The organism is Microbacterium sp. MYb45, from assembly GCF_002979655.1.
GTDB lineage: Bacteria > Actinomycetota > Actinomycetes > Actinomycetales > Microbacteriaceae > Microbacterium.
On the sequence record NZ_PCPG01000001.1, the window covers coordinates 399727 to 456522 of the forward strand.

Annotated in this window: 50 protein-coding genes and 1 pseudogene (2 of these 51 cut by a window edge); 34 read left to right on the forward strand and 17 right to left on the reverse strand. The window is 68.3% G+C overall.

Annotated elements, in window-relative coordinates; all coding sequences use genetic code 11:
• Nucleotides 1-866, forward strand: partial view of an FtsK/SpoIIIE domain-containing protein gene (locus CQ034_RS01885; RefSeq protein ID WP_181156185.1) — the 3' end only. The gene continues 1873 nt to the left of window position 1, outside the view; 866 of the gene's 2739 nt are visible here — the last part of the coding sequence; the start codon falls outside the window, past its left edge; its stop codon occupies nucleotides 864-866.
• Between the two features lie 55 nt (nucleotides 867-921).
• Here CQ034_RS01885 and CQ034_RS01890 read toward each other — a convergent pair whose 3' ends face one another.
• A complete protein-coding gene (locus tag CQ034_RS01890) occupies nucleotides 922-1917 on the reverse strand; it encodes an asparaginase (protein WP_105709737.1) in 996 nt (331 codons plus the stop codon).
• A 67-nt stretch (nucleotides 1918-1984) separates the two neighbouring features.
• Between CQ034_RS01890 and CQ034_RS01895 the strand changes: the two genes are divergently transcribed.
• A complete protein-coding gene (locus CQ034_RS01895; protein ID WP_105709738.1) occupies nucleotides 1985-2476 on the forward strand; it encodes an OsmC family protein in 492 nt (163 codons plus the stop codon).
• Nucleotides 2477-2494: 18 nt separating this feature from the next.
• Here CQ034_RS01895 and CQ034_RS01900 read toward each other — a convergent pair whose 3' ends face one another.
• Complete coding sequence (locus CQ034_RS01900) at nucleotides 2495-3295, reverse strand: 1-acyl-sn-glycerol-3-phosphate acyltransferase (protein WP_105710327.1); 801 nt, start codon at nucleotides 3293-3295, stop codon at nucleotides 2495-2497.
• 123 nt (nucleotides 3296-3418) lie between these two features.
• Between CQ034_RS01900 and CQ034_RS01905 the strand changes: the two genes are divergently transcribed.
• Nucleotides 3419-4375, forward strand: a complete 957-nt coding sequence (locus CQ034_RS01905; protein ID WP_105709739.1) for an FKBP-type peptidyl-prolyl cis-trans isomerase — start codon at nucleotides 3419-3421, stop codon at nucleotides 4373-4375.
• Nucleotides 4376-4412: 37 nt separating this feature from the next.
• Nucleotides 4413-5495 carry a 1-deoxy-D-xylulose-5-phosphate reductoisomerase gene (dxr, locus tag CQ034_RS01910; protein WP_105709740.1) on the forward strand — a complete coding sequence of 361 codons (1083 nt, stop codon included), beginning with the start codon at nucleotides 4413-4415 and terminating at the stop codon, nucleotides 5493-5495.
• 41 nt (nucleotides 5496-5536) lie between these two features.
• Here the strand turns inward: dxr and CQ034_RS01915 are convergent, their stop codons facing one another.
• The 3 genes from CQ034_RS01915 to CQ034_RS01925 form a co-directional block, all read right to left on the reverse strand.
• Nucleotides 5537-7159, reverse strand: a complete 1623-nt coding sequence (locus tag CQ034_RS01915) for a Mur ligase family protein (protein WP_181156186.1) — start codon at nucleotides 7157-7159, stop codon at nucleotides 5537-5539.
• Between the two features lie 93 nt (nucleotides 7160-7252).
• Nucleotides 7253-7927 (reverse strand): YcnI family protein, encoded by a 675-nt coding sequence (locus CQ034_RS01920; protein WP_105709742.1) that lies wholly within the window; start codon nucleotides 7925-7927, stop codon nucleotides 7253-7255.
• A gap of 124 nt (nucleotides 7928-8051) precedes the next feature.
• Nucleotides 8052-8636 (reverse strand): hypothetical protein, encoded by a 585-nt coding sequence (locus CQ034_RS01925; protein WP_105709743.1) that lies wholly within the window; start codon nucleotides 8634-8636, stop codon nucleotides 8052-8054.
• Between the two features lie 65 nt (nucleotides 8637-8701).
• Between CQ034_RS01925 and CQ034_RS01930 the strand changes: the two genes are divergently transcribed.
• From CQ034_RS01930 to CQ034_RS01945, 4 genes are all read left to right on the forward strand, one after another.
• Nucleotides 8702-10015 (forward strand): RIP metalloprotease, encoded by a 1314-nt coding sequence (locus tag CQ034_RS01930; RefSeq protein WP_029263684.1) that lies wholly within the window; start codon nucleotides 8702-8704, stop codon nucleotides 10013-10015.
• Between the two features lie 72 nt (nucleotides 10016-10087).
• Complete coding sequence (locus CQ034_RS01935; RefSeq protein WP_105709744.1) at nucleotides 10088-10672, forward strand: GNAT family N-acetyltransferase; 585 nt, start codon at nucleotides 10088-10090, stop codon at nucleotides 10670-10672.
• An 81-nt stretch (nucleotides 10673-10753) separates the two neighbouring features.
• The gene (locus CQ034_RS01940) at nucleotides 10754-11047 is read left to right on the forward strand and encodes a hypothetical protein (RefSeq protein WP_029263682.1); all 294 of its coding nucleotides are present in this window, start codon (nucleotides 10754-10756) and stop codon (nucleotides 11045-11047) included.
• Nucleotides 11048-11053: 6 nt separating this feature from the next.
• Nucleotides 11054-13789, forward strand: a complete 2736-nt coding sequence (locus tag CQ034_RS01945) for a DUF4135 domain-containing protein (RefSeq protein WP_105709745.1) — start codon at nucleotides 11054-11056, stop codon at nucleotides 13787-13789.
• A gap of 4 nt (nucleotides 13790-13793) precedes the next feature.
• Here the strand turns inward: CQ034_RS01945 and CQ034_RS01950 are convergent, their stop codons facing one another.
• Together CQ034_RS01950 and CQ034_RS01955 are read right to left on the reverse strand one after the other, a co-directional pair.
• Nucleotides 13794-15677 carry a chorismate-binding protein gene (locus CQ034_RS01950; RefSeq protein ID WP_105709746.1) on the reverse strand — a complete coding sequence of 628 codons (1884 nt, stop codon included), beginning with the start codon at nucleotides 15675-15677 and terminating at the stop codon, nucleotides 13794-13796.
• 171 nt (nucleotides 15678-15848) lie between these two features.
• Entirely contained in the window at nucleotides 15849-16475 is a 627-nt protein-coding gene (locus tag CQ034_RS01955) for a pyroglutamyl-peptidase I (protein WP_105709747.1), read from the reverse strand.
• 60 nt (nucleotides 16476-16535) lie between these two features.
• Between CQ034_RS01955 and ispG the strand changes: the two genes are divergently transcribed.
• Together ispG and CQ034_RS01965 are read left to right on the forward strand one after the other, a co-directional pair.
• On the forward strand, nucleotides 16536-17687 hold the full coding sequence (ispG, locus tag CQ034_RS01960; RefSeq protein WP_181156187.1) for a flavodoxin-dependent (E)-4-hydroxy-3-methylbut-2-enyl-diphosphate synthase: 1152 nt from the start codon (nucleotides 16536-16538) through the stop codon (nucleotides 17685-17687).
• A 15-nt stretch (nucleotides 17688-17702) separates the two neighbouring features.
• The gene (locus tag CQ034_RS01965; RefSeq protein WP_105709748.1) at nucleotides 17703-18569 is read left to right on the forward strand and encodes a hypothetical protein; all 867 of its coding nucleotides are present in this window, start codon (nucleotides 17703-17705) and stop codon (nucleotides 18567-18569) included.
• Nucleotides 18570-18627: 58 nt separating this feature from the next.
• On the opposite strand, the gene CQ034_RS01970 is transcribed toward CQ034_RS01965, so the two are convergent.
• Nucleotides 18628-20043 (reverse strand): RNB domain-containing ribonuclease, encoded by a 1416-nt coding sequence (locus tag CQ034_RS01970; RefSeq protein WP_105709749.1) that lies wholly within the window; start codon nucleotides 20041-20043, stop codon nucleotides 18628-18630.
• Between the two features lie 108 nt (nucleotides 20044-20151).
• Here CQ034_RS01970 and CQ034_RS01975 point away from each other — a divergent pair, with 108 nt between their 5' ends.
• The 3 genes from CQ034_RS01975 to CQ034_RS01985 are packed head-to-tail and all read left to right on the forward strand — an operon-like array spanning nucleotide 20152 to nucleotide 23826.
• The gene (locus CQ034_RS01975) at nucleotides 20152-21207 is read left to right on the forward strand and encodes a zinc-dependent alcohol dehydrogenase family protein (protein WP_105710328.1); all 1056 of its coding nucleotides are present in this window, start codon (nucleotides 20152-20154) and stop codon (nucleotides 21205-21207) included.
• A gap of 48 nt (nucleotides 21208-21255) precedes the next feature.
• On the forward strand, nucleotides 21256-22026 hold the full coding sequence (locus tag CQ034_RS01980; protein WP_029263674.1) for an isocitrate lyase/phosphoenolpyruvate mutase family protein: 771 nt from the start codon (nucleotides 21256-21258) through the stop codon (nucleotides 22024-22026).
• Nucleotides 22027-22068: 42 nt separating this feature from the next.
• Entirely contained in the window at nucleotides 22069-23826 is a 1758-nt protein-coding gene (locus tag CQ034_RS01985) for a proline--tRNA ligase (RefSeq protein WP_105709750.1), read from the forward strand.
• Nucleotides 23827-23844: 18 nt separating this feature from the next.
• Here CQ034_RS01985 and CQ034_RS01990 read toward each other — a convergent pair whose 3' ends face one another.
• Nucleotides 23845-24348 carry a pyridoxamine 5'-phosphate oxidase family protein gene (locus CQ034_RS01990; RefSeq protein WP_105709751.1) on the reverse strand — a complete coding sequence of 168 codons (504 nt, stop codon included), beginning with the start codon at nucleotides 24346-24348 and terminating at the stop codon, nucleotides 23845-23847.
• A 143-nt stretch (nucleotides 24349-24491) separates the two neighbouring features.
• Here CQ034_RS01990 and CQ034_RS01995 point away from each other — a divergent pair, with 143 nt between their 5' ends.
• On the forward strand, nucleotides 24492-25532 hold the full coding sequence (locus CQ034_RS01995) for a TIGR00730 family Rossman fold protein (protein ID WP_105710329.1): 1041 nt from the start codon (nucleotides 24492-24494) through the stop codon (nucleotides 25530-25532).
• Here CQ034_RS01995 and CQ034_RS02000 read toward each other — a convergent pair.
• The gene (locus CQ034_RS02000; RefSeq protein ID WP_105709752.1) at nucleotides 25501-26856 is read right to left on the reverse strand and encodes an FAD-dependent oxidoreductase; all 1356 of its coding nucleotides are present in this window, start codon (nucleotides 26854-26856) and stop codon (nucleotides 25501-25503) included. The genes CQ034_RS01995 and CQ034_RS02000 overlap by 32 nt on opposite strands.
• Nucleotides 26857-26983: 127 nt before the next feature.
• Between CQ034_RS02000 and nusA the strand changes: the two genes are divergently transcribed.
• The 5 genes from nusA to CQ034_RS02025 all read left to right on the forward strand — a co-directional run bounded on the left by nusA (nucleotide 26984) and on the right by CQ034_RS02025 (nucleotide 33887).
• Nucleotides 26984-27967: a transcription termination factor NusA gene (nusA, locus tag CQ034_RS02005; protein WP_029263669.1), complete on the forward strand. Its 984-nt coding sequence runs from the start codon at nucleotides 26984-26986 to the stop codon at nucleotides 27965-27967.
• A gap of 62 nt (nucleotides 27968-28029) precedes the next feature.
• The gene (locus CQ034_RS02010; RefSeq protein WP_105709753.1) at nucleotides 28030-28284 is read left to right on the forward strand and encodes a YlxR family protein; all 255 of its coding nucleotides are present in this window, start codon (nucleotides 28030-28032) and stop codon (nucleotides 28282-28284) included.
• Nucleotides 28285-28378: 94 nt separating this feature from the next.
• Nucleotides 28379-31129 (forward strand): translation initiation factor IF-2, encoded by a 2751-nt coding sequence (infB, locus tag CQ034_RS02015; protein ID WP_105709754.1) that lies wholly within the window; start codon nucleotides 28379-28381, stop codon nucleotides 31127-31129.
• A 94-nt stretch (nucleotides 31130-31223) separates the two neighbouring features.
• The gene (gene rbfA, locus CQ034_RS02020; protein ID WP_105709755.1) at nucleotides 31224-31649 is read left to right on the forward strand and encodes a 30S ribosome-binding factor RbfA; all 426 of its coding nucleotides are present in this window, start codon (nucleotides 31224-31226) and stop codon (nucleotides 31647-31649) included.
• Nucleotides 31650-31763: 114 nt separating this feature from the next.
• The gene (locus CQ034_RS02025; RefSeq protein WP_219860753.1) at nucleotides 31764-33887 is read left to right on the forward strand and encodes a response regulator transcription factor; all 2124 of its coding nucleotides are present in this window, start codon (nucleotides 31764-31766) and stop codon (nucleotides 33885-33887) included.
• Nucleotides 33888-33892: 5 nt separating this feature from the next.
• Here the strand turns inward: CQ034_RS02025 and CQ034_RS02030 are convergent, their stop codons facing one another.
• The gene (locus CQ034_RS02030; protein WP_105709757.1) at nucleotides 33893-34789 is read right to left on the reverse strand and encodes an A/G-specific adenine glycosylase; all 897 of its coding nucleotides are present in this window, start codon (nucleotides 34787-34789) and stop codon (nucleotides 33893-33895) included.
• Between the two features lie 108 nt (nucleotides 34790-34897).
• On the opposite strand from CQ034_RS02030, the gene truB reads away from it, so the two are divergent.
• The 6 genes from truB to CQ034_RS02060 all read left to right on the forward strand — a co-directional run bounded on the left by truB (nucleotide 34898) and on the right by CQ034_RS02060 (nucleotide 41211).
• Nucleotides 34898-35791 (forward strand): tRNA pseudouridine(55) synthase TruB, encoded by an 894-nt coding sequence (truB, locus tag CQ034_RS02035; protein ID WP_105709758.1) that lies wholly within the window; start codon nucleotides 34898-34900, stop codon nucleotides 35789-35791.
• Nucleotides 35788-36156, forward strand: a complete 369-nt coding sequence (locus CQ034_RS02040; RefSeq protein WP_105709759.1) for a hypothetical protein — start codon at nucleotides 35788-35790, stop codon at nucleotides 36154-36156. Before truB ends, CQ034_RS02040 begins: the two co-directional genes overlap by 4 nt.
• 57 nt (nucleotides 36157-36213) lie before the next feature.
• The gene (locus CQ034_RS02045; RefSeq protein ID WP_258133965.1) at nucleotides 36214-36651 is read left to right on the forward strand and encodes a hypothetical protein; all 438 of its coding nucleotides are present in this window, start codon (nucleotides 36214-36216) and stop codon (nucleotides 36649-36651) included.
• Nucleotides 36648-37601: a bifunctional riboflavin kinase/FAD synthetase gene (locus CQ034_RS02050; protein ID WP_105709761.1), complete on the forward strand. Its 954-nt coding sequence runs from the start codon at nucleotides 36648-36650 to the stop codon at nucleotides 37599-37601. Before CQ034_RS02045 ends, CQ034_RS02050 begins: the two co-directional genes overlap by 4 nt.
• 234 nt (nucleotides 37602-37835) lie before the next feature.
• Entirely contained in the window at nucleotides 37836-39980 is a 2145-nt protein-coding gene (locus CQ034_RS02055) for a DEAD/DEAH box helicase (protein WP_105709762.1), read from the forward strand.
• Between the two features lie 202 nt (nucleotides 39981-40182).
• Entirely contained in the window at nucleotides 40183-41211 is a 1029-nt protein-coding gene (locus tag CQ034_RS02060; protein WP_029263659.1) for a 6-phosphofructokinase, read from the forward strand.
• A gap of 54 nt (nucleotides 41212-41265) precedes the next feature.
• On the opposite strand, the gene CQ034_RS02065 is transcribed toward CQ034_RS02060, so the two are convergent.
• Nucleotides 41266-43365 (reverse strand): S9 family peptidase, encoded by a 2100-nt coding sequence (locus tag CQ034_RS02065; RefSeq protein WP_105709763.1) that lies wholly within the window; start codon nucleotides 43363-43365, stop codon nucleotides 41266-41268.
• 156 nt (nucleotides 43366-43521) lie between these two features.
• On the opposite strand from CQ034_RS02065, the gene CQ034_RS02070 reads away from it, so the two are divergent.
• The 4 genes and pseudogenes from CQ034_RS02070 (at nucleotide 43522) to CQ034_RS02085 (ending at nucleotide 47727) form a co-directional block, all read left to right on the forward strand.
• Nucleotides 43522-44901 carry an inorganic phosphate transporter gene (locus CQ034_RS02070; protein ID WP_105709764.1) on the forward strand — a complete coding sequence of 460 codons (1380 nt, stop codon included), beginning with the start codon at nucleotides 43522-43524 and terminating at the stop codon, nucleotides 44899-44901.
• Nucleotides 44898-45231, forward strand: a pseudogene (locus tag CQ034_RS02075) (peptidase). The gene CQ034_RS02070 and the pseudogene CQ034_RS02075 overlap by 4 nt, the downstream one beginning before the upstream one ends.
• Before the next feature lie 53 nt (nucleotides 45232-45284).
• Nucleotides 45285-46205: a phosphodiesterase gene (locus CQ034_RS02080; RefSeq protein WP_105709765.1), complete on the forward strand. Its 921-nt coding sequence runs from the start codon at nucleotides 45285-45287 to the stop codon at nucleotides 46203-46205.
• A gap of 61 nt (nucleotides 46206-46266) precedes the next feature.
• A complete protein-coding gene (locus tag CQ034_RS02085; protein WP_029263654.1) occupies nucleotides 46267-47727 on the forward strand; it encodes an aspartate ammonia-lyase in 1461 nt (486 codons plus the stop codon).
• A 68-nt stretch (nucleotides 47728-47795) separates the two neighbouring features.
• Here CQ034_RS02085 and CQ034_RS02090 read toward each other — a convergent pair whose 3' ends face one another.
• Complete coding sequence (locus CQ034_RS02090; protein ID WP_105709766.1) at nucleotides 47796-48665, reverse strand: fumarylacetoacetate hydrolase family protein; 870 nt, start codon at nucleotides 48663-48665, stop codon at nucleotides 47796-47798.
• Nucleotides 48666-48754: 89 nt separating this feature from the next.
• Between CQ034_RS02090 and CQ034_RS02095 the strand changes: the two genes are divergently transcribed.
• The 4 genes from CQ034_RS02095 (at nucleotide 48755) to CQ034_RS02110 (ending at nucleotide 52016) form a co-directional block, all read left to right on the forward strand.
• Complete coding sequence (locus CQ034_RS02095) at nucleotides 48755-49984, forward strand: PrsW family intramembrane metalloprotease (protein WP_308737136.1); 1230 nt, start codon at nucleotides 48755-48757, stop codon at nucleotides 49982-49984.
• 39 nt (nucleotides 49985-50023) lie between these two features.
• On the forward strand, nucleotides 50024-50704 hold the full coding sequence (locus CQ034_RS02100) for an alpha/beta fold hydrolase (protein ID WP_105709767.1): 681 nt from the start codon (nucleotides 50024-50026) through the stop codon (nucleotides 50702-50704).
• A 207-nt stretch (nucleotides 50705-50911) separates the two neighbouring features.
• Complete coding sequence (locus CQ034_RS02105) at nucleotides 50912-51280, forward strand: FKBP-type peptidyl-prolyl cis-trans isomerase (RefSeq protein ID WP_029263650.1); 369 nt, start codon at nucleotides 50912-50914, stop codon at nucleotides 51278-51280.
• 181 nt (nucleotides 51281-51461) lie between these two features.
• Nucleotides 51462-52016: a YceI family protein gene (locus tag CQ034_RS02110; RefSeq protein WP_105709768.1), complete on the forward strand. Its 555-nt coding sequence runs from the start codon at nucleotides 51462-51464 to the stop codon at nucleotides 52014-52016.
• A gap of 33 nt (nucleotides 52017-52049) precedes the next feature.
• On the opposite strand, the gene CQ034_RS02115 is transcribed toward CQ034_RS02110, so the two are convergent.
• Nucleotides 52050-53342, reverse strand: coding sequence for an MFS transporter (locus tag CQ034_RS02115; RefSeq protein WP_105709769.1), 1293 nt, complete (start codon nucleotides 53340-53342; stop codon nucleotides 52050-52052).
• 185 nt (nucleotides 53343-53527) lie between these two features.
• Here CQ034_RS02115 and rpsO point away from each other — a divergent pair, with 185 nt between their 5' ends.
• A complete protein-coding gene (rpsO, locus tag CQ034_RS02120; RefSeq protein WP_005048780.1) occupies nucleotides 53528-53797 on the forward strand; it encodes a 30S ribosomal protein S15 in 270 nt (89 codons plus the stop codon).
• Between the two features lie 73 nt (nucleotides 53798-53870).
• Here rpsO and CQ034_RS02125 read toward each other — a convergent pair whose 3' ends face one another.
• The 3 genes in view from CQ034_RS02125 to CQ034_RS02135 are tightly spaced (each overlapping or abutting the next) and all read right to left on the reverse strand, a layout consistent with a single transcriptional unit that may run on beyond the window.
• A complete protein-coding gene (locus CQ034_RS02125) occupies nucleotides 53871-55085 on the reverse strand; it encodes an MFS transporter (protein WP_105709770.1) in 1215 nt (404 codons plus the stop codon).
• Nucleotides 55069-56277, reverse strand: a complete 1209-nt coding sequence (locus tag CQ034_RS02130; RefSeq protein ID WP_105709771.1) for an amidohydrolase — start codon at nucleotides 56275-56277, stop codon at nucleotides 55069-55071. The genes CQ034_RS02125 and CQ034_RS02130 overlap by 17 nt, the downstream gene beginning before the upstream one ends.
• On the reverse strand, nucleotides 56264-56796 hold the 3' portion of the coding sequence (locus CQ034_RS02135; protein ID WP_105709772.1) for an ABC transporter ATP-binding protein. 499 nt of this gene lie beyond the right edge of the window; only the last 533 of its 1032 coding nucleotides appear in the window; the start codon falls outside the window, past its right edge; the stop codon is at nucleotides 56264-56266. The genes CQ034_RS02130 and CQ034_RS02135 overlap by 14 nt, the downstream gene beginning before the upstream one ends.

Genomic DNA, 56796 nt, shown 5'->3' on the forward strand with positions numbered 1-56796 from the left:
GAATCGTGCTGCTGGGGGCGCCGGGGTCGGGCCGCTCCACCGCGTTGCGGGCCCTGGCTGCGCAGTGGCCTGATGCCGCGTGGGTGCCGAACGACCCCGAGGCGGCGTGGGACCTCCTCACGGCGTGGGCCGTGGGGAGTGAACGGATGCCGTCGCTCGTCCTCGGCGACGACATCGACGGGGTGCTCTCGACTCTTCCCCCCGAGTACGGTCAGCAATACACGCAACGGTGGGAGCAGCTTCTCCGCGGCCGCGGGGAGACGACCTTCGTGCTGGCGGCGACAAGGGCGGCGGGCCCGCTGGGACGACTGATCGATGCTCTGCCGCGACGAGCGCTGCTTCGGATGACGAGCCGAGTGGAGCATCTCGCGGCCGGGGGAGAGGCCTCGTCCTTCATCCGCGACCGTTCCCCGGGGCGTGCCCACATCGGCGACCGCGAGGTGCAGCTGGCATGGGTCCCGGAAGGCGCGGGGGTTCCCCCGGCCCTCGTCACACCTCCGGCCTGGGCGCCGTCGTGCGCGATCACCGCCGTCGTCAGCGCCGGAGCTGCTTCGGTCGTAGAGATGCTGCGTGCGGCGCATCCGGGGTGCGAGGTCATCGCTGCCGGGGCGGAGCCGACACAGCGCGACCGTTCTTGTGTGGTCGTGGGAGACGCGGAGGTGTGGCAGCGCAACTGGCCGTTGTGGCAGCGCATCCGAGGGGAGGGCGAAGTGCTGATCCGTGCCGAGCAGCAGTCCGATCTCCGTCAGCTCGCGGGCGTGCGGGAACTCCCGCCGTACGCGCGCACCCACGCCGGCCGAGCCTGGTCCGTCCGTGGTGCCGGAGCGCCGCGTCGCGTCGTCCTTCCTGCACTGTGGCCGCGATGAGCAGTGAGAGTCTCGGCTGGACTCGGCTGGGCTCAGCTCGGAAAAGACGGGTGCGTCAGATACCCGCGCCGGGACGGATCGCACCGACGATCGAGCCGCCGCCTGAAACCGTGAGGGGAAGAGCCTCCGCCAGCGTGGTGACCTCGGTGCTGCTCAGGCCCCCTGCGCGCTCGAGGAGCGTCGCTGCCACGATCGTCGAAGCGCGCGTCGCGCCGTCCAGCATCTTCAGCGCGACGGTCGTGCCGTTCGGGGCGACCATCACCATGACGCCCTCGGCTCCGTGCTTGGTGAAGACTCCGAGCTTCTCGATCGCGATCGTGTCGGGGCGGCCGGGCCCCTCGATCGTCCAGGGGCTCTCCCGCACCGCGCGCACCAGCGAACCGGCGACGCGATGAAGGGCGAAGGGCGAGCGGTCGGAGGCGGTGCCGATGCGGTGGATGCCTCGCGCGAGGGCGGTGAGGGTCATCGCGTGGACAGGGGCTCCGCACCCGTCGATCGCCGTGTGGGCGACCTTCTCGCCCGTGAGACGCTCGACGACATCGCGAATGTGCACCTGCAGCGGATGCGACGGGTCGAGGTAGCCGGCGGTCGGCCAACCCGTCGCCACGCACGCACGCAGCATCGCAGCATGCTTTCCGGAGCAGTTCATCCGCACGCGCGTCGGCTCACCGTGCTCGCGGACGAGGTCATCGCGCGTCGCCGAATCAGTCGGCCAGGACGCAGGGCACGCCAGGTCGTCCTCAGTCAGCCCCCCTTCGGTGAGGATGTCGCGAACGACGGAGGCGTGCCGGTCCGTACCGACATGGCTCGCCGTGGAGATCGCGAGCTGTTCGCCCTCGAGCACCGCACCTGCCGTGATGCAGGCCACCGCCTGCAGGGGCTTGAGGCTCGAGCGGGGCAGGATCAACGCGTCGGGGTTGCCGTGGCGGGCGACGATGTCACCATCGGACGAGAGCACGATCGCTGCGCCGGCGTGACGCGATTCGACGAATCCACTCCGTTCGACGACGGCGAGTTCCACGGAATCCTGAACGGTGAGAGTCTCCAGCACCCGTCAACTCTAGCGCCGGGCACGCCATCGCTCACCTCGGGTCGGTGGCCCCTGGCAGACTGAAGACATGGCAGAGTCGACCCCCCGCGCCCTCGGCGAACATCACTACGCGCTCACCTCGGTCTGGACCGGAAACACCGGCACCGGGACCTCGGGCTACCGGGACTACCGCCGCGAAGTCACCATCGAAGTCGACGGCAAGCCGGAGCTGCTCGCATCGGCGGACAAGCCGTTCCGCGGCGATCCCTCGCGATGGAATCCGGAAGATCTCCTGCTCGCCTCGCTCTCGGAGTGTCACCTGCTCTCGTACCTGCACGCGTGCGTGACGGCCGGCGTGGTCGTCGTCTCCTACCGCGACGACGCGAGCGGGATGATGCGCGAAGACGGCAAGGGCGGTGGGGCGTTCGTCGAGGTGATGCTGCGGCCCGAGGTCGTCGTCGCGGACGCATCGATGATCGAGGCGGCCGAGCGCGCCCACGCGCAGGCGAACGAATGGTGCTTCATCGCCAACTCGATGAACTTCCCGGTGCGCCACGAGGCGACCGTCCGCGCCGAGTGAGTCAGCGCGGCACGGGCGTCAACGGCGCTCGTGCGGCAGGGCCTGCTTGATCTTCTCGATCGTGCCCTGCGCAGGAGCCTCGTTGTAGGCTCCGGCGAGTTCCTGACCGGACAGACCGTGGATGGCTGCCATGATCTCGTCGGTCGCCAGGCGACGCGCACGCCCGCTGGTCGCAGGTCCGTGCGGCGATAGATCCAGCGGCTCGCCGAACCGGACCGTGATGCGCTCCTTGAGCGTCGGCATCTTCGCCCCGACCGGCATCACCTTGTCCGTCCCGATCAGCCCGACCGGCACGACGGGGGCGCCCGTCTGGAGCGCGAGGAACGCGACCCCGGTACGCCCCTTGTAGAGGCGGCCGTCGGTGGAGCGCGTGCCCTCCGGGTAGAGCGCGACGGCGAGTCCCTCGTCGAGGAGCTGACGCTGCAGGTCGAGAGCATCCAGAGCCGCTTGGCCGGCACCGCGGCGCACAGGGATGGCACCGATCGACTCGAAGAAGGTCTTGCTCATCCAGCCCTGGAAGCCGGTGCCTTCGAAGTAGGTCGACTTCGCGAGGAAGTGCACGGGCCGGGGTGCGGCGACCGGGATCGCGATCGAGTCGATGAATGACAGGTGGTTGCTGGCGAAGATGACGGGCCCGGTCAGCGGAACGTTCTCGCGGCCCTCGATCTTCGGCCGGTACACGAGCCGCGCCAGCGGAGTGATGAGACTGCGTCCGAGTGTGTAGGCGAACCCGGCGTGACGGGGCTTGGCAGTCTCATCTGACGACGAGGATTCCTCTTGTGACGAGGATTCGGGCTCGACGGACTGCTCAGAGGTCATCATAGCAGGTTACTCCCGGATCCATGCCGGCGTGGGAATGAAGAGTCGCGCCGTGCCTCCCAGCGGGGGCAAAGGGCTATACGGCAGGATGGAGGTTCCCACCCGCGATCCCGAGGTCTCACTGTGCGCAAGCGTCCGCTCATCGTTCTGTCCACCGTCGCCGCGGCGACTCTGCTGCTCGCAGGCTGCTCCGGCAGTTCCGCGCCGTCGAGCTCCGGTACGCCGAGCCCGACCGCGTCGAGTGCGTGCGCGCTGGACGCGCAGCCGGGGAAGACCTCCGATGCCGTGGTCGTCGAGGGCAAGGGAGCGGACACGAAGGTCACGGTCCCGGCCGATGCCGCGTTCGAGGGCGTCGAACGGACGGTCGTCTCCGCCGGCGATGGTGACGATGTCTTCGTCAACGACCTGGTCTCGGTCGAGTACCAGATCGTCGATGCGACGACGAACAAGGTGCTGGACTCATCCGCCCGTGGTGAGGGGGGCGTGCTGCCTGTTCTTCTCGACACCAATCAGTCCTCGCTCTTCGTCGCCGCGCTCGAGTGCGAGCCGGTCGGCTCGCGCATAGTGCTCGCCCTTCCCGGCAGCGCTCTCGGCGAGGGCGCGAGCAGCGTGGTCGTGTACGCCGAGGCTGTCGAGCAGCTCCCCGAGGTGGCGACCGGCAAGGACGTCGACCCGACCCCGGGCATGCCGACCGTCAAGCTCGATGACAATGGCAAGCCCTCCGTCAAGATCCCCGACGGAGATGCACCGACCGAGACGAAGGTCGCCGTCCTCAAGCAGGGCGACGGACCCACGGTCGGCTCCGGCGACCTCGTGGTCGTGCAGTACCTCGGCGTCAAGTGGTCGGACGGCAAGGAGTTCGACTCCAGCTGGAGCCGCGACGCCGCGCCGACTCAGTTCCAGACCACGGGTGTGGTCGCGGGCTTCCAGAAGGCGCTCGAGGGACAGAAGGTCGGCTCTCAGGTCGTCGTCGTGATGCCGCCGTCGGACGGCTACGGCGCCAGCGAGGGACACGAGCTCCAGAAGGAGAGCCTCGTCTTCGTCGTCGACATCCTCGCCACCACCCCGGTCCAGCAGTAGCAGCGGCGGCGTCGAGGGCGTGTCCTAGGCTGGCGTCATGCGTCGCATCATCGTCCTCGGCTCCACCGGCTCCATCGGCACCCAGGCGTTGGATGTCATCCGCGCCAATCCCCGTCGGTTCGAACTGGTCGGCCTCGCCGCCGGCTCGAACGCCGAGATGCTGGGTGAGCAGGCCGCGCAGTTCCAGATCGAGGACACGGCGCTCGGTGCGGACGAGGCCGAGCAGCTCGTCCGCGATGTCGAGGCCGATGTCGTGCTCAACGCCATCACCGGCTCGATCGGACTCGGCTCGACTCTCGCGGCGCTGAAGGCAGGACGCACGCTCGCCCTGGCGAACAAGGAGTCGCTGATCGTCGGCGGGGACCTGGTTCTCGCCGCCGCCACGCCTGGACAGATCGTCCCGGTGGACTCCGAGCACTCGGCGCTGGCGCAGGCCCTGCTCGCCGGCACTCACGCCGAGGTGCGCCGGCTCGTCGTGACGGCATCCGGCGGTCCGTTCCGTGGTCGCACGCGTGCAGAGCTGTCCGATGTGACCCCCGCGGAGGCCCTCGCGCACCCGACATGGGACATGGGCCGCATGGTCACGACGAATTCGGCCACTCTCGTGAACAAGGGGCTCGAAGTCATCGAGGCGCACCTCCTGTTCGATGTCGCCTACGACGACATCGAGGTGGTCGTGCATCCGCAGTCCATCGTGCACTCGATGGTCGAGTTCATCGACGGCTCCACGATCGCCCAGGCCTCACCGCCCGACATGCGTCTCCCGATCTCGCTCGGGCTGGATTGGCCGCACCGCGTCGGAGGGGTCGGACGACCGCTCGATTGGACCACGGCGTCGTCGTGGACGTTCGAACCGCTCGACGGCGAGGCCTTCCCCTCGGTCGCACTCGCGAAGGCCGTCGGTCGTGCGGGCGGTACTTTCCCCGCTGTCTACAACGCGGCGAACGAGCAGGCTGTCGACGCCTTCCACGAGGGTCGACTGTCGTTCCTCGGCATCGTCGACACGATCGCGCGCGTCGTCGACGCCCATGACGCACCCGACGCGCTCACCGTCGAGACTCTGGCCGCGGCCGAGTCCTGGGCGCGCACGACCGCAGATCGGATGATCGCGGCGAGCTGAGGCCACGCCGGAGCGTGCGTCTGCCGCCCCGGCCCACAGGGTCAGTCTTCGTCGGGGTACGGGACGGGCCAGCGGGGTTCGGGAACCGGCCAGCCTGCGGCGCGCAGAGCCCTGCGTGCCAGCTCGCGCGCCGAGTACGGCGTGCGTACCCCGCGGATGTCGCGGTAGTCCTGGTGGCCCGGGCCTGCCCAGAGGATGGCGTCGCCGTCGCCCACGAGCGCGACCGCGGTGATGATCGCGTTCTCGGGCGGCGAGGCCTCGTGGATCTCGGCATCCGGTCGTGCCTTGCGTGCACCTTCGATCAGCGTCGCCCGGATGGAGGCCGGATCCTCGAAGCGCGGGTGATGGTCGGTGACGACGAGGATGTCACTGCCCTCGACCGCGGTGCGAGCCATGTCGAACCGCTTGCTCGCGTCGCGGTCGCCGTCGGCGCCGAAGAGCATCAGCACCTTGCCCGGTGTCACGCGGCGCACAGCGGCGAGCGTCTTCTCGAACGCGTCGGGGGAGTGGCCGAAATCGACGAACACCGCAGGCCCGCGTTCCCCGGACACCAGCTGGGTACGGCCGGGGAGATAGGCGCGGATGCCTTCATCGCGGGCGAGAGCATCGACGATGCGCTGCCAGTCGTAGCCGCCCTCGAGGAGCATCACGATCGCGAGCGCGGCGTTCGCGGCCATGTGCGGACCGATCACCGGGACCGTGGTCGTGAGGGAGCCTGCCGGGCCGGTCATCGTGAAAGTGGTGCCCGCCGCACGCTCGTCGTCGATGACGACGACCCAGTCCGCGGCGGCCGCCGCCTCGGGGTCGGCGGCGATCGAGGGCGTCCCCACCGTCACGACGGGGATCTCGGAGCGGTCGACCACGATCGCGCCGGACGGCGAATCGAGGCAGATGACGCCGCGCTTGGCGCGGTCCGGCCGGAAGAGCGGGAGCTTCGCCTCGAAGTACTCCTCCATGTCGGCGTAGTCGTCGAGGTGGTCGTGGCTGAGGTTGGTGAAGCCGGCGACGTCGAATCGGATGCCGTCGACACGGTGGCGCGACAGAGCCTGAGCGCTGACCTCGACCGCCACGGCCTCGACCTGGCGCTCGCGCATCAGGGCCAGGAGTGCGTGCATCTCGGAGGCCTCGGGGGTCGTCAGCCGGGAGACGATGACCTCACCGGCGATGTGGCGTTCGGCGGTCGATGAGAGCCCGGTGACGACGCCGATCTGGTCGAGCATGCCCTCGAGCAGGTGGGAGACGCTGGTCTTCCCGTTCGTTCCCGTCGTGGCGAACAGCAGCGGAAGCGGGTCATCTGCGCCGGTGCCGTACACCCAGGCGCTCAGGTCGCCGAGGACCGCCCTCGGGTCGTCGACCACGAGGATCGGCAGTCCCGCTGCTTCGGCGATCGCAGCGCCGGGCTCGTCGGTGATGACGGCGACGGCGCCCTTCTCGGCAGCGGCGACGGCGAAATCCGCACCGTGCCTGTTGACGCCCCTGATCGCGACGAAGGCCTCGCCCGGGCGAAGATCCGCGGTGGCGAGGGTGATGCCGGAGAGGGCGATCCCGTCGATGTCGCCGCGCACACTGCGGGCGAAACGGGAAGCGAGTTCGGACAGCTCACGCCGGGGCGGGTTCGCGGGGCGGAGCACGGGAGGCAGGCTCGGTTGTTGTTCAATCGACATGTCGGATCCATGATCTCACGACGGCACGGTGAACACCTCTGCGGCACGACTCCTTGCGCGCCCGCGTGGGGGAGCGCAAGGAGTCGGACGGCGTCAGGCGCGGCGACGGTAGGCGAGGACGGCGACGATCAGTGCTGCGATCCCGGCGACGAGTCCGCCGGCTCCGAGCGCGATCCCCAGCGGATCGGTCGTCGTCGTCGCTGCCTCGTCTGCCGATCCAGCGGAGCCATGGTCACCGTGCCCATCGGTCGCGGCGTCGGTGACGGAGACCACCGGTGCCGGTGCGTCCAGGCTGTGGGGGTCCTCACCCTTCTCGGCGAGCTGGGTCCACTCGGTCGCGCCGTCGACGCACTCCTGCACGACGGGGAAGGCCAGCGTCTCCGGGGTGCTCTCGTCGAGCCCCACGGACATGCTCACCGCTCCACGGAGGTCGGTGGGAACGGGCGTCAGCGCGGTGTAGGTGACTGCGCTCACGAGGCCGTCGTCACCGCGCTCGACCGCGATGTTCCAGTCGCCGTCCATCGTCGGCGCCACGGAGGCGAGTCCGTCCGGCATCGTGATGCGGAGGGCCGTGGTGGGGGAGTTGTCGCATCCGTGCGAGAACGAGAAGGTGAGTACGCCATGGTCTCCGGCGGCGAGTTCATCGGGGCTGACGCCGACGTGCGCGCCCGCCATCGTCGGGACGGCGAGGGCGAGGACGGCACCACTGAGGATGCCGGCGGTGGCGAGGGCTGCGCGGTGGGTGCGGGTACGGGTGGTACGGGACATGAAGAATCTCCTGGTGCTCGAAAAGCTGATGCTCGAAAAAGCGGGCGCGCGACGACGGCGCACCCGGCGAGGGGGTTGTTCCGCCTGGACAGCGGCCGACTCCGGTGCGACGGATCCGTGTGGATCAGTCGCGGATGAGCGCAGGAGGCCCGCGACGGGGCACAGCAGCCGCGACGGCGGCATCGAACGAAGGCAGGAGAGTGGAGCGCAGGCGGGGCGGTCGGCGGTGTTGAGCGGGCGCGCCTGCGGCGGCGCGCCGGAACATCGCCTCGACCCACCGCACGATGCTCCCCAAGAGCGTCTCCCCGTGCCAGACCAGCACAGTGGTGAGCACGGCGGCGGCGAGGTGCGCGAGCAGCATCGTCGTGCTGAGGGATGTCTCCGATGTCGCGGGCCCGAGCAGATCGAGATTCAGGTGGTGGGTGTGGCCGACGCCGCCGAGCGTGTCGGCGCCGGTCGGCGATCCGAGTGCCTGGAACAGCATATGAAACGCGGCCTGCGCCACGAAGACAGCGGATGCCACGCGAACGCGTGACTGTCTGGTCCCCACGAGCAGGGCCGAGAACGGTGTGAGCAGGGTCGCGACCGCGAGGATCAGCAGCGGATGCGGTGCGGCACCGCCACCGAACGTGTGCGAGAGCGCGGCGAGCAGTGTCGCGACGGATGAGACGGCGGCGGCGCGTACGAGTCGCAGCTGCCGGGCATTCACGGTTCCACCCTAGCCGCGCCCGCGTCGTCGGGCGGATTCCTAGCTGGGGGCAGTAGCGTTGGCACGTGGAATTCCTGCTCTATCTGGGCGGCATCCTCTTCATGCTGATCGGCCTCGGCCTTTCGATCGGTCTGCACGAGGTCGGCCATCTCGTCCCCGCGAAGCTCTTCGGCGTGCGCGTCGGCCAGTACATGATCGGTTTCGGACCGCGTCTGTGGTCGAAGCGCATCGGCGAGACCGAGTACGGATTCAAGATGCTGCCGCTGGGTGGCTTCATCTCGATGTCCGGGATGTACCCGCCCTCGAAGAGTTCGGGCCCCGCATCCGGTCTCTTCCGGTCGCTCATCCAGGACGCCCGATCCGCCAACGACGAGACCATCGCCGACGGCGCGGAGGATCGCGTCTTCTACCGCCTGCCGGTGTGGAAGCGAGTGATCGTGATGCTCGGCGGGCCGGTGATGAACCTGCTGCTCGCGACCGTGATCTTCACGATCCTGCTTTCAGGGATCGGCCTCCAGCAGGGCACCACGACGATATCCGCGGTGAGTGAGTGCGTGGTGCCTTCCGCGTCCACGGCCACCGAGTGCTCGCCTGACGACCCTGAGTCTCCGGCTGCCGAGGCCGGAGTGCAGCCCGGCGACGTGATCCTCTCCGTCGACGGACAGCCGGTGTCGACGTTCGCCGATGCGACCGCCATCATTCAGGCCTCGCCGGGCGAAGTGCTGGATGTCGTCGTGCGCCGCGACGGCTCCGACGAGTCGCTGAGCCTGACTCCCATCGCCGCCGAACGCACGATCACGGACGCCAGCGGCCGGCCGCTGCAGGACGAGAACGGCGACCCGGTGGTGAAGGAGGTCGGCTACGCGGGCATGTACTCCCAGATGGGCTACATCCAGCAGCCGCTCTCGGCCGGACCGGAGATGGCGGTCGATTCCGCCGGACGCGTGGCGACCATGATCCTCAACCTCCCGGCGCGCCTGTGGGACATCGGCGCATCGGTGTTCGCGGGCGCGGACCGTGACCCGAACGGTCCGCTGAGCGTCGTGGGCGTCGGCCGACTCGCCGGAGAGGTCGCCTCCGTGGATGCGCCCGTCCTGGATCGATGGGCGGGCCTCCTGAGTTTGCTGGGCATGCTCAACATCGCGCTGTTCGTCTTCAACCTGATACCGCTGCTTCCCCTCGACGGCGGCCACATCGTCGTCGCGCTCTGGGACGGCATCCGCAGGATTTGGGCGAAGATCTTCCGTCGACCGCCTCCGGCGCCGGTGGACGCCACGAGCCTCGTGCCTCTCACGGTGGTCGTCTCGGTGGTGCTCATCGCGATGGGTGCGCTCCTCCTGATCGCCGACATCGTGAAGCCGGTGTCCCTGTTCCAGTAGCCGGTCGCCGTGATCGGCGTCATGGGTGGCAGAGTGAAGCGTGGATCGACCGAACGCTCCCTGGAGGCACCCATGCACGGATACTCACTGCGACCATACGACCCCCAGTCCGAAGCGGAGATGGCGGAGCGTCTTCGTGACCCCGAGGCCTGGCAGCCCAACAACTGGTTCGGCTTCGGCTACACCCAGGTGCCGCCGTTCGGGCCGCAGAGCCCGGGGCTGGGGATGATCACGCCGGACGGCGGTCGGATGCGTCTGGTGCGTGATCGCGCGACGATCGGCCAGGTGAGTTGGTTTCCCGGGTACGACTACGGTGGCTCTCCTCGTCATCGGGGCTGGGGGATCGGTCTCCTCGTGCTTCCGGAGCACCGCCGCACGCGCGCGGCGTCGAGTGGTTTGGTGCTGCTCATCGACTACCTGTTCTCGACGACCGCCACCCACCGGATCGAGGCGGCGACGGCGGCGGCGGCAGCACCGAAGAACCCCTCGGCCCGTCCTGGCGGTATGTCGCGGGAGGGAATCGTGAGAAGCGCGCAGTGGCGCGACGGGCGCTGGAATGACGTGGTGATCTACGCCATCCTCCGCGAGGAGTGGGAGGCCGGCCGCGCCACGCAGACGAAGCGGGACGAGACCGCCGAGGGCAGTGCGCTTCGTTGACTCTCGGCGGGTGCCTGCGTACCGTGGCAGGGAAGAGCGGCGCAGTTGCCGCACAGTCAGTCGAAACGAAGGAGAGACGAAATGACGAGTATCGCTGATCTCAGGATCGCTGTTCGCGAAGCGTCGGACTCCGCAGCCTCGAACGACATCTCGTCGGGGCGGGAGACGATCGACGAGGCCATCTTCCGCAGTTTGGTCGGCCGTGACACCGAGGCGATCGACACGACCGTGTCCGCCACCGAGACCAACAACCCCCAGATGTGCACGACGATCATGGGGCCCACCTGCCAGAACAACACGGTGTGCAATTGCGCCGTCGGTCCGACATTCGCAGCGGAACCCGCTGCCCCGGTGACGTTCGGCTGGCGCGCCTAGCGCCGGATGCCAGGCCCAACCCCCGCGGCGTGGGTCGAGGACATCGGGGACTCGGAACGCCATAACTGGCCCGTCCTGCTGATCTGGTCGCAGGTGAGCGACCTGTGCGAGGAGCTGTCCGAGCTCGAGCGCACATGTGACGTCCTTGCGGAGGGCGCATTGGTGGGCGCGTTCGCGAGCTCGTTCGTTTCGCAGGCGACGACGCTTCTCTCGCTTGCTGCGCAGGATGAGTACGAGCGGGTGAGTGGACGTTCCATCCCTGACGACGGCCGTGAGATGTGGGAGGAGTTCGCCGAGTCCGGGCACCGCTGGGCGGAGTTGATGGATCTCGGCGATCTCGTTCCGAGAGCGGAGCGGCTCGGAACCGTCTTCCGCCGCGCTGCGCGCCTGTTCGTCGACGATCTCCGTGCCGAACTCGCGTCGGGAACCTGGGCAGCGGAGTTGCTCGCCTCCGTGAGCCACCTGAAGGTCCTCGGAGACGTGCATCCGCGCGGAGCGGTCCTCGGCATCTATGCCGAGGGACGCCCGGTGCTGGTGTACAAGCCGCGCTCGCTCGCACCGGATGTGCTCATCGACGAGATCCTCGGCATCCTGGAGCTGCCCGATCCGCCGAGGATCCCGCGGACTCTCGATCGCGGGACGCACGGCTGGCAGGAGTACATCGTCTTCGAGAACGTGGAGACAGACCGGGAGCGTGCCGTCTACTACCGACGATTCGGTGCACTGATCGCGGTCGCGAGCGCCCTCGGCATGCAGGACCTCCACTACGAGAACGTGAAGTGCGCGCGGGGTGCGCCGTACGTCATCGACGCGGAGTGCGCGTTCGGTTCCGGGCTGTCCTCCTCGTCGCCGGCCGACGACGGGTACTTCGCCCGAAACGCCCCCAGCCTCCTCACGACGCTCCTCGTCCCCAACTGGGGCAAACGCTTCGAGGACGCCGATCCGTACGACGCGAGTGCCCTCGGTGCGTTCGCCGACCCTGCGCGGCAGGCGCAGGTACGGAGGATCACCCGCCGAGACGGAGTACTGCGCACATCGTACGAGCGGCTGCTCGAGCCTCAGGTGTTCGGGAGTCAGCCCCACATCGGCTCGACCCGCGCCCCGTTCGCCGATCATGTCGCCGATCTCGAGGAGGGCTTCGGCGACGCGTCGGCTCGTCTGAGCGATCCGGACGTGCAGGAGCGCATCATCACCGCCGTCGCACGGCGGGACGACCGGAGGTGCCGGATCCTCACGCGCTCCACGGCGTCGTTCGTCAGTCTGCTCCAGGTGAAGGCGCCGCACGGCGAGCGAACGGCCGGGGCCTCGCCTTCGAGCGCAGAGGTCGCGTGGATCCTGCAGGAGGAGGCACGGCAGCTCGATGACGGCTGCGTGCCCGTGTTCGAAGTCGATGTCGGGCGAGGTCGCCTCGAGTCGGGCACGGGGAACGCCCTGGGGACCGGACGCGACGTACTCGGCCTGTGGACCGAGCGCTTCCTCGCCCTCACGGACCGGGGCGCGGTGCCCGGTCAGACCCACCTGCTGCGACGGAGTCTCGAGCTGGGCCTCGAGGATCCGGATTGGACCGTGGACTCGACACCCCGGACCGTGCCGCAGGACGTGCGACGGATGCCGAGCCCGGTTCCGATGATCGAGCAGATCGTCGACCGGCTCCGTGCGACCGCGCAGCGGACGGGCGATCATGTGTGGTGGATCTCGTCGATTCAGCACTCTCCGAGTCGCCACGAGATCTTCGTGACGCGGAACGGCGTCTACGACGGACTGGCGGGGATCGTCCTCGCCGCCGGTGCTGCGGGTCTGGAGAGTCATCGGGCCGATGATCTCTATCGTCTGACGAGCGCCTCGCTGCTGCGCGCGCTGGAGAGATTCGTCGAGAGCCGGGCACGATCGACGGATGAAGTGCTCTCGCTCGGACTGGGTGAGGGCCCACTCGGCGCGGCGCTCGCGTTGGGGGAGGCCGCCCGGTTGCGCGACGACGCGGAGACGCTCGACCGGCTGGGCGTCGTGTGTGTGGCACTGGACGGCCTGTCTCCGAGCATGGCTTCCCCCGATCATCTCAACGGCGCCGCCGGTGTGATGCTCGCTGCAGAGCGTCTCGGGGCGATTCGCGGCGCAGCTCCGTTGTCGCGACTCGGCTCGGCGGCTCGCGACCGGCTGGTCGAGATCGTCGCCACGACGCTGAGGAAGGGGCGTGCCGAGCCGGGCCTCGCCCACGGGATGTCCGGGATCGTGCTCGCTCTTGCCGCTGAGGGCGACGATCCCGACGTGCGTGCGTTCGTGAGCGAGTGCTTCGACCTCGAGCAGACGCTCCTCGCCAAGGCGGAAGCTGCCGGGGACAGGGAGCAGGCGCAGAAGGCGCTCTCCGGTTCATGGTGCTGGGGAGCGACCGGCCAGATCGAGTCACGGTTGCAGGTGGGGCATGAGTCGGGCATCGATGAACTGCGCGAGAGGATGGTGGGTTCTCCTCTCACGGGGACGTCTCTCTGTCACGGCAGCCTCGGCCGTGCGATCGTTCAGCAGTCAGCGCCGTACATCGACCGGTGGGGACGCCGTGATGCCGATCGAACGCGTCGTGAGGCGCTCGAGATGCTCATCCGCGATCCGCTCGGTGAGGTCGACGAACCGCCGTACGCGAGCAGGGTCGGGCTGTTCACCGGGCTGTCCGGCAAGCTTCTCTATCTCGCGGCGCACCGCGACCGAGCCAGTGTGCGGCTGGCCTCCCTGTCGTACGAGGTCGGCTGACCGCTCAGGCGAAAGCGTGCGACACGAGGCGCTCGAGCGTGCGGATGCCGTCGCGCGAGAGGATCGACTCGAGATGTCCCTGTACGGAGGCGAAGTGGGCACCGCGCAGAGCGAACACGTCGCCGGAGGCGGCGTCGGCCGAGACCTCCGCCGGCCCGACCGTCGTCGTCTCGGGGGCGACGCGTGCGGTGAACGTGTTGTAGAAGCCGATCGAGGCGTTCTCCCCGAACACCGGGACGGACTTCTGCAGCCCCTGATGCGGGGCATCGAGCGGGGTCAGCGCCACCCCGAGTCGGTCGGCGAGGATCTGGTGGCTGAGGCACACGGCCAGCAGCGGGGCTCCTGCATCGAGGCGACGGGCGACCACGTCGCGCATCCTGGCGATCCGGCGGTTCTGCAGATCCCGGGGATCCCCGGGGCCCGGGCCCGCGACGACGAGGTCGGCGGCATCGAGGTCGGCATCCTGCACCTCGCTCCATCCGGCGATGGTCACGGTGAGACCGAGGTGACGGAGTTGATGGGCGAGCATGGTCGTGAACCGGTCTTCCGCGTCCACGACCAGTGCGGTGCGTCCGACGAACGGGCCGGTGAACTCCTCGCCCTGCGGGTTCAGCCAGAATTCGGCGAGGCGCGCATTGCGTGAAGAGAGCAGCGCGGCGACCTGGGGATCATCGGCGAGAGCACGCTCCTCGGCCGGCGCATCGGCATCGCTGCGTGCCTCGGCCACGCGGTCCCGGTCGATGGCACCGATCGCACCCAGCACCCCTGCGGCCTTTCCATGGGTCTCGGAGACCTCTCCCTGCGGATCGGAGTGACGAACCAGGGTGGCACCGACGGGCACACTGAGCTCCCCGTCCTGCAGGTACACGGTGCGGATCAGGATCGGCGCATCGAGGTCGTGTCCGCCGTCGGCGTTCGGGGTGAACAGTGCGGCGACGCCCGAGTAATAGCCGCGAGGCTTCCGTTCGTGGCGTCGGATCACGGCGCAGGCGTTCTGCATCGGGGATCCGGTCACGGTCGGTGCGAACATCGTCTCGCGCAGGATGTCGCGCGGGTCCAGGGTGCTGCGTCCGCGCAGCATGTACTCGGTGTGCGTGAGCCGCGACATCTCCTTCAGGTGCGGACCGGTGATCCGTCCACCGTCGGAGCACACGGCGCTCATCATCTTCAGCTCTTCATCCACGACCATGAACAGCTCCTCGGTCTCCTTGGTGGAGGCGAGGAAGTCGATCAGGGTCTCTTTGGTGGCCCCGCCTGCGGGGTGACGGAACGTCCCGGAGATCGGATTCATCGTGACGACGCCCTCGCGGGCGACGACATGCGCCTCGGGGCTCGCGCCGACGGCGATGTGGCCGGGGGTGAAGACGGCGAACGTCCAGTACGCCCCGCGTTCGTGCGTGAGCAGGGCGCGGAACCAGGTCAGCGCCGCCGTCCGGTCGTCCATGTCGATGTCCGCGGTGAAGTCGCGCCGGATGACGAAGTTCGCGCCCTCGCCGCGACCGATCTCCTCCGCGATGACCTTCTCGACGATCGCCGCGTACTCCGCATCCGCGATGTCGAACCCGTCGTCGTGCAGCGGCACGGGAGCGGTCGGGAGCGCGGCGAGGAGCTGCGACGTCGGCAGGTGGAGATGCTCGTCGACGATCACGCATCGCAGCGGAGCGCCGTCGTCCTGGGCGACGAATCCGCGTTCGCGCACCTGACGATAGGGAACCATGGCGAAGATCTCGCGGGAGGTTCCGTCGATCGTGAGCGGGATGTCGGCGAGCAGGTCGACATCCACCACGTCGCCGCTGAGCAGTTCGACGGTGTCGGCGCCGTCGCGGGCGATCAACACGAAGGATGCTGCCGGGTCGGCGGTGAGCTCGGCGAGTCGTGAGAGGGTCATCGATGTCTCCTGTGCAAGGCTCCGGCTCGGCGCAACGAAAAAACCGCCCGGGAGGCGGTCTGGATTCGTGGGAACGCGAACACACCGCCTAGAAGGCGGGCCACCAGGTGAAGTTCGCGAGCATGGGGCCGAAACTACCACATCGCCGATGCCGGCTTCGGCGCGATGACGTCACCAGATGCTTCCGCCGGGCTCCTCGACCTCCGCATCGAGGGCATGATCCACGACGAGGCGCACCGCACGTGCCAACTCCTCATCGGCAAGATGCGGGGCACCCGCCGGGGCGGTGCCTGTCGACCATGGAAGATGGACGAATCCTGTCACCGTGCCGGCCGGGACAGCGCCCAGTGCGGTGTAGAGCACGTGATTGCACACGTAGGAACCCGCCGACAGCGAGAGCTGTGCCGGCAGCCCGTGTGTGGTCAGGACCCGGACCAGGTGCTTGACCGGAAGCGTCGCGAAGCGGGCGGCGGGACCATCGGGTTCGCAGGGCGCATCGAGGGGCTGGGCGCCGTCGTTGTCGGGGATGCGCGCGTCCATCAGGTTCACGCCGATGCGCTCCACCGCGATCTGTGGACGTCCGCCGGCGAGCCCGGTGGCGATGACGGCGTCGGGGGAGTGCCGGTCGATCAGCGCGCGGAGGCGTCGCGCGGAGGATTCGAACGCGACCGGCAGTGTCGCGACGATGAGCTCGTGCGGACCGTCGTAGTCGGCGGCGACGGTGTTCACGGCATCGGCCGAGGGGTTGCGCGCCGCGCCGTCGAAGGGCTCGAAGCCCGTGAGAAGAACGACCGCCATCCCTCCAGCGTAGGTGCGTCCGTCCAGCCCACTCGCATCCTGGCGGCGTAGGCTTGAGGGGTGCCAGCAGTGAACCTCGGAATGCCGAAGATCCCCGAAGTCCTCGCCCCCCGCCGGAAGTCTCGGCAGATCAAAGTGGGCAAGGTGCTCGTGGGCGGCAACGCTCCCGTCAGCGTGCAGTCGATGACGACCACGAAGACGACCGACATCAACGGGACGCTGCAGCAGATCGCCGAACTCACGGCATCCGGCTGCGAGATCGTTCGTGTCGCCGTGCCGCACCAAGACGATGCGGACGCCCTGAAGATCATCGCGATGAAGAGCCAGATCCCGGTGATCGCCGACATCCACTTCCAGCCGCGCTACATCTACACCGCGATCGACGCCGGTTGTGGCGCCGTTCGTGTAAACCCGGGAAACATCCGGGAGTTCGACGGCAACGTCGGCAAGATCGCGGCAGCCGCCAAAGCCGCGGGCGTCTCGCTGCGAATCGGAGTGAACGCCGGTTCCCTGGACCGTCGGATCCTCGCCAAGCACGGCAAGGCGACCGCCGAAGCACTCGTCGAGAGCGCTGTCTGGGAGGCGTCGCTGTTCGAGGAGCACGACTTCCACGACTTCAAGATCTCGGTCAAGCACAACGACCCGATCGTGATGGTGAAGGCCTATCGTCAGCTCGCCGAGCGTGGCGACTGGCCTCTGCATCTCGGCGTGACCGAGGCCGGCCCGGCATTCCAGGGGACGATCAAGAGCGCGACGGCCTTCGGCATCCTGCTCGGCGAGGGCATCGGCGACACCATCCGCGTGTCCCTGTCTGCTCCTCCCGCGGAGGAGGTCAAGGTCGGACACCAGATCCTGCAGTCGCTCAACCTGCGCGAGCGCAAGCTCGAGATCGTCTCGTGCCCCTCGTGCGGTCGTGCCCAGGTCGACGTGTACACGCTCGCCGAGGACGTCACCGAGGGGCTCAAAGATATGACGGTGCCGCTGCGCGTGGCTGTCATGGGATGCGTCGTGAACGGACCCGGTGAGGCTCGGGAAGCTGACCTCGGCGTGGCGTCCGGCAACGGCAAGGGGCAGATCTTCGTCAAGGGCGAGGTCATCAAGACCGTTCCGGAGGCGGACATCGTCGCGACCCTGATCGAAGAGGCGAACCGGATCGCTGCCGAGATGGGGCCCGAAGCGCCTCTCGGCACCGCTCAGGTCGTCGCGGTCTGACCGCAGAGGAGATCCATGTCGACGCCCACCATCGTGTCCTTCGCCGGCGGCGCCACCACAGGGGAGGGCATGGTCACCCGGGTGGAGAGCGGCCCCGACGGGACGGTCGTCGTCGTCGATGCGACGCCGTTCCACCCCGTCGACCACACCTGGCCCGACCAGCCGGGTGATGCCGGCGCGATCGCCGCGGGAGATGAGACGGTTCCGGTCGTCGAGGCGCTGATGGCTGCGGTCTCCGACGAGAGCGAGTTCGCCGTCGGGAGCGACATCCCCGTCAAGCGCGGTACCGAGGGGTGGACCTGGCTCGTCGCTCACCGCATCGACGGCGCGGCTCCCGCATGGTTGGCCGAAGGCTCCCGTGTGCGGCTGAGCGTCGACGGCTCTCGGCGTGAAGGACTCAGCCGCGGCCACACGGCTTGCCATCTCGCCTCTCTTGCTCTGGATCTCGCTGTCGCCGACCTGTGGCGGAAGGATCCGGGTGCGGACGCGCTCGGGAATCCGGACTTCGAGGGGCGCGCCAATCAGTCCAGTCGCATCCACGAGGACGGCGCGGTCGATGAGTACCGTCTCGGCAAGAGCCTTCGCCGTGCGGGCTTCGACACCGAGACCTTCGCGGCGACTCTCGCCGACCGGGAGCAGCGGATCAACGCTCAGCTCACCGGGTGGATCGCCGCAGGGGCCACCAGCCGGGTCGAGACGGAGGGGCCGACGATCGTCGATCGCCGTCGCTGGCACTGCGAGCTCCCCGAAGGTGAGGCCGTGATCCTGTGCGGTGGCACCCATGTGGGGTCGCTGTCCGAGTTTTCGTCGATCTCGGTGTCGCTCGATCTGACGGACCCCCAGCTGCTCGTGATGACGACGACGGCGACCCCTGCCGGCTGACCTCAGCGCACGAAATCGATCCGCACCGGAGCGCGGGTGCACGGCCCCGGCGGCGGCGTCACAGAGCGAACTCCACCTCTCCCGCGGCGATGTCCGCACGGGTGACGCGAAGCCGCACGACGTCGCCCGGCTTCGCGCCGGGGGGAACGGGTGCTGTCGCCGTGACGGCCGGTTCCGCGATCTGGATCGTCGCACGCTCGCCGCGCAGCGCGATCACGGTCGCCTCGATCGTCGTCCCGGCCAGCGGAGTGAGCAGCGCGGCCTCGACGGTGTTGATCGTGGCCGAGTTCAACCGGGATGCCCGTTGGCTGGACTCCTGCATGAGAGCGGGGAGCTCGTCGAGCGAGTCACGCACCCAGCCGGGTACCGGTTCGCCGTTCGAGACCGCGAGGCAGATCGTCAGCGTCCAGCGGTCGACGAGTCGGCGCAGGGGAGCGGTGGCGTGGGCGTACGGGGCCGCGATCGCCGCCTGTACGGCGTCCTGCGGAACGGCTCCGTCGAACACTCGATAGCCGGCTCCCCGGAACAGGGATGCCGCCGCTTCGAGGACCGGGAGAGTGATCGGGTCACGGCGATCGAGCCCGCGAAGGTACTCGCCGTACGTGCCCGTCGTCCACGACCGCCCGAGGGCCTCGGTCTGGTGCCGGAAGGTGTCGAAGGCCTCGGCATCCGGTTCCGGCATCGTGCGAAGGATTCCGATCCCGGCATCGAGCATGAGGGACGCCGCCGCCATCCCGGTCATGAGTGAGAGCTGGGCGTTCCACTCCTCGACGGGGAGGGGGCTGCGGCGTTCGATCGCATACGTGCCATCCGGGGCGCGCACGACCTCCTCGTCGGGGAGGTTGAGGCTCGCCCCGCCCCGCAGTCGCTCCTGCTCGATGCGAAGAGCGCCGATCTCGGGCAGCAGCGACGCCGGTCCGTCTTCGCCCCGATCCAGTGACCGCTGCGTGCTCTCGTAGTCGAGTTGCGCGCGAGAGCGGATCAGGGCGCGTTCGAGCCGGAACCCGGTCACCGCACCCGTGGGGTCGAGAGAGAAGGTCCAGACCAACGCCGGGCGGTCGACCCCGGCGAGGAGTGATGCGCGATCCTCGCTGAGGACGGGGGGATGCAAGGGGATTCTGCCATCCGCCGCATACAGGGTCTGCCCGCGACGACGAGCTTCGGCATCCACTGCTCCGTCGGGGACGACGAACGCGGGAACGTCTGCGATCGCGTATCGAACGGTGTAGCCCGATGCGGTGCGCTCCAGCTGGAACGCCTGATCCAGATCGCGCGAGCCCTCCGGGTCCAGAGTCGCGAACGAGAGGTCCCGAAGATCCAGCGTCGGCTGAGGCGCGGTGGCCGAATCCGCTTCGGCGAGCACCGCGGGCGGGAATCCGAGCGATGCCTCGGCAGCTTCCCGCAGGACGGCGAGGGCCGTGGCGAGCTCGGTCTGAGCGGCGGACGTGGACACATGCGATCGGCGCTGCGGCATGGGTCCACACTAGGCGGCGTACCGGCCATCAGTCCGGACACGACTGCCCCTCAGATGGTAAAATGTTACTGGAGAAGATCCAGGAAATCCTCGATGAAGGAGAAGCTCATGAAGGCACTTGTTTTCCGCGGTCCCGGTCAGAAGGCATGGGAGGAAGTTCCGGATCCGAAGATCCTGGCGGGGACCGACGCGATCGTCCGCATCGAGAGCACGACGATCTGCGGGACCGATCTCCACATCCTGAAGGGCGACGTTCCCGACGTCACCGACGGGCGCATCCTGGGGCATGAGGGAGTGGGTGTCATCACGGAGGTCGGCGACGCCGTCACCGGACTGGCGGTGGGCGACCGCGTGATCATCTCCTGCATCAGTGCCTGCGGAAAGTGCGAATTCTGCGTCGCCGGTCTGCAGTCGCACTGCCTTGCGAGCGAAGGCGCACCGGGGATCGGCTGGATCCTCGGGCACCTCATCGACGGTACTCAGGCGGAGTTCGTGAGAGTGCCGTTCGCGGAGACGTCTCTGCACCGGCTCCCTGAAGGGCTCGCTCCCGAGACGGCCGTGCTCCTCAGTGACATCCTGCCGACCGGACACGAGATCGGCGTGCAGTACGGCGGGGTCAAAGCAGGCGATGTCGTCGCCGTCGTCGGCGCCGGTCCGGTCGGCCTCGCCGCGGTCATGACGGCCCAGCTCTACGGGCCGAGCAAGGTCATCGCGATCGATCTCGACGCCAATCGTGCGGAGCTCGCGCTGCAGTTCGGCGCCACGCACGCGGTGGTCTCCTCGGACAGCGACTGGCGTGAACAGGTGATGGCGCTCACCGACGGACTCGGAGTCGACGTCGCCATCGAAGCGGTGGGGATTCCCCGGACGTGGGAGATGGCGGTCGAGATGGTGCGGCCGGGTGGCCACGTGGCCAACGTCGGCGTTCACGGTGCGCCGGTGGAATTCCCGCTGGACCGGCTGTGGATTCAGAACCTCACGATCACGACAGGACTCGTCAACGCGAACACCGCGCGGATGCTGACGAAACTCGTCGCGGAGCAGCGCATCGATCCGAGCGGCTTCGTCAGCCACCTCTTCGCGCTCGACGACATCGAGAGTGCGTACGACACGTTCAGCCGTGCGGCGGAGACCAAGGCGCTCAAGGTGGTACTCAACGCCTGATGCATCGAAGTCGGCCCGACCGTCCGTGTCCCGCGTTAGCGTGTAATCATGACGACTGCATCCAAGGCCCAGACCCTTGTCGGACTCTATGACGCTCCGGAGATCCTCCGCGTCGTGAACGTGTGGGATGTCGTGTCCGCGCGGGCGGTCGCCGCCCTCCCGGAGACGAAGGCACTCGCCACCGCGGGGCACGGCATCGCCGCATCGTTCGGTTACGACGACGGCGCGACCCCCCGCGAGATCATGATCGACATGGTGGGGCGGATCGCTGCCGCCGTCCAGGTCCCGGTCACGGCTGACCTCGACGACGGCTACGGCGACGCGGGCGAGACCACGCGCCTCGCCATCGGGGCCGGCGTCGTGGGCGCGAACGTCGAAGACCGTCTCAAGCCGCTGGATGAATCCGTCGCCGCCGTCGCGGCGATCGTCAAAGCGGCCGAGGCCGAGGGCGTGCCCTTCGCGCTCAATGCGCGGACGGATGCCTTCGTCCGCGCCGGTGCACGCTCGGTCCCGGAGAGCATCGCCGACGCGATCCAGCGCGGGCGCGCCTACCTCGATGCCGGGGCGACGGCCGTGTTCGTCCCCGGCATCCTCGACATGAACGTCACCCGTCAGCTCGTCGAGGGCATCGGGGAGCGCAAGGTCAGCGTGATCGGCATCCCCGGCGCCCTCGCCGCGTCGGAGTACGAGAAGCTCGGTGTCGCCCGGATCTCCTACGGTCCGCTTCCGCAGCGGGTCGCGCTCACCGCACTCCAGGAGCTCGCGGCCGACCTGTACGCCGGCGGCGTCGTGCCCGCGAACCTGCCCGCGCTCAACTGACGGCGTCGAAGACGAGTGGTCACGGCTCACTAGACTTGCTCCGTGGTCACTCGTCTTTCGAACTTCTTCCTCCGTACGCTCCGCGAAGACCCTGCAGGCGCAGAGGTCGCCAGTCACCGGCTGCTGATCCGGGCCGGATACATCCGCCCGCAGGCCGCCGGCATCTTCGCGTGGCTGCCGCTGGGGCTTCGCGTCAAGGCGAAGATCGAGACGGTCATCCGCGACGAGATGGCCGCCGCGGGCGCGCAGGAGGTCCATTTCCCCGCACTCATGCCGCGGGAAGCCTACGAGGCCAGCGGCCGCTGGGACGAGTACGGCGATCTGCTCTTCCGCCTGCAGGACCGCAAGGGCGGCGACTACCTCCTCGCTCCGACCCATGAAGAGGCTTTCACGCTGCTCGTGAAGGACCTGTACTCGTCGTACAAGGATCTACCGCTCACGATCTACCAGATCCAGGACAAGTACCGCGACGAGGCTCGTCCTCGCGCCGGCCTGCTCCGCGGCCGTGAGTTCACGATGAAGGACGCGTACTCGTTCGATTCGTCGGATGAGGGTCTGAACGTCAGCTATCAGGCGCAGCGGGATGCCTACGAGCGCATCTTCCAGAGGCTCGGCCTCGAGTACGTCATCGTGCAGGCGGATGCCGGTGCGATGGGCGGTTCCCGCAGCGAAGAGTTCCTGCACCCGACCCCGGTCGGCGAAGACACCTTCGTGCGCAGCGCCGGCGGATATGCGGCGAACGTCGAGGCTTTCACCACCGCGGTTCCCGACGCCGTCCCGTTCGACGAAGATGCGGCGCCGGTGATCTTCGACTCGCCGGACACGCCGACGATCGAGACGCTGGTCGCGCACGCCAACCGCGAGCTCGAGGGGGAGTTCACGGCGGCCGACACGCTGAAGAACGTCGTCCTCGCCCTGACCCACCTGGACGGCACTCGCGAGCTTGTCATCGTCGGCATCCCCGGCGACCGCGAGGTCGATGAGAAACGCGCCGAGGTGGCGTTCGCGCCCGCCGCGGTCGAGACGGCCACGGCGGATGACTTCGAGAACAATCCGCTTCTGGTGAAGGGATACATCGGTCCCTGGTCGTCGACCGGCGCCGTGCTCGGCGTGGAGTCGGCCACCGGCATCCGCTATCTGGTCGACCCGCGCGTCAGCGAGGGCACCAGCTGGATCACCGGCGCGAACATCGATGAGAAGCATGCGCACTCCGTCGTCGCCGGTCGCGACTTCGCCGCCGACGGGATCGTGGAGATCGCGAACGTGCGTGCGGGAGATCCCGCCCCCGACGGCTCCGGCCCGGTCGAGCTCGCCCGGGGCATGGAGATCGGTCACGTCTTCCAGCTCGGCCGCAAGTACGCCGAGGCCCTGGGACTCAAGGTCTTGAACGAGAACGGCAAGCTCGTCACCGTCACGATGGGCTCGTACGGCATCGGCGTGACCCGCATCCTCGCGATCATCGCCGAGCTGAACAACGACGAGAAGGGCCTGATCTGGCCCGCTTCCGTCGCGCCGTTCGACGTGCAGGTCGTCGCCGCCGGCCGGGACCAGGTCGCGTTCGAGGTGGCAGAGGGACTCTCCACACAGCTCGAGGCCGCTGGTCTCGACGTGCTCTACGACGACCGCCCGAAGGTCTCGCCCGGCGTGAAGTTCGGTGACGCCGAACTCGTCGGCGTGCCGAAGATCGTCATCGTCGGACGCGGTGCGGCCGACGGTCAGGTCGAGCTGTGGGATCGCCGCACCGGCGACCGCGACACGGTCTCTGTGGAAGACGTCGTGGGGCGTCTCTCCGCTTCCTGACAGACCTCGGCCGCGTCGTCAGCAGACGATGTGGCCGTGGTTCATGATGTCGTCGTCCGGTGTGTCGCGGGTGACGAGCGACTTCAGGGCGCCGGCAGCCAGCGCGAGCTTGCCCTTCGCCGGCTCCCAGAACTCGACCACCTTCGGGGTCACCTTGAGGAGCGTGATCCCCGGGGTCTCCAGTCCGTCTGCGAACCAGATCTCGAGCGACGTGGAGTAGAGCTCCTCCATCTTGGTCCGGTCGTGGACGACCTCGGCCGTGCCGGCGACGGATACATAACGCATGCCCTTGGCGTCGCAGTAGGCCAGGCCCACGTCGTGGTGTCGCTGTGCTTCCTCGACCTTCTCGGTGTCCTCGGCCGTGAAGAACCAGATGTTCCCCGCTTCATCCATCTGTCGGGTCGACATCGGGCGGCTCACGAGGTTGCCGTCGTCGTCCGTGGTGGTGAGCATCGCGATGTCGATGTCTTCCACGAGGTCTGCGACGCGGGCGAGGGCTTCGGTTCCTGTGATCTCGGTCATGTCGTCAGAGTGCCGTGCGGGGGAGCGGAGGGCACGGGCATTGACAGCGCGGTCAGGGAGTGCTCACGCCCGCGATGTCGGACGTCGACACGATGCCCGGCGTTGCGGGCCGCGGTCTCCGCGCCGCGTGCCACGCTGGTGTCATGATCGACGAACCACTGCCCGAAGCCCTCAGCTCCGAGATCAACGCCGTCCTCGATGAGGCCGGGGTGCATGCCGACCGACGGCTGGTGATGCGGATGCTGCGCACCGCGATCCTGCTCGGCGAAGACGGCGCCGACCGCCTCGATCTGAAGATCGCCTCGGCGGCTCTGGCCGAGATGCGCGACGCGTTCCGTCTGTTCGCCCCGTTCCGCGGAGTCCCCAAGGTGACGGTCTTCGGGTCGGCCCGCACCAGGCAGGACGATCCGCTGTACCTCACCGCGCGCGACGTCGCCGCGGCGCTGGCGGGCGACGGCTGGATGGTCGTCACGGGCGCGGGGCCCGGCATCATGCAGGCGGCCTCCGAGGGTGCGGGGCCGGCGCTCTCGCTCGGCGTGTCGATCCGGCTGCCGTTCGAGGAGAAGGCGCAGGGCCTCCTCACCGACAACGATCAGGTCGTCGCGATGAAGTACTTCTTCACTCGCAAGCTGATGCTCATCAAGGAATCGCTCGGCTTCATCTGCCTCCCCGGAGGATTCGGCACCCTGGACGAGATGTTCGAGCTGCTCACCCTGCAGCAGACCGGCAAGGCGGAGCCGACGCCGATCGTGCTCCTGGACCAGCCGGGTGGGACGTTCTGGCAGGGTCTTCGCAGCTTCATCGACGACCACCTCGCACCGACCGGAGTCATCTCGGAAGGCGACTTCGATCGGGTGGTGATCACCGATTCCGTGGAGGCCGCTCGGGCGGAGATCACCGGGTTCTGGCACAACTACGACTCACTGCGCTGGGTCGGCGACGCGCTCGTGCTCCGTCTGCGCGCCGAGCCGACGGATGAAGAGCTCGACGCGCTGAACGAACAGTTCGCCTCGATGCTCTCCTCCGGACGGATCGAGCGGACCGCGCCACGGCAACCCGAGATCGTCGACGACGACCAGCTGGAGCTGCCGCGGCTGATCCTCCATCTCGATCAGCGTCAGGTCGGGAATCTGTTCCGACTGATCGGCGCGATCAACGCGCTTCCTTCTGCTCCCGCTCGATGATGCGGGCCGCGAACCCGTCGAGGTCGACTGTCCGGCCCAGCACCCGTTCCGCGGCTCGGCGCCCCGAGTAGTAGGCGGCCCCGACGGTCGCCGGTTCGTCACCCCAGGTGGCCTCACCCGCGAAGTGCAGGACTCCGTCGACGGGGCCGGCCAGGTCGTCGTGGTCGTGGTGCGTGGACCCGAGGGCGAGGTACGAGTATGAGCCGTTCGAGAACTCGTCGTCGCCCCAGTGCGTGACCCAGTGCGCCCGGGGCTCGCCGACCGCGTCTCCATAGAGGGCGCGGAGCGCGCGCACGACGTCGGCGACCACCTCCTCGTCGGGGAGCTCCTGCATTCGCCGTCCGAACGGTCCGGCGGCGAAGGTCAGCAGGGTGGGCAGCCCGCTGACGGCGGAGACGTCGTACCAGGAATGCCAGTGTTCGCCGGCCTCGCCGAGCGCTCGCAGCACATAGCTGTCCTCGTTCCAGAACCGCTGGTCGAACTGGATGAACACCTTGTTGAAGATCCCCATCCCGAGACGTGAGAGAGGACCGGCCACGGCCTCCGGCAGCGCCGGCTCGAACTCGATCGACCCTGCCTTGAGCGCGCCCAACGGAACCGTCACGACGACCTGATCCGCCGTGAATGCCGTGTCGCCGGCATGGACGGTCACCCCTCCGGTGGAGCGGACGATCTTCGTCGCCGTCGTCTCGAAGCGGATGTCGAGGCCCGCGCCGATGCGTCGAGGAACCTCGTCGTAGCCGTGCGGGAAGATCACCTCGTCACCGTCTATCGCGTCCTCGTCGAGGCCGTGCGCGTCGAGGTCTCCGATCCAGGCCCCGCACTGCTCCTCGACCCGGTGGCGGAAGAACTCGCGGATGTCGTCGATGCGCTCAGGGGTGAGGCCGGAACGATCGAGCGCGCGCTCCGTCACATCCAGATATGTGTCGCCGGGGGAGGAGGTGGCGATCTCGTCGACGAGAAGGCGATCGACCGCGTCGACGTCGTCGATCCATCGAGCGGTGGCATCGGAGCCCATGGGTCTTCCGTCTCCGTCGAAGTTCTCGATGGGCCGCCCGCCGACCTGGAAACTGCCCACCGTGTACTCGATGGTCGGAATCCGAAGCGCCTGGACGAGATCCCACAGCGGCGAACCGTCGATCCCATGGATCCACGAGGCGCCGCGATCCACGGGAAACCCCGCTTCCCGGTCGGTGTGCATCCGGCCACCGATGCGATCGCGTCCTTCGAGGACCACGACCCGATGCCCGGCATCGGCGAGCATCCGGGCGGCGGTGACACCCGATATCCCCGCACCGATCACGATGGTGTCGAACGATCCCATCTGTCCTCCTCGACTTCCGGCGCGGAAAACTGCTGCCGTCGTGGCAGGGGCCGGTTGGCACAGGGTATCGTGGTACGGATGTCGCGCGTGCGAACAGGCGCGACGAGAGCTGAATAGAGAGGCCGTCATGGACATCGAACTGAGTCTTCTGCGAGGGATCGAGAAGGAGAAGGCGATCCCCTTCGACGAACTCGTCGCGATCATCGAGCAGGCGATCCTGACCGCATACTCCAAGCACGTCTCCGACGACGGTGTGACGCCCGAAGGCGTCCGCGTGCACCTGGACCGCAAGACCGGGCACGTCGCGATCCTGCAGGTCGTCCGCGACGAGGAAGATGCCATCATCGGCGAAGAGGATGCGACCCCCGACGACTTCGGTCGCATCGCGGCCTTCGCCGCCAAGCAGGTCATCAGCCAGCGTCTGCGTGACATCGCGGACGACGTGGTGCTCGGAGACTTCAAGGACAAAGAGGGCGACATCGTCGCCGGCGTGATCCAGCAGGGTCCGAACCCGCGCATGATCCACGTCGACCTCGGTGCCGTCGAGGCGATCCTGCCCCCCGAGGAGCAGGTGCCCGGTGAGGAGTACACCCACGGATCACGCCTGCGCGTGTACGTCACCAGCGTCGCCAAGGGTCTCAAGGGACCGCAGATCACGGTGTCCCGCACCCACCCGGGGCTCGTCCGCAAGCTCTTCGCGCTCGAGGTGCCGGAGATCGCCGCCGGTCTCGTCGAGATCGTGGCCCTGGCTCGCGAGGCCGGGCACCGCACGAAGATCGCGGTCAAGGCGAACGACCCGTCGATCAACGCGAAGGGCGCCTGCATCGGCGAGCTCGGACGCCGCGTGCGCGCCGTGACGGAGGAGCTCGCGGGGGAGAAGATCGACATCGTCGACTACGACGCCGATCTGCCCACGTTCGTGGCGCACGCGCTCTCGCCGGCGAAGGTCACGAGCGCCTTCGTGCTCGACGCGAGCACCAAAGCCGTCCGCGCGCTGGTGCCCGACTACCAGCTGTCACTCGCGATCGGCAAGGAGGGTCAGAACGCGCGTCTGGCCGCCAAGCTCACGGGTGCGAAGATCGACATCCAGCCGGACAGCGTCCTCGACTGACCGGCTCCGGCCTTCCGCCTCGCCCGGCGTGCGGGCGAGGCGGGGTGAAACGCAGGTGTAAGATGGAACCCGTACGAACGTGCGTCGGTTGTCGCACGCGTGCTCCCCGCACCGCCCTGCTCAGGGTGGTGGCCCAGAACGACACCCTCATCCCCGATGACCGTGCTGTCCTGCCGGGGCGCGGCGCGTGGGTCCATCCGACTCGGGAATGCATGGATGCCGCTCTGCGGCGCCGCGCATTCGGACGAGCACTGCGCGTATCCACTGAGCTGGACACGCGGATCTTCGAACAGCACCCACCAAGAAACAAAGGCTGAACAGCTATGGAAACAAAGTGAACGGCTCGAAATGAGACCCGTCCGCGACTAGTGGTCTGCCCTGTCTGGGTGGACCGACTCAGACAGGAGAATTGTGGCTGGTAAACCACGCGTACATGAGATCGCCGCCGAACTCGGCGTCGACAGCAAGGTCGCTCTTGCAAAGCTCAAAGAACTCGGCGAGTTCGTGAAGAGCCCCTCTTCGACCATCGAACCGCCGGTGGCGCGCAAGCTGCGCGCGGCGATCGAGGCCGACGGGTCGCTCAAGGGTGCGGCTGAAGCTGCTCCCGCGTCCAAGCCGGCTGCCGCCAAGTCGGCAGCGAAGCCGGGCGCCAAGCCCGGACCCACCCCGGGCCCGAAGCCCGGTCCCAAGCCTGCCCCGGAGGCTCCGGCCCCCGAGGCGCCCGCGCCCGCTGTACCGGCGCCTGCCCCCGTGGCAGAGGCACCTGCAGCAGCGGCAGCGGACGCACCCAAGCCTGCAGAGGGCGGTGCACCGACTCCTGGCGCTCCGCGTCCCGGCAACAACCCGTTCTCCTCCGCGCAGGGGATGGGTCAGCGCCCGGCCGGACCCCGCCCGGGTAACAACCCCTTCGCATCCGCCCAGGGCATGGGCCAGCGCCCGACGCCGGGCAACATCCCGCGTCCGCAGGCTCCGCGCCCCGGTGCACCCCGTCCGGGTGCTCCGCGTCCCGGTTCGCCTCGTCCCGGTGCGCCCCGTAGCGGTGGTGGCGGTCGTCCCGGCGCTCCGTTCCAGCAGCGTCCCGGCGGCCCCGGTCGTCCCGGCGGTGCCGGTGGACCCGGCGGTGCCGGTGGTCCTGGTGCACGTCCCGGCGGTGGCGGCGGTTTCGCCGGTCGTCCCGGTGGCGGTGGCGGTCGTGGCCGTGGTCCCGGCGGTGGTACCGCAGGTGCCTTCGGCAAGGGTGGCGGCAAGAGCAAGCAGCGCAAGTCGCGGCGGGCGAAGCGGCAAGAGTTCGAGATGCGGAGTGCTCCGGTCGTCGGTGGCGTCAACGTCACCCGCGGCAACGGAGAGGTCATCCGCATGCGCCGCGGCGCATCCATCGCGGACTTCGCCGACAAGATCGAGACGCTGACCGGCTACACGGTCCAGCCCGGAACCCTCGTCACCATCCTCTTCAACCTGGGCGAGATGGCCACGGCCACCGAGTCCCTCGATGAGGCGACGTTCGAGGTCCTGGGCGCCGAGCTCGGCTACAAGATCCAGATGGTCTCGCCCGAGGACGAGGACAAGGAGCTCCTCGAGGGCTTCGGTCTCGACCTCGAGGCCGAGCTGGAGGCGGAGAGCGAAGACGACCTCGAGATCCGTCCTCCAGTCGTGACCGTCATGGGTCACGTCGACCACGGTAAGACGCGACTGCTCGACGCGATCCGTCAGACGAACGTCATCGAGGGTGAAGCCGGTGGCATCACCCAGCACATCGGTGCGTACCAGGTCTGGACCGAGCACGAGGGCATCGAGCGGGCCATCACGTTCATCGACACCCCGGGTCACGAGGCGTTCACCGCCATGCGTGCCCGTGGTGCGCAGGTCACCGACCTCGCGATCCTCGTGGTCGCAGCCGACGACGGCATCATGCCGCAGACGGTCGAGGCGCTGAACCACGCGCAGGCGGCGAACGTGCCGATCGTGGTCGCGGTGAACAAGGTGGACAAGCCCGACGCGAACCCGTCGAAGGTGCGTCAGCAGCTCACCGAGTACGGCCTGGTCGCCGAGGAGTTCGGTGGCGACGTCATGTTCGTCGACGTCTCCGCTCGCGCCAACACGGGTATCCAGGAGCTCCTGGACGCCGTGCTGCTCACTGCCGACGCAGGTCTCGATCTGACCGCCAACCCGAACAAGGGTGCCCGCGGTGTCGCGATCGAGGCGAAGCTCGACAAGGGTCGCGGTTCTGTCGCCACCGTGCTGATCCAGTCCGGAACGCTCCGGATCGGTGACGCCATCGTCGCCGGAACGGCCTACGGTCGCGTGCGTGCCATGGCCGACGAGAACGGCGAGCAGGTCCTCGAGGCCTACCCGTCGCGTCCGGTGCAGGTGCAGGGTCTGAACTCCGTGCCGCGTGCCGGTGACGTCTTCATCGTCACCGAGGAAGACCGCATGGCCCGCCAGATCGCTGAGAAGCGTGAAGCAGTCGAGCGCAACGCCCAGCTGGCCAAGGCCCGCAAGCGCATCTCGCTCGAAGACTTCACCCGTGCTCTCGAAGACGGCAAGGTCGAGTCGCTCAACCTCATCATCAAGGGTGACGTCTCCGGTGCCGTCGAGGCGCTGGAGGAGTCGCTCCTCAAGATCGAGGTCGACGACTCGGTGCAGCTGCGCATCATCCACCGCGGCGTCGGTGCGATCACCGAGTCCGACGTGAACCTGGCGACGATCGACAACGCGATCATCGTGGGCTTCAACGTCCGCCCCGACACGAAGGCGCGCGAGCGCGCCGCCCGTGAAGGCGTGGACATCCGTTTCTACTCCGTCATCTACAACGCGATCGACGAGATCGAGAGCTCGCTCAAGGGCATGCTCAAGCCGGAGTACGAAGAGGTCCAGTCGGGTGTCGCCGAGATCCGCGAGGTGTTCCGCTCCTCGAAGTTCGGCAACATCGCCGGTGTCATCGTGCGATCGGGAACGATCACGCGAAACGCCAAGGCTCGTGTCATCCGCGACGGCGTCGTGCTGGCCGATGGTCTCGCCATCGAGTCGCTGCGTCGCTTCAAGGATGACGTCACCGAGGTCCGTACCGACTACGAGGCCGGTATCGGTCTCGGAAAGTACAACGACATCCAGATCGGCGACGAGATCGAGACGACCGAGCTCATCGAGAAGCCTCGCGGCTGATCAATTTCGAAACACCTTCGGGCGTCCTTCGCTCCCGCTCCTCCGGAGCGCGGAGAGGAGGACGCCCTGAGGGTTCCTGGACAGGGAGAGAACAATGGCAGGCGAACGACAGGCCCGACTCGCGGATCGTATCCGCGTGATCCTCGCCGAGCGGCTGGAGAAGGGGCTGCGCGATCCGCGCCTCGGCTTCGTCACCATCACCGACGTCCGTGTGACCGGTGACCTTCAGCACGCATCGGTGTTCTACACGGTGCTGGGCACGGAAGAAGAGCGCATCGCCAGCGGTGCCGCGCTCACTTCGGCGACCGGCATGCTGCGCAGCGAGGTCGGGCGGCAGCTGAGCACCCGTCTGGTGCCCACGCTCGAGTTCATCCCGGATGCCCTCCCGGAGAACGCGGACCATATCGGTGCGCTGCTCCGCGAGGCACAGCAGCGCGATGCCGACGTCGCGAAACTCGCGTCTTCCGCATCTCACGCCGGCGACGCCGATCCGTACCGCACGGAGGACGACCCGGAGTGATCGCCGTTTGATACGCTCGGCTTCGCGGGAACGCTTCCGTGAAGCTGGGGGAACGGCATCGAGGGTACGGGTACGCAGGGGGCTCTCTTCGTCGCGCCCGCCGCGTTGGGCGTGTTGCTGGACGAGCTCCTGGAGCTCGACCTCGGCTGTGTGCCGCACGTGCTCGCCCGTCTCGCTGCCGAGCTGGACGCGGATTCTCCGACGATCCGCGAAGTCGCCGAGCGCCTGTCAGCGGACCAACGCCACGGTCGGCTCCCGCTGCCCAGCCCGCTCCCGCTCGTGCCCTCGATCGTGCGGAGATTCGACGCCACGCAGTTCGATGACAGGGATCGCGAGCTGCTGACGGCGCTCTCCGTCTGCCTGGACGGTGGACTCGACGCCCTCCTCGAGTTCGACGGCAGGTCGGCGGCCGCGATCGCCGCAGCTCCGGTGGGGGAGCACATCCGGGTGCATGCCGGCCACTCGCGCTTCGCCGATCCCCGTCTCTCCATCTGGATCAGAGCCACCACCGGCACCGCAGCCATCGCCGGTGTCCACGAGCGGCTGAGCGCGATCTTCCGCCGTCGGGGTGACCGGGTGAGCGAGGGTTGGCACCGCGCTCGCGCGTCCCTCGAGGCGGCTCCCGAGACCGCGGTCGAGCTGACGGTCATCGCGCGACAGCTCAGTGAGGCCGGCCACCCGGAACGCGCGCTGCTGCTCGCGAGAGAGGCGGCGGAACATGCTGTCGGCGGAGCCCGCGAAGAAGCGCATCTCGTGGCGGGCGCTTCGGCCGTCGGCGCCGGCTTCGCTGCGGAGGCGGTCGCGTGGTTCGGCGGTCTGTACCCGCACGGGGCGGAGCGTCGGCGGCTCCAGGCCCTCGGCGGTCTGTTCGTCGCGCAGGCATTCGAGCAGGGCTCGGTGCCGGAGGTCGACCCGCGAGTGCTGCGCCCGTGCACGGACGACTCCGACGACTGGTGCCACTGGACGAGGGCGGCTGCTCTGGCTGCGGTGTTGTGCGCGGAACGGGGCGATCGGCGCGGGATGCGTGTCTGGCTCGACGCCGTCCGGGAAGGCGCCACGCGGATCGGTGCCGAGCACGAACTCAGGGACCCCGTCGTCGCGCTGAGCTGGCTGATCGCGGGTGAACGCGACATCGGCGCGACCGTAGGCTCCGGGCCGGTGACGGGAGGAATGCTGCGCGCGCTGCAGGCCGCGATGGGCGGGGACGTTGACCTGGGGCTGCGCGTGCTCGCGAGCGGCGGATCGGGGATGCCCGCCGACGCGGATCCGTTCGTTCCGGGATTCGAGCACAGCCCCGTCGTCCAGGCGTATCGCGCGGTCGTCGAGGTTCTGTTGCTGGTGTGGCGTGGCGACATCGGCCTCGCGCGCGACCGGTTGATCCAGGCCGCACTCGTGCTGCCGGTGTCATTGCCACTCGCCGGGTTGGGCGTGGTGCTGGCCAGACGTCTCGACCTCGCCGTGCTCGGTGAACTCGGACCGTACGCCCGATCGCTCACCGAAGGGCTGCCGGCGGGCGCGAGGATCGACCGTCTCGTCGACCGCGGCATCCAGTCGTTTCTCGCCGGTTCATTCGACGACGCTGCAGCCACCATCCGTCTCTGGGCCGATCTCGGATCGGCGCGGACCACCATGACGGTTCCCGCGCTCGACGAGCTGGCGCTCGATCCGGACGGACGCTCGACCCCCGCGCCGTCCATCGAGCCGCCGGAGATCGCCCTCGCGCAGAGTCTGCGCGTCCGGCTGGCGACGGCTGGGGATGGTCGCTGGCGTTCCGAGTGCGTCGAAGTGCGCGAGGAGGCGCGGACGCTCCGCTCCCCGTTCGCGCGGGCGAGGGTGGAGACGATGCTCGGCACCCAGTACGCCATCCGCGACGATCATCCCTCGGCTCGTATCCACCTGGAGCACGCCGAGAGGTTGTTCGAGCTGTGCGGTGCGACGGCATGGGCGCGCACGATCCGCGGACGGCTGGACAGGCTCGATGCCAAGGAGGGGAGCATCGTTCCCACCGTCGATCCGCTGGCGGCGTGTCGAGCCGCATGGTCGCTGCAGCTGACCGCGCGCGAGCTGGAAGTCGCGATGTACGCCGTCGGCGGGGCGGCGAACCGTGACATCGCCGAGATGCTCAATTTCTCGGTCCGTACGGTGGAGGTCCACCTCGGCCGGGTCTTCGCGAAACTCGATGTCCGCAGTCGGGTCGAGCTGACGGTGCTGGCACATCGCACCGACCATCACCTCTGAGCTCGTCAGCGCGGCAGCGAGAGGGCCATCCCGTCGGCTTCGGCGAGACCGTCGGCGATGAGCGAGTCGATCGCCCGGTCGCGCTGACGGGGATCCGGCCACTCCGGGAGCACGAGGTCGAGCGGCACCGCCTCCGGGGACCGATCGCGCAGCAGCCGCAGCACGGCACCGCGTGCCTGTCGATCCGAGCCTTCGTAGGTGGCCTGGCGACGGCGTTCATCCCCGGTGTCCGGCCTGCCGGCTGCCAGCCACGCGCAGCTGTTGGCCAGGGGGCACTGCTCGCATCGCGGTGCCCGCGACGTGCACACGGTCGCGCCGAGCTCCATCATGGCGGCGTTGAACTCCGCGGCGTCGGCCAGTGAGTCGGGCAGGAGGGAGTCCATCAGCTCCAGGTCGCGCCGCGAGGGCGGTGCCGGCTGGGCCCGCCCCTGAACAGCCCTGGCCAGGACGCGCCGAGTGTTCGTGTCGACGACCGGGTGACGGTCGCCGTAAGCGAAGACCGCGACCGCGCGGGCCGTATAGTCGCCGATGCCGGACAGGGCGAGCAGGGCCTCGACGTCGCGCGGCACGATCCCGCCGTGCCGCTCGGTGATCTCGACAGCCGCCCGGAACAACCAGAGCGCGCGACGCGGGTATCCGAGATTGGCCCACTGGTGCACGACTTCCGCGGCCGAGGCAGAGGCCATCGCCGCGGGTGTGGGCCAGCGCGCGAGCCACGCCTCGAGGTGCGGGACGACTCGGGAGACCGGAGTCTGCTGAAGCATGAATTCGCTGACCAGGACGCCCCACGCGCCGAACTCGTCATGGAACTCCGCTCGGCGCCACGGCAGGTCTCGAGCGGTCGATCGATACCACGTCGGCAGGCGCGATACGACATCGGAAGGGGCCTGCGGTCCGGGCATCCCTCCAGCGTACGTGAGCCGTGACCCGTGGTCGGTCCGGCGATTCACGGTGCGGCACCGGGGGCTGCCTCGGACCGGGGGCGCGCGCGTCGTCGGTAGGCTGAGGGGATGGTCTCGCCCGGCATCCTTCTCGTCGACAAGCCCGCTGGGCTGACCAGCCACGACGTGGTCGCCCGCACGCGGCGCGCGTTCGGGACGCGGAAGGTCGGCCATGCGGGGACACTCGATCCGATGGCGACCGGACTCCTCGTCATCGGCATCGAAGGTGCCACCCGGCTGCTGACCTACATCGTCGGCGCGGACAAGACCTACGAGGCGACGATCCGTCTCGGACAGACCACCGGGACGGACGACGCCGAGGGCGAGATCCTCATGACCGCCGAACCCGAGGCATGGAGCGCGGTCACGGATGCCGCGGTCGACGAGGGCATCCTGGCGTTGACCGGAGAGATCTCCCAGGTTCCCAGCTCGGTGTCCGCCATCAAGGTCGACGGACGACGTGCATACGATCGTGTGCGTGCCGGCGAAGAGGTCGTGCTCGCCGCGCGGGACGTCGTCGTGTCTCGCTTCGACGTGTCGGCACGGCGTCAGCAAGACGGTTTTCTCGATCTCGATGTGATCGTCGACTGCTCTTCCGGCACGTACATCCGGTCGCTCGCCCGTGACCTCGGCGCCGCACTCGGTGTCGGCGGACACCTCACCGCGCTGCGGCGCACGCGGGTCGGGCCGTTCGAAGTGACGGATGCCGTCGGTCTCGATGCGCTCGAAGGCGCGCCGACGCTGACTCCAGGCGACGCGGCGGGGCGCATCCTTCCGGTGCTGGAGATGTCCGCGGAAGAAGCACGGGACCTCCGACACGGCAAGCGACTGGGAGGGCAGGCCGCCCGCCTCGCAGACGCTCTCGGTGCCGCGATCGACCCGGACGGCCTTCTGGTGGGCATCGTCGAGAAGCGGGGCGCAGATCTGAAGAGCGCCATGAACATGCCGGAGGGCGACCGATGATCCTGTGGCTCACGATCGCGCAGATCGCAGTCGCCGTCGCTGCCGGGATCTTCTGCATCGTCGCCGGACTGAGTGGTCGGCGACCGAGCGACATCAGCGTCGGGGCGCTCGCCCTCGTGGAGGTGCTGCTCGTCGTCCAGGTGATCGTCGCGATCGTCGCACCGCTCGCCGGCAACCCGCCGACGGGGGACTTGCTCGAGTACTGGGTCTACCTGGTGTCGGCGGTGCTCCTGCCCATCGGAGCCGTACTGTGGGCGCTCATGGAGCGCAGCCGGTGGAGCACGGTGATCCTGGGTGTGGCCGCGCTCGCGATCGCGATCATGCTGTGGCGCATGCAGGTCATCTGGACCGTCCAGATCGCGTGACGCGAGGGGTCGTGGCGGAGTCCGGTGCCCTCCCGCGGCTCTAGGATGGAATGCGCTATGAGCTCCACCGCCCCCTCCACTCGGATGACCGGAATCGGTCGCGTCCTCGTGATCGTCTACGCCGTCATGGCGCTGGCCGCCACAGGCCGCAGCTTCGTGCAGATCGTCCGCCGATTCGACGAGGCACCGCTGGCGTACTCCCTCTCCGCACTCGCTGCGGTCGTCTACATCCTCGCGACACTCGCGCTCGTCCTGGCCCGTCGTCGTGGGTGGTACACCGTCGCCTGGGTCGCGATCGTCTTCGAGCTCACCGGTGTCCTCGTGGTGGGACTGCTGAGCATCCTGATGCCGGCGCTGTTCCAGCACGAGACGGTGTGGTCGCTGTTCGGGCGCGGTTACCTGTTCATCCCGCTGGTCCTCCCGGTGTTCGGAATCTGGTGGCTGCGCACGCACCGCCCCGTGGACGCCGCGATTCCGGCCGAGGTGCACGCGTGATCGTCTTCCGCAGCCCGGAGGAGGTTCCCGGCGGATTCGGCCCGAGCGCCGTCGCCATCGGCAAGTTCGATGGTGTCCACGCCGGTCATCGTGCGGTCATCGAACGGCTGAAGGAAGCCGCCGCCACCACCGGGAGCCGCGCGGTCGCCGTGACCTTCGACCGCAATCCGCTGGCAGTCATCCGGCCGGATCGCTGTCCCGAGAACGTCGTCACGGTCGAGCGCAAGCTCGAGCTGTTGGGCGGCCTCGGGCTCGACGCGACACTCGTGCTCACATTCGACGAGGAGATGGCCGCCCGCAGCGCGGAGGACTTCGTCGTCGACATCCTCGTCGGTGCGCTGCAGGTGTCGACCGTCCTGGTCGGTCAGGACTTCCGCTTCGGGCACCGAGGCGCGGGCACGCCCGAGCTGCTACGCGAACTCGGCCCTCGCTACGGCTTCTCCGTCGAGGTCGTCGACGATGTGTATCTTCCCGGTTCCCCTCGCCGCGTCTCGTCCAGCTGGATCCGAGAGCTGCTGATGGAGGGGGACGTCGCTTCGGCCGCCACGGTGCTCGGGCGCTATCCCGACGTCCGCGGCGAGGTCGTCCACGGCCTCAAGCGCGGGCGGGAGCTGGGGTTCCCCACAGCCAACCTCTCGACCATCGTCGACGCCTTCGTCCCCGCCGACGGGGTGTACGCCGGGTGGCTCGTCGACCACGACACCGGCATCCGTCATCCGTCCGCGATCTCGGTGGGCACGAATCCGACCTTCGACGACGTGCTCGTACGTCAGGTCGAGGCGCACGTGCTGGGGGAGACCGGACTCGACCTGTACGGACACGATGTCACGGTCGAGTTCGTGGCGAGGTTGCGGGGCATGGTCGCCTTCGAGGGCATCGAGAAGCTGATGGAGCAGATGGGTGCGGACGTCACGGACGCTGCTCGGGCTCTCGGCATCACATCCGCATAATCGCCCTGCCACGGTACTTCCCGGTCGTCGTCCGACGACTCGGCGTGGGCGATCTGCAGGACGACCGTCCGATGACATAGAATGGAGTCGGCTCCCGCCGATTCTCACGCTTCTCGCGTGCTTCGACGGGAAGACGACCCACTGTTCGTACGGTCCTGGCTCACGCCACACGCGGACAACGAGAACGGTTCAGGGCTTCATGGGGAAGCCGGAGCCTTCACGCTCAGGAGGAGCATGCCGACTACGGCAACCGCCGCCACGCGGCGCAAGAAGACGTCCCGTCGCGACGATGAGGCACCCCTCATCCCGATCCTCGCGCGCAAGGTGCGCGAGATCGAGGCGAAGTCGCAGCGCGGGAAGCTTGGCCCGACGAACCGGGTGAAGTTCCAGGTGATCGCGTTCCTGGTGCGCGAGGAGCGCGCCAGAGTGAAGGCGGACTCCGAGATCGGTGACCCGGCACGCGCTGAGCTGCTGAAGCGCCTCGACGGTGTGGCCACCATCCTCGCCAAGACGGCCGCGCGCGACACGTCGCTCATCCAGCTGCTCGAGGCCGACCAGGCGACGTCGCCGGTCGCCAAGCGCATGCGACGCGACTGGCTTCTCGAGTCGGGAGCGGAGCTCGCTCCCGAGGAGCTGATCATCGCCGATGCCGCACCCGTTCAGATCTCCACGGTTCCCGCGGCGATCGCCGAGCGACAGGTCACGCCTCCTTCGGTCGAGTCGCGGCAGCTGGCGAACCCGTTCCTCGCTCCGGATCTCACGCCGCGTCCGGCTGCGACCCCGCGCCGCCGCCTCGACGGCTGGGAGCTCATGGGCCCGCTGTACAAGGCGTTCGAGACCGGAGCCGGCGGATCCGCTGCGTCGATGGATCTGCCGCCGGCGCCGGAGTACGACCACATCTCGCCCAAGGGCCTCGAGGTCATGGTGCATCAGTCGCGGTTCCTGGAGGCGGTGAAGGCGGGTCACCGCAGCTTCCTCCTGGCAGACGAGCCCGGCCTCGGCAAGACGGCGCAGTCGGTGCTGGCCGCCTCGGTGGCCGGTGCGTACCCGCTGCTCGTCGTCGTGCCCAACGTCGTGAAGATGAACTGGGCGCGTGAGGTCGAGCGGTGGACGCCGCAGCGCCGCGCCACGGTCATCCAGGGCGACGGCACCGACATCGACGCGTTCGCCGACGTGTTCATCGTGAACTACGAGATCCTCGATCGGCACATGTCGTGGCTGGCCTCGATCGGTCTGCGCGGAATGGTCGTCGACGAGGCGCACTTCATCAAGAACCTCTCTTCGCAGCGCTCCCAGAACGTCCTCTCGCTGGCTGCTCAGGTGCGTGAGCGCACGCCGGGGCATGATCCCCTGATGCTCGCCCTCACCGGCACGCCGCTGATCAACGACGTCGAGGACTTCGACGCGATCTGGCGCTTCCTGGGGTGGACTACGGGCGAGAAGCCCGGCCCCGAGCTGATGGAGAAGCTCGACGCCACGGGGTTCACCCCGGCCGACAAGGCGTTCTACCCCGAGGCACGCGACGCCGTCATCTCGATGGGCATCGTCCGACGCAAGAAGAAGGACGTCGCCGCCGATCTGCCGGACAAGCTGATCGCCGACCTGCCGGTGCAGCTCGACGACGAGTTCGGACGGAGCATCCGCCAGGCCGAACGCGAACTCGGCGAGCGGCTCGCGGCTCGGTACCGTCGCATCATCGAGGCCCGCGGAGACCGTGGACTGGCGCCCGGGGAGATCGACGAGGACATCGTCCGCCTCGTCGCCCAGAACGAGCTCGACGAGTCGAAGGCCGCGGGCACCGGAGGAGACAACGTCTTCACGATGGTCCGCCGAATCGGCCAGGCCAAGGCGCAGCTCGCGGCGGACTATGCAGCGCAGCTGCAGCGGTCTGTCGGCAAGGTCGTCTTCTTCGCGAAGCACATCGACGTGATGGACCGTGCGGAGGCGCACTTCGCCGCCGTGGGCATCCGGTCGGTGTCGATCCGCGGAGACCAGACCTCGACGACTCGCCAGCAGGCGATCGACGACTTCAACAGCGACCCTTCCGTGGGGATCGCGGTCTGCTCGCTCACCGCGGCCGGCGTCGGTCTGAACCTGCAGGCGGCGTCGAACGTCGTCCTCGCAGAGCTGTCCTGGACGGCGGCCGAACAGACTCAGGCGATCGACCGCGTGCACCGCATCGGTCAGGACGAGCCGGTCACGGCGTGGCGGATCATCGCCGCGCACACGATCGACACCAAGATCGCTGAGCTGATCGACCAGAAGCAGGGCCTCGCGGCACGCGCGCTCGACGGTGAGGCCGTCGAGGAGTCGGCCGCAGAGCCGGTGCAGCTGGCGGCGTTGATGCACCTGCTGCGTCAGGCTCTGGGCGCGGCATAGGCGCGAAGAACTCCGGTTCTTAACGTCGGTTTCGCCTCTTCGGCGTTCGGGATCAAGAAGTTCGTCGAGATCGACGGATTGCGGTGTCAAGATCGACGGTTTTCGTCGGCTTCGAATGGCGCCCGGGTACGTGGGGCGCTAGTGTCGATCGAAGGCAGCGTCGCCTCTTTCCCCCATCTCCCGAACGTCTGAAGGCACCAGCATGAAGATCGGCATCCTGACGAGCGGCGGCGACTGCCCCGGACTCAACGCGGTCATCCGCGGCATCGTGCTCAAGGGCACCACCACGTACGACCTGGAGTTCGTCGGCATCCGTGACGGATGGCGGGGGCTGGTCGACGGGGACTTCATGCCGCTCACGCGCCACGAGGTGAAGGGCCTGTCCAAGGTCGGCGGCACGATCCTCGGCACCAGCCGCACGAACCCCTACGAGGGCGAGCGCGGGGGAGCGGAGAACATCGCCAAGACCCTCTACGGGCACAAGATCGACGGCATCATCGCGATCGGCGGCGAAGGCACTCTCGCCGCGGCCGACCGTCTCGCGAAGGACGGCATCAAGGTCATCGGCGTCCCCAAGACGATCGACAACGACCTGCAGGCGACGGACTACTCGTTCGGCTTCGACACGGCGGTGAACATCGCCACGGATGCGATGGACAGGCTTCGCACCACGGGCGACTCCCACCAGCGGTGCATGGTCGCCGAGGTCATGGGACGCCACGTCGGCTGGATCGCCCTGCACGCCGGTATGGCCGCCGGCGCCCACGTGATCTGCATCCCCGAGGTGCCGATGTCGATCGACGACATCACCGAGCTCGTGACCAGCGCCCACGACCGCGGCCGCGCGCCCCTGGTCGTCGTCTCCGAAGGCTTCAAGCTCCTCGGAATGGACGAGGCGTACAGCGACAAGGGGCTCGACGCCTTCAACCGGCCGCGGCTCGGTGGCATCGGCGATCTGCTCGCTCCCGAGATCGAGCGCATCACGGGTATCGAGACGCGCGCCACGATCCTCGGCCACATCCAGCGCGGTGGTTCCCCGTCGGCGTTCGACAGGGTCCTCGCGACGCGACTCGGCCTCCATGCCGCGGACGCGCTCGTCGACGGAGCCTGGGGCCAGATGGTGGCGATGCAGGGCACCGACATCGTCAGGGTGCCGTTCGCCGATGCGCTGGGCGAGCTGAACACAGTCCCGCGCTACCGCTACGACGAGGCCGCCGCACTCTTCGGCTGAGACTTCCGCTCGACGAGCCCGCCCGTTCGAACGGGCGGGCTTCGTCGTCGCGTCTCAGGCCTCGGCGAGGCCGAGGGTGTCGAGCAGCCAGGCGAGCTCGAAGGCGCGCTCCCGCCATGAGTTGTAGCGGCCGCTCACGCCGCCGTGCCCGGCGACCATCTCGCACTTGAGGAGCACGTCGGAGGCACCGGCCTCGCGCAGACGTGCGACCCACTTCGCCGGCTCCACGTAGAGCACGCGGGTGTCATTGAGTGATGTCACCGCGAGGATGCGGGGGTACTGGACGCCGTCGCGGACGTTCTCGTACGGCGAGTACGACTTCATGTACTCGTAGACGTCGGCGTCGTGGAGAGGATCGCCCCATTCGTCCCACTCGATCACGGTGAGGGGCAGCGAAGGGTCGAGGATCGTCGTCAGAGCGTCGACGAACGGAACTCCGGCGAGGATTCCGGCGAAGAGTTCGGGGGCGAGGTTGGCGACGGCGCCCATCAGCAGTCCGCCCGCGCTGCCGCCCTCGGCGACCAGTCGGCTCGGCGTGGTGACACCGGTCGCGACCAGGTGCTCACCGCAGGAGACGAAGTCCGTGAAGGTGTTGCGCTTGCTGAGCAGCTTCCCGTCTTCGTACCACTGGCGGCCCATCTCGCCGCCGCCGCGCACGTGAGCGACCGCGAAGATCACGCCGCGATCGAGCTCGGAGAGTCGCGCGACCGAGAACCCGGGGTCGATCGAATGCTCGTAGGAACCATAGCCGTAGAGATGCACGGGGCGTGCTCCCGCACCGGGCTCGCCGAATGAGCGCTTCCACACGAGGGAGATCGGCACGCGCACCCCATCGGACGCCGTCGCCCATTCGCGCCGCTGACCGTACTCGTCCGGGTCGTAGCCGCCGAGTACGGTGACCTGCTTGCGCAGCACCAGCTCGCGGTTCGACAGGTCGAGGTCGTACACCGTGCCGGGCGTGACGAACGACGTGTATCCGAGTCGCAGGAAGGGGGAGTGCCACTCCGGGTTCCCGCTCACTCCGGCGGAGTACAGCGGCTCGTCGAAGGGGATCTCGTCGACGGTGTTCGTGGTGTAGTCGAGAAGCCCGACGCGCTCGAGTCCCTCGCTGCGGTACTCGACCGTTGCGAAGTCGCGGAACGCATCCATGCCGAGCAGACGCCTTCCCGCCTCGTGGGCGACGACCCGCCGCCGTTCGCCCTGAGGGTCGGACGCCGCCACCGAGACGAGTTCGAAGTCGAGGGCTCCGTCGTTGTGCAGTATGAAGAGCCTGTCCTCGCCGTCCACCACGGCGTGATCGATGGAGTACTCCACTCCTTCGCGGCGCGGCCACACCAGGCGAGGCGTCGCGGTGAGGTCGCCGGTCAGATCGACGAGGTACTCCTCGCTCGTGATGCTCGAACCGACGCCGACGACGAGGTACCGGCGGCTGCGGGTGATCCCGGCGCCGAGCCAGAACTTCTCGTCGGGTTCGTGGAACAGCTGGACATCGTCCGCGACCGGTGTGCCGAGGCGGTGCAGCCACAGGGTGTCGGGCCGCCAGGCTTCATCTCGGGTCGTGTAGAGGACGCCGGTGCCGTCCGGGGTGAAGGAGGCGCCGCCGGTGTTCGGGATCTCGTCGTCGAGGGTCTCGCCGGAGACGAGGTCGCGCACGTGCACCGTGTACAGCTCGTCGCCTTCGAAGTCGGTCGACCAGAGCAGCTTCGTCGCGTCGTCCGAGGTGTCGAACGCCCCGAGCGAGAAGAACTCGTGCCCGTCGGCCTCGACGTTCCCGTCGAGCAGCACGACCTCGCCGGGAACCGGCACGCCGGCCTCGAGCTTCGGGGGAGTCCAGTCGTCGTGCTCCGCGGCGGCCCGGCAGTGGATGCCGTACTGGGCGCCCTCTTCGGTGCGGCTGTAGTACCACCAGTCTCCGCGCCGGGTGGGAACGGACAGATCGGTCTCCTGCACGCGACTCTTGATCTCCTCGAAGAGGCGCTCGCGCAGGTCGGCCAGGTGCGCCGTCTCGTCGTCGGTGTGGGCGTTCTCCGCCTCGAGGTGCGCGATGACCTCGGCGGAGTCCTTCGCCCGCATCCACTCGTACGGGTCGTCGAATGTGTCACCGTGGTGTGTGCGGAGCGTGGAGCGGCGGGCAGCGAGGGGAGCGTCAGTCACCGTCCCACGCTATCCCAGGTCGAGTTGACCGGCACGGGGGAGGGTGGGAGGATTTAGCGGGGCCGGTTAACGGAAGTCAAACCCACGGTGAACTCTTCGTTCGTCACGTCGATCACGTCGACATCTCCTTCTTCCTCAAACGACCGAAAGCGAACGGTGGAAACCGCAGCCCTCATCGTCGTGCTTGTCATCGCGCTGGCACTCTTCTTCGACTTCACCAACGGCTTTCACGACACGGCGAATGCCATGGCGACGCCGATCGCCACCGGTGCGCTCAAGCCCAAGACCGCCGTCCTCCTCGCCGCCGTCTTGAACCTGGTGGGTGCATTCCTGTCCACCGAGGTCTCCAAGACGATCTCCGGCGGCATCATCCGCGAAGACGCGATCATCTCCGCGGGGGCGGACCTCTTCCTGTCCCTGATCTTCGCGGGCCTGATCGGCGCCATCACCTGGAACATGCTGACCTGGCTCCTGGGCCTTCCGTCGAGCTCATCGCACGCGCTGTTCGGCGGCCTGATCGGCGCGACCCTGGTCGGTGCGGGGCTCGGCGGCATCGACTTCGGCATGGTGCTCTCGAAGATCGTGCTCCCTGCGCTCATCGCCCCCGTCACCGCGGGGCTCATCGCCTTCGCGGCGACGAAGATCGCCTACTCGATCACGCGACGTTACGACGGCAAGCCCGACGGTCGCGACGGTTTCCGCTGGGGGCAGATCTTCACGTCCTCGCTGGTCGCACTCGCGCACGGCACCAACGACGCGCAGAAGACGATGGGTGTCATCACCCTCGCTCTGATCACCATCGGCTGGCAGTCCGGCGTGCACCACGAACCGCAGCTCTGGGTGATCGTCGCCTGCGCCTTCACGATCGCGCTCGGCACGTATCTCGGTGGCTGGCGAATCATCCGCACCCTCGGCAAGGGGCTCACCGATGTGAAGCCCGCGCAGGGCTTCGCGGCGGAGAGCTCGACGGCAGCGACGATCCTGGCCTCCAGTGCGCTCGGCTTCGCGCTCTCGACCACGCAGGTGGCCTCGGGCTCCGTGATCGGCTCCGGTCTCGGTCGCCGAGGCTCCACGGTCCGCTGGCGGACGGCGGGTCGTATCGGCGTCGGCTGGCTGCTCACGCTTCCCGCAGCGGGAGCCGTTGGTGCTCTGGCGGCGCTTCTCGTCGTCTGGCTCGGCAACTGGGGTGTGGCGATCGACGCGGTCATCGCCGTCGTGATCATCCTGGGACTGTTCATGCGTTCGCGCCGCAACGCCGTCACATCCGCGAACGCCATGAGTGACGTCGCCGAATCCGGGATGGCCATCGAGCTCCCGGACACGCCGCCGCCGACGCGTCGTCAGCAGCGTATCGAGCTGGCCAAGGCCGAGGCGAAGGCCCGTGCCGAGGCTCGTGAGAAGGTGAAGGCCCAGGCGAAGAAGGACGCGGAGGCCAAGGCGAAGAAGAAGGCTCAGGCCAAGGCGAGCGTCAAGGGTGCCAAATCCGCCTCCTCATCGAAGAACTCGGATGCGAACCGGAACGGGGACTCGGAATGAACGTCGTCATCGACTGGATCGCGTTCCTCCAGGTGTTCCTCGCAGCACTCATCGGCGCGGCGGCCATCGTCACCTTCTACGCCCTCGGTCTTCGTCTGCTGGTGCGCAGCGGTCGCGCCCCGGTGGTGAGCCCCGCCGAGTTCACGGATGCGATCACCGATCTCCGAGAAGGAGATGAGGCGCGCCGAGAAGCAGGCGGCGAAGGCGGCGCGGAAGAGCCCGCTCACCGAGGGGCAGAAGCGGGTCGCGCTCTTCGGTGCGTACGGATGCTTCGCGCTGTGCGCCGCGGCCGTGGTCGCCGGCATCCTGCTCCTCGTCATCGGGCACTGACCCGACGCCGGCAGGTCGAATGCCGACGCGGGGTCGAGGCCTAGGCTGTTGGCATGTCCGCAGGAACCGGAAACGCGTACTCCTTCGGCCGACATGACCCCGCAAGCCATGTGCTGATCCACGTGAGTGATCCGCACTTCCTCGCAGGGGGAGCGCGGCTCGGTGGGAAGTACGACGTCGAGGCCAATTTCGCCCGAACGCTCGATGCGATCAGATCCGTGCATCCGCATCCGTCGGCGATCGTCGTCACCGGCGACCTCGCCGATCTGGGTGAGCCCGACGCTTATCGCCGGCTGAGGGCTGCCGTCGAGCCGGTGGCGGACGAGCTGGGCGCTCCGCTCATCTGGGTCGCGGGCAACCACGACGAACGCCCGGCACTGCGCGCAGGACTCCTCGATGCGGAGCCGACGGAGGATCCGGTGACGGGCGTCTGGGACCTCGCCGGGCTTCGCCTCATCGCTCTCGACACCAGCGTTCCCGGCTGGCATCACGGCGACCTCGACGAAGAACAGCTGTCCTGGCTCGCCGACGTGCTCGCGGATCCCGCTCCGCACGGCACCCTGCTCGCGATGCACCATCCACCGCTCCCGAGCCATCTGCCGCTCTTCGACATCCTGGAGCTTCGGCATCAGGATGAGCTCGCGGAGGTCATCCGCGGAACCGATGTCCGTGGCATCCTCGCCGGTCACCTGCACTACTCGTCGCAGGGCACCTTCGCCGGCGTCCCGGTGAGTGTCTCGTCGGCCACCTGCTACACGATGAACGTGGCGCGTCCGTCGGCCGAGGTGAACGGCATGGACGCGGCCCAGGCCTTCCAGCTCGTGCACGTGTACCCGGAGACGATCACGCACACGGTGGTGCCGGTGACGCAGGCCGCGACCGGGGACTACTTCTCCGCGGACTGGCTCGAGCGGATGGCGGCGCTCACACCGGAGCAGCGACTCGAGGCGTTCTCCCGCAAGCCCGGCCGGTGAGCGGCGTAGACTGAGAGCATCCCCCACCCTTCTCACCCGCCACGACCCACGAGGATGTGACATGGCTTCTGCCGCGCCTACCCCGACCCGCACCGAGACCGATTCGCTCGGGAGCATGGAGATTCCCGTCGACGCGTACTGGGGGATTCATACTTCCCGCGCCGACGCGAACTTCCCGATCTCGAAACGGCCCATCTCGGTCTATCCGGACCTCGTGGTCGGGCTGGCGATGGTCAAGCAGGCGAGTGCGCGGGCGAACCGCGAGATCGGGGTACTGGACCACGAGCGCGCCGACCTGATCGACCGTGCCGCGCAGCGCGTCATCGACGGCGAGTTCCACGAGCAGTTCACGGTGGGCGTCATCCAGGGTGGCGCGGGTACCTCGACGAACATGAACGCGAACGAGGTCATCACCAACATCGCGCTGGAGTTGGCCGGCCGCGAGAAGGGCGATTACGCCTTCCTGTCGCCGATCGATCACACCAACCGCAGCCAGTCGACCAACGACGTCTACCCGACCGCCGTGAAGATCGGCCTCTCACTGACGCTGCGCTCGCTGCTCGAAGAGCTCGACCTGCTGCGACTGTCGTTCCTCGGCAAGTCCCGCGAGTTCCACGACGTGCTGAAGGTCGGTCGCACCCAGCTGCAGGACGCCGTGCCGATGACTCTCGGCCAGGAGTTCAACGGCTTCGCCACGACTCTCGGCTACGACCACACGCGGCTGACCGAGAACGCCTCGCTCATGTTCGAGATCAACATGGGTGCCACGGCGATCGGCACCGGCATCACCACGCACCCCGGTTACGCCCCCGCCGTGCTCAAGCACCTGCGCGAGATCACGCAGCTCGACCTGCGAACGGCCGGTGACCTCGTCGAGGCCACCAGCGACACCGGCTCGTTCATGTCGTTCTCCTCGACGCTCAAGCGCAACGCGATGAAGCTGTCGAAGATCTGCAACGACCTCCGGCTGCTCTCGTCCGGCCCGCAGGCGGGCTTCGGCGAGATCAACCTGCCTGCGATGCAGGCCGGATCCAGCATCATGCCCGGCAAGGTGAACCCGGTCATCCCCGAGGTCGTGAACCAGGTCGCGTTCGCCGTCGCGGGCGCCGACATGACGGTGACGATGGCCGCCGAGGCGGGCCAGCTCCAGCTGAACGCGTTCGAGCCGGTCATCGCGCATTCGATCTTCCAGTCGATCACGTGGATGCGCCAGGCGATGTGGACGCTGCGCGTCAACTGTGTCGACGGCATCACCGCCAACCGCGATCGTCTCGGCGCGATGGTCGGTGCATCGGTCGGCGTCATCACCGCCCTGACGCCGTTCATCGGCTACGCGGCCGCTGCGGCGCTCGCGAAGACCGCGCTCCTGACGAACCGGAGCGTCGCGGACCTGGTCGTCGAGGCCGGTCTGATGTCGCGCGACGAGGTCGTCAAGCAGCTCTCGCCCGCTCGTCTGTCCGGGCTCGAGACGATCACCGCGGCGATCCCGGTGATCTCGCCGGAGGACCGCATCGAGGTCTGACCCACCCGCGAAGGCAAGAGGGGGATGGATGCCGCGGCATCCATCCCCCTCTTCGTGCGTCGAGCTGCTCAGTCGGTGATGCGGCAGTGCGTCGTGAGCTCGCCGATGCCGTCGATTCCGACGGTCACGGTGGAGTGGTCGCGCAGGAAGATCTGTGGATCCCGCGAATACCCGGCGCCACCGGGGCTGCCCGTCGAGATGAGGGTTCCGGGCAGCAACGTGAGTGACTGCGAGAGGTGCGCGATCAGCGTGGCGACGGAGCGCACCATCTGGTCCGTGCTGGCGTCCTGAACCGTGTGGCCGTCCACGACCGCCCAGATATGCAGATCCTGCGGGTCGGAGATCTCATCCGCGGTCACCGCGAACGGTCCGGTCGGGGTGAATCCGTCGAATGACTTGCATCGCGACCACTGTGCCTCCGAGAACTGGATGTTCCTGGCGGTGATGTCGTTCACCACGGTGTAGCCCCAGACGTGCGAGAGAGCATCCGCCTCGCTGACGTCCTTGGCGGGGGTTCCGATGAGCACGCCGAGCTCGGCCTCGTAGTCGACGGCCTCGCTGAGGGATCGCGGCCAGGAGGTGGTCTGTTCGTGTCCGGTGAGCGAATTCGGCCACAGCGTGAACACGGTCGGTGCCGCATCGGTCTTCAAGCCCAGCTCGCTGGAGTGCGCCGCATAGTTGAGCCCGACGGCGAGCACCGCCGGGGGAGCGATCACGGCGGAGGAGAACGCCCAGTCGCCGAGCGGATGGCGCTCCGCGTCTGCGGCGGCCAGCGCGGCGCGCAGTCGCTCGAGGAGAGGGGCCCCTCCCTCGATCAGCTGCTGCAGCGTGGCAGGGGCGTCGTTCAGGAGATCAGAGACGAGGATGGCGTCCGAGTCCTGCACCACGGCGAGAACCGTGCGCGGGGAGTCAGGACGGCGCAGGTGAGCGAACCGCATGGTTCTACGCTACCGGCTGCCGGGCGACGAGCGGGTGGAGGACTCAGCCATACCCGAGGCGTCTCTCTTGTTCCCCATAAGCTTTGGCTATGAGTTTCGGAGGACCCCCGCCGCCGCAGCAGCCCTCGCCGTACATGCCGCCACCCCCGCGACAGCCGGCCTATGCCTCGCGTCTGGCCCAGCCGACACCGTACACACCGCCTGCTCCGGTCGCGCCGTCGCCGGCCGAGTCGCTGCCCGCGCTGCCGGTGCCGACGCGCAAGGGGCGCACGATCTCGCTCTGGCTCTTCGGTTTCCTGGGCTTCCTGCTGCTCGCCCTGGTCGGCTACTTCGGGTGGGCGCTCGGTGTCTTCGCCTCCGTCGTCGGTTTGGTGCTCGCCCTCATCCCGCTGACCGTGGTGTTCCTCGGCGTCCGGATGATCGACCGCTGGGAACCGGAGCCGAAGCGCCTGGTGTTCTTCGCGATCGCTTGGGGCGCACTGGCGGCTGCGGGGCTCACTCTGCTCGTCGACGTGGGGCTGACGATCCTGCTCGGCATCACCTCCGATGCCTTCACGGCGGTGGTGCAGGCGCCGATCGTCGAGGAGTTCTGGAAGGGACTCGGGGTCTTCCTCATCTTCCTGCTCGCCCGTCGCGCCTTCGACGGTCCGGTGGACGGTGTCGTGTACGGAGCACTCGTCGGCGCGGGGTTCGCCTTCACCGAGAACATCCAGTACTTCGCGGTCAGCCTGATCGAGGGTGGTGGCGAGCAGCTCACCGTCACCTTCGCCGTGCGCGCGATCCTGTCCCCGTTCGCACACGCCATGTTCACGGCGGTGACCGGCTTCGCGATCGGTCTGGTCGCGCGGCGACACGGATCGGCGAGCTCCGCGATCGGTGCGGGCCTGCTGGGAATGCTCGGAGCGGTCCTCCTGCACGCACTCTGGAACGGGTCCGCGACCTTCGCCGACTTCTTCGGACTGTACTTCACCCTGCAGGTGCCGCTCTTCGTGGGCTTCATCCTCGGAATCGTCGCTCTCCGTCGCGAAGAGGCGCGCCTCACTCGTGCGCGCCTCGCCGAGTACGCGAACGCGGGGTGGTTCACGCCCGAAGAGGTCACGATGCTCGCCACATCGAGCGGACGCAAGGCGGGTCTCAACTGGGCGCGAGGTCTTCGGGGTGACCGGCGTCCGATCATGCGCGAGTTCATCAAGGACGCGACCGCGCTGGCCGCGGTCCGTCAGCGGGCGATCACGGGGCGCGATCCGCTCGCCGTCGAGGACGAGCGTGCGCTGCTGATCCGTACCCGAGCCGCCAGGGCCGCACTGCTGGCGTATTGAGCCCGACATCGGGATACTCGTCGTGAGGAGGCGGTCGCGATGAGCACGTTCGTCCTGATCCACGGCGGGGGAGATGTCGGGTGGTCCTGGCATCTGGTCGCCGCAGAACTCGTGGCGCGCGGACACGAGGTCTTCGCCCCCGATCTCCCCGCCGGTGACGATTCCCTCACTCTCGAGGACTACGCGGACGCCGTGGTGGCAGAGGTGGGGGCACGACGCGATGTCGTCGTGCTCGGCCACTCGTTCGGAGCCTTCACGGCGCCTCTGGTCGCCGAGCGACTGTCGGCCGATCTCCTCGTGCTGGCCGCGGGGATGATCCCGGCGCCCGGTGAGCCGCCGGAGCGATGGTGGTCCGAGTCGGGCTATCTCGCCGCCGCCGAGGCCCAGGCGGCGATCGATGGCGGACTGACGGGTAACGAGGACCCCTACGTGAGTTTCTACAACGGCGTGCCGCGAGAGCTGGCGGATGAAGCACTGCGGCAGGAGCGCGCACATCCGTCCTCGGCGGCGATGGAGGTCCCGTGGCCGCTGAGGGTCTGGCCCGATGTGCCGACGCGGGTCATCGTGTTCGCGGACGATCGCTTCTTCCCGCCGCGCTTTCTCCGCGACCTCGCCCGAGAGCGTCTCGGGGTGGTCGCCGACGAGGTCCCCGGCGGACACTGCGCCATGCTCAGCAGGCCGACGGAGATCGCGGAGATGCTCGTCGGCTACCTCGATTGACGCCCGGAGACCCCGCGGTGGCAAGACTCAGCGCCCGGTGCTGCGGCGATGCCTGCGAGTCTCCCGGGCGCTGAGTTGATCTGTAATCAGGGTGCACCCGACCGTGGAGGGTGTCAAGAGGCTGTTGCCGCTGCTCCCGTCGAAGTGTTCGCTGTGAGCAGGTGCGATCGCGTTGACCCCTCCCGCGGGCTCGGGTTTGATGGAGGCATGACTGATCGCACAAAGCCTGAGTTCGATGCCCCCAGCGCCCCCGCTCCCGCGGAGCTCGTCATCCGCGACATCATCGAGGGTGACGGCGCAGAGGCGAAGCCCGGCGACACCGTGACCGTGCACTACGCCGGCGTCGAGTTCGACTCCGGCGAGGAGTTCGACTCGTCCTGGGGTCGCGGCGAGACCATCCAGTTCCCGCTGCGCGGCCTGATCCAGGGCTGGCAGGACGGCATCCCCGGCATGAAGGTCGGCGGACGCCGTGAGCTGATCATCCCGCCTCACCTGGCCTACGGCCCGGTCGGTGGCGGCCACTTCCTCTCCGGAAAGACGCTGATCTTCATCATCGATCTCGTCGCTGTCGGCTGAGCCCGACCCGTACGCCGAGACGCCCTTCCTCCTCGGAGGAGGGGCGTCTCTGTTGTATATCGGAAGAACATCCGCATTCAGGGGAATATATGCGAATGAATGTAAGTTGTCACAGGGGTCGCGGTGAACGCGGCCCCTGTCCGAAGCCGCATCAGCGGCCGATGTCTCCGAAGGAGAAACCATGACCAGCATCGACATTCCCGGCTACCGTCCCGGCACCTGGGTGCTCGACCCCTCGCACAGCGAGGTGACGTTCAGCGTCCGCCACATGATGATCTCCAAGGTGCGCGGCACCTTCGGCATCAAGAGCGCGACCTTGATCGCCCCCGAGAACCCGCTCGAGGCCAAGGTCGAGGCTTCTGTCGACGTCACCTCGGTCGACACGAACGACGAGGGTCGCGACGCCCACCTGCGCTCCGCCGACTTCTTCGACACCGAGAACTTCCCGACGATGGAGTTCGTGTCCACCGGCGCGCGCGTCAAGGGCGACGAGCTGTTCGTCGACGGTGACCTCACGATCCGCGGCGTCACCAAGCCGGTCAGCTTCGAGCTCGACTTCGGCGGATTCGGCACCGACCCGTACGGCAACTACAAGGCGGGCGCTTCTGCCAAGGCCGTGATCAACCGCGAGGACTTCGGTCTCACGTGGAACGCCGCACTCGAGACCGGTGGCGTGCTCGTGGGCAAGGACATCACGATCAGCCTCGACCTGCAGGGCGCGCTGCAGCAGGACTGACGCCGTCACGCAGTTCCTCGAACCCCGGGTCCGTCAGGGCTCGGGGTTCTCTGCGTCGTAGTCGTGAAATCGGCGGTTGCGGCGCGAGAGCATCGCGACGAGGGCGATCACCAGGACGCCGCCGAGCAGCGGCGGGAACCACAGGGTGGTCAGCGTGGCGAGAGTCCCGGCGTACAGGGCTCCGACGCGCGGGCCGCCGGCGACGACCACCACGAAGAGTCCCTGCAATCGACCGCGCATCGCGTCGGGAACCGCCGCCTGCATCATCGTGTTGCGGTAGATCGAGCTGACGTTGTCGGAGGCCCCGGAGAGCGCGAGTGCCACGCAGGCGGCGACGATCAGGCCGATGTTCGGGGCATCCTCGCCGGCGGGCGGAGAGAACGCCCCGATCAGCAGCACCAGGCCGAAGAGGAGGATCGAAGCGCCGTACGCTTCGACGGCCCGCGCGATGCCGCGGCCATGCCACCGATACTGGACGACGCGCCCGGAGAACAGGCTCGACGCGAAGGTTCCGACGGCGACGGCCGCCGTGAGGATTCCGGTCGTCACGGCGCCGCCGCCCAGGAGCACGGTGCCGAGGGCGGGGAAGAGGACGAGGGGTTGGCCGAACGTCATCGCGATGATGTCGATGATGTACTGCATCCGGATGTTGCCCGCCTTGCGCAGGAAGCGCCAGCCGTCGACGAGCGATTCCAGGCCGGGGCGCACGATCTCGCCCTCAGGGCGCAGTACCGGAAGCGTCCACAGGCCGAGGAACATCGACAGCATCAGTACGACGTCGATCGTGTAGGTCCAGCCGTAGCCGGTGAGGGCCACGAGCAGGCCCGCCAGCGCGGGGCCGGCCATGACGGTGAGCCCGAATGCGACGCCGTTGAGTGCGGATGCCGCCGCCAGCTGCTCGCGGGGGATGAGGCGCGGCACGATCGCCGTGCGCGTGGCCATGCCGACCGAGTTCGCGGCGGAGTTGATCATGCTGAGTGCATACAGCCACCAGATGGTCTCGGTGCCGGTCCACGTGAGCGCGGCGAGCAGTGCGGTCGAGGCGAACGTGATGGTCGCCGCGATCAGGGCCACCCTGCGCCGGTCGAATGCGTCCGCGAGCATCCCGCCGTACAGGCCGGCGAGGATCATCGGGATGAGTCCGGCGACCGCGATCATGGACACGGCGAATGTGCTCCCGGTCAGCACGAACACATGCAGCATCACGGTGACGATCGTCAACTGACCGCCGATGCCCGCGAGCGTCGATCCGATCCACATCCGCGCGAAGGCGGGACTGGTCTTCAGGGGGGTGAGGTCGATGAGGTGACCGCGTCGGCCGCTCACTCGTCGATCTTCTTCTGCACCGTTCGAGCCTAGTTGACGCCGGTCGAGCGGCCCCTCGCGGTTGTCACGCGAGGGTGTCCTCGGCTGGTAGACTCTTCAGGTTGCCGTTCGATCGGCCGCGGATAAAGAGAGCCCTCGCATCAGGCGTCGGGCGCCGCGCAACAAGCAGAGAGGGGATCGAATCTATGGCACTGGAAGCAGACGTCAAGAAGGCGATCATCGAAGAGTACGCGACGCACCCCGGTGACACCGGATCCCCCGAGGTGCAGGTCGCAATGCTGACGCAGCGCATCAAGGACCTCACCGAGCACCTCAAGGAGCACAAGCACGACCACCACTCGCGTCGTGGTCTGTTCCTGCTCGTCGGTCAGCGCCGTCGCCTGCTGGGTTACCTGCAGGACATCGACATCAACCGCTACCGGTCGCTCATCGAGCGTCTCGGCCTGCGTCGATAAAGCAAGGCGATCCTGCGTTCAATCGCGCAGAACATTCTTGAGAAGGCCGCCCCACGGTGTGGGGCGGCCTTCGTCATGCTCGGGGGAGTGCAGGCACCTCCGACGGTGCCTGCAGGTCGACCGGGCGGCAGCGGATCACGAACCCCACGACGAGGGCGAGCGCCGCGGCACACACGATCATGAACACGAGGCTCGCCGTCCAGCCGCCGGTGAGGTCGTGGAGGACGCCGACGAGGAGGCTCCCCGCGCCGGCGAACGCGTAGCCGACGCCCTGCGCGATAGCCGACAGCAGGCCCGCCGAGGCCTCGTCGGCGGCGAGCATCACGATGAGTGCGAGGGAGAGTCCGAACGTCGCGCTCTGCACGGCACCGAGCACGACCGTGATCGCGATGTACGACTCGTCGCCGGAAGCGAGCCAGACGAACGCCGCCAGCATCACGATGCCCAGGCCCGGACCGAACAACCGCAGAACGCGGCGACGTCGAGCGAGGATCGGCGCGACGAGCGTCGGCACGAGGCCCGCGACGCTGGTCAGCGCGAGCAGCCAGCCGGCGGTCTGCGCGTCCACACCGCGATCTCCGAGGATGCGGGGGAGCCACGAGGCCACCGCGAAGAAGAGCATCGCCTGGAGGCCGAACATCGCGGTGATCAGCGCGACGGTCGGTCGAGCCGACCGGGGCAGCGCCATCCGAGACGACGGCGGTGGGGGAGCTTCCGAGCGCAGCGCCACACCGACCATGGCGCCCGCGGCGATCAGAGCGGGCACGGCCCAGAGCCCGAGCGCCACCGCGGGCCCGCCGACCGCCGTGCTCAGCGGCACGGCGAGTCCCGCTCCGAGCGCGGCCCCCGCGCTGAACGACATGCTGCTCAGGCCGATCCAGAGACCTCCCGCCCGAAGGGACTTCAGGTACTGCGGAAGCAAGGTCCCCGCAGCCATGATCGACACCCCGGCGAGGAACGTTCCCGGGAGCATGCCCCCGGGAACGACGACCCGCAGTGCGAGCGACCCCGCGAGCGCCACCATGGTCCAGATCAGCGCCCTGGTCACACCGAGGCGGCGGGCGAGCAGCGGCCCGACCGGTGCACTGATGCCGAAGGCGATCACCGGCAGCGTCGCCAGGAGGTTCAGCTGCACCGGTGCGAGGTCGAACGCCGCCCTCGTCGGCTCGAGCAGGGCGGCGACCGAGGTGATCGCCGGGCGCAGGTTGAGCCCGATCAGCAGGGCTGCGCCGAGCCCGACGGCGCGATCGCGGAACTCGCTGCCTCGACGCTCAGAGCGCGAGGACACGAAGGCCGTCGGCGACCACGCGGCCGTCGTGGATGACGAGTCGGTCGGTTCCCCGGTCCATCACCGCGCTGGTGGGCGTCTCGCCATCGACCAGGACCAGGTCGGCCCGGTCTCCGACGGCCAGGCCGGGTCGGTCCTCGACCCCCGTGAGGCGCGGTGAGGTGGAGGACATGATGCTCGCCCCACCCATCGTCGCGACCGCGAGCGCCATCTCGATGTGGTCGTCGCGACGGAAACCGTTGGTGAAGGCCAACTGCCAGGTGCGGTCGAGCATGTCGGTGTTGCCATAGGGGCTCCAGTAGTCGCGCTGGCCGTCCTGACCGAGTCCGATCCGCACGCCCGCTTCGACGAGCTGCACCAGGGACAGGTGATTGCTGGTCGAGGGGGCCACCGTCGCCATCGAGATGTCCAGCTCGGCGAACTCCTCGATCAGACGACGGCTCGTGGCCTCGTTCACAGAACCGAGTTCGTAGGCGTGTGACATCGTGACTTTGCCCTGCATGCCGAGTGCGCGTGTGCGCTCCATCACGAGCTCGGTGCTGAACACACCGAGCGCTCCGGGCTCGTGCAGGTGGATGTCGACCTCGACCTGGTACTTCTCGGCGAGACCGAACACGATGTCGAGGTGCTTGGCGGGGTCGCGGTCGAGCTGCGACGGGTCGATGCCGCCGATCACGTCCGCTCCCTGCTTGAGAGACTCCTCCAAGTACGCGACCGTGCCCTCCTCGCGGAGGATGCCGGCCTGGGGGAAGGTCATGACCTGGACGTCGGCGTGCGCGGCGAACTTCTCCTTCGCCGCGATCACCGCGTCGAACTTCTCGAGCTTGCAGTCGACGTCGACCTGCGCGTAGGAGCGGACGCGGGTCGTGCCCCGCGCGATCATGCGTTCGAGGGTGCCGGCCACCCGCGTGGGAAGGTCGATCTCGGCGTTGCGCCAGTTCTCGCGATCGTTCATCATCATGCCCCAGACCCCGGGTGCACCGGTGTGCTCACGGAACGGCAGTCCGATCCGGGTCGAATCCAGGTGCACGTGGACATCGCTGAAGGAGGGCAGCAGAAGCCGCCCACGTCCGTCGACGTCATCACCGGACGCCGGCGTCGCCTCATGGGGGAGGATCCGGGTGATGCGACCGTCCTCGATCAGGACATCGGAGGCGGAGCCGCCCCAGGGGCGCACGTCACGAATCAGCATGGACTTTCCTTTCTTCGGGGGCGCCGAGCCGCGACGCGAGGTCGGCGGCTTCAGCCAGATGATGGCACGCGGCATCGCCGGTGGGAACCTGCTCCACGCACTGCCGACGCCGTTCCTCGTCGAGGAGCGGGAGCACGGGGCATCGCGTGCGGAACACGCAGCCGCTGGGCGGGTTCGACGGGTGGGGGAGGTCTCCGACGAGACGGATCCGTCGACTGCGGTCGGCGGTGGGATCGGGGCTCGGAACGGAGGACAGCAGCGACTGCGTGTACGGGTGCTGCGGGTCGCCGAACACGGCATCCCTGGTGCCGTGCTCCATGATGCGCCCGAGGTACATCACGGCGACCTCGTCGGCGAAGTGCTTGACGACGGACAGATCGTGCGCGATGAACACGTAGGAGATGCCGGTGTCGGCCTGGATGTCCTGCAGCAGGTTGATGACCTGCGCCTGCACCGAGACGTCGAGAGCCGACACCGGCTCGTCGCAGACCAGGATGTCGGGTTCCAACGCGAGTGCCC

Excerpts from the sequence above, each read along its gene's own strand:
- CQ034_RS01895 (WP_105709738.1), top strand. The coding sequence starts at position 1,985 with ATGGCAGAGTCGACCCCCCGCGCCCTCGGCGAACATCACTACGCGCTC.
- CQ034_RS01900 (WP_105710327.1), bottom strand. The coding sequence starts at position 3,295 with ATGACCTCTGAGCAGTCCGTCGAGCCCGAATCCTCGTCACAAGAGGAA.
- dxr (WP_105709740.1), top strand. The coding sequence starts at position 4,413 with ATGCGTCGCATCATCGTCCTCGGCTCCACCGGCTCCATCGGCACCCAG.
- CQ034_RS01915 (WP_181156186.1), bottom strand. The coding sequence starts at position 7,159 with ATGTCGATTGAACAACAACCGAGCCTGCCTCCCGTGCTCCGCCCCGCG.
- CQ034_RS01920 (WP_105709742.1), bottom strand. The coding sequence starts at position 7,927 with ATGTCCCGTACCACCCGTACCCGCACCCACCGCGCAGCCCTCGCCACC.
- CQ034_RS01935 (WP_105709744.1), top strand. The coding sequence starts at position 10,088 with ATGCACGGATACTCACTGCGACCATACGACCCCCAGTCCGAAGCGGAG.
- CQ034_RS01940 (WP_029263682.1), top strand. The coding sequence starts at position 10,754 with ATGACGAGTATCGCTGATCTCAGGATCGCTGTTCGCGAAGCGTCGGAC.
- CQ034_RS01945 (WP_105709745.1), top strand. The coding sequence starts at position 11,054 with ATGCCAGGCCCAACCCCCGCGGCGTGGGTCGAGGACATCGGGGACTCG.
- CQ034_RS01950 (WP_105709746.1), bottom strand. The coding sequence starts at position 15,677 with ATGACCCTCTCACGACTCGCCGAGCTCACCGCCGACCCGGCAGCATCC.
- CQ034_RS01955 (WP_105709747.1), bottom strand. The coding sequence starts at position 16,475 with ATGGCGGTCGTTCTTCTCACGGGCTTCGAGCCCTTCGACGGCGCGGCG.
- CQ034_RS01965 (WP_105709748.1), top strand. The coding sequence starts at position 17,703 with ATGTCGACGCCCACCATCGTGTCCTTCGCCGGCGGCGCCACCACAGGG.
- CQ034_RS01970 (WP_105709749.1), bottom strand. The coding sequence starts at position 20,043 with ATGCCGCAGCGCCGATCGCATGTGTCCACGTCCGCCGCTCAGACCGAG.
- CQ034_RS01975 (WP_105710328.1), top strand. The coding sequence starts at position 20,152 with ATGAAGGCACTTGTTTTCCGCGGTCCCGGTCAGAAGGCATGGGAGGAA.
- CQ034_RS01980 (WP_029263674.1), top strand. The coding sequence starts at position 21,256 with ATGACGACTGCATCCAAGGCCCAGACCCTTGTCGGACTCTATGACGCT.
- CQ034_RS01990 (WP_105709751.1), bottom strand. The coding sequence starts at position 24,348 with ATGACCGAGATCACAGGAACCGAAGCCCTCGCCCGCGTCGCAGACCTC.
- CQ034_RS01995 (WP_105710329.1), top strand. The coding sequence starts at position 24,492 with ATGATCGACGAACCACTGCCCGAAGCCCTCAGCTCCGAGATCAACGCC.
- CQ034_RS02000 (WP_105709752.1), bottom strand. The coding sequence starts at position 26,856 with ATGGGATCGTTCGACACCATCGTGATCGGTGCGGGGATATCGGGTGTC.
- nusA (WP_029263669.1), top strand. The coding sequence starts at position 26,984 with ATGGACATCGAACTGAGTCTTCTGCGAGGGATCGAGAAGGAGAAGGCG.
- CQ034_RS02010 (WP_105709753.1), top strand. The coding sequence starts at position 28,030 with ATGGAACCCGTACGAACGTGCGTCGGTTGTCGCACGCGTGCTCCCCGC.
- rbfA (WP_105709755.1), top strand. The coding sequence starts at position 31,224 with ATGGCAGGCGAACGACAGGCCCGACTCGCGGATCGTATCCGCGTGATC.
- CQ034_RS02030 (WP_105709757.1), bottom strand. The coding sequence starts at position 34,789 with ATGCCCGGACCGCAGGCCCCTTCCGATGTCGTATCGCGCCTGCCGACG.
- truB (WP_105709758.1), top strand. The coding sequence starts at position 34,898 with ATGGTCTCGCCCGGCATCCTTCTCGTCGACAAGCCCGCTGGGCTGACC.
- CQ034_RS02040 (WP_105709759.1), top strand. The coding sequence starts at position 35,788 with ATGATCCTGTGGCTCACGATCGCGCAGATCGCAGTCGCCGTCGCTGCC.
- CQ034_RS02045 (WP_258133965.1), top strand. The coding sequence starts at position 36,214 with ATGAGCTCCACCGCCCCCTCCACTCGGATGACCGGAATCGGTCGCGTC.
- CQ034_RS02055 (WP_105709762.1), top strand. The coding sequence starts at position 37,836 with ATGCCGACTACGGCAACCGCCGCCACGCGGCGCAAGAAGACGTCCCGT.
- CQ034_RS02060 (WP_029263659.1), top strand. The coding sequence starts at position 40,183 with ATGAAGATCGGCATCCTGACGAGCGGCGGCGACTGCCCCGGACTCAAC.
- CQ034_RS02080 (WP_105709765.1), top strand. The coding sequence starts at position 45,285 with ATGTCCGCAGGAACCGGAAACGCGTACTCCTTCGGCCGACATGACCCC.
- CQ034_RS02085 (WP_029263654.1), top strand. The coding sequence starts at position 46,267 with ATGGCTTCTGCCGCGCCTACCCCGACCCGCACCGAGACCGATTCGCTC.
- CQ034_RS02090 (WP_105709766.1), bottom strand. The coding sequence starts at position 48,665 with ATGCGGTTCGCTCACCTGCGCCGTCCTGACTCCCCGCGCACGGTTCTC.
- CQ034_RS02095 (WP_308737136.1), top strand. The coding sequence starts at position 48,755 with ATGAGTTTCGGAGGACCCCCGCCGCCGCAGCAGCCCTCGCCGTACATG.
- CQ034_RS02100 (WP_105709767.1), top strand. The coding sequence starts at position 50,024 with ATGAGCACGTTCGTCCTGATCCACGGCGGGGGAGATGTCGGGTGGTCC.
- CQ034_RS02105 (WP_029263650.1), top strand. The coding sequence starts at position 50,912 with ATGACTGATCGCACAAAGCCTGAGTTCGATGCCCCCAGCGCCCCCGCT.
- CQ034_RS02110 (WP_105709768.1), top strand. The coding sequence starts at position 51,462 with ATGACCAGCATCGACATTCCCGGCTACCGTCCCGGCACCTGGGTGCTC.
- rpsO (WP_005048780.1), top strand. The coding sequence starts at position 53,528 with ATGGCACTGGAAGCAGACGTCAAGAAGGCGATCATCGAAGAGTACGCG.
- CQ034_RS02130 (WP_105709771.1), bottom strand. The coding sequence starts at position 56,277 with ATGCTGATTCGTGACGTGCGCCCCTGGGGCGGCTCCGCCTCCGATGTC.